The following is a 57,671-nucleotide window of genomic DNA, read 5'->3' as shown; positions in this document are numbered from 1 at the left end:
GCTCCACGCCCAACGGTCCGTAGTCCCATGCCGAGCGGGAACCGCCGTAGATCTCTCCTGCTTGGAAGACGAATCCTCTGCGCTTGGCCAGGGCGATAACGGCATCCAACTTGGACTGTGCCACTAGTTCTCTCCTTGTTTCAGTTCGCCGACGGCCGGCTGCCGTGGCTCGCAGGTACCAGCCTAACTGGTCACGCCGTCGCTTCCTCAACACCGGCGCGATACCGACCAGGCCCACCCCGACGCCCGCCCTCGACGACGGAAGGAGCCCACGGTAGGCGACTGATCTCACACTCGGATTCCCACTCCAGGACCGCCTCGGCGAGGGTGTGGCATGTAGACTTGGGGGTACACCCAAACCTTTCTCCGTACCGACGTCTTCACGTCTGTCCAAGCGAGTTCTTGGATCACTACGGTTTCGGCCCGGATTGCTCACGATGATTGCACAAGCGGCCGCAGGGTAGATCGCCACTACAGTCATCTGCGATCAAGTGTGTGCCGACGTGAGAGAGATCACTCATGACCGATGTGTCCGCAAACGACGAAACCACTCCGAGATTCTCCGAACTGGGGCTTCACCCGCTCGTGCTCAAGGCCGTAGAGGCGCAGGGCTACGAGATCCCCACCCCCATCCAGGCCGAGACGATTCCGACCCTCCTGTCGGGCCGTGACGTCATCGGGCTCGCCCAGACCGGAACCGGCAAGACCGCGGCTTTCGCCCTGCCGGCCCTGTCCGACCTCGCCGAGGCGGGGCGCGCCGACGACGGCCCGTTCGCACTCGTACTCACCCCCACTCGCGAACTCGCGATCCAGGTCGCCGAGGCGTTCACCTCCTACGCCACGGAGCTGTCCGACTTCTCCGTGCTCCCCATCTACGGCGGTCAGGCCTATGGCCCGCAGCTGGCCGGTCTGCGTCGTGGCGCGCAGGTCGTCGTCGGCACCCCCGGTCGTGTCATCGATCACCTCAAGAAGGGATCACTCAAGCTCGGCAGCCTCAAGCACCTCATCCTCGATGAGGCCGACGAGATGCTCAAGATGGGCTTCGCCGAAGACATCGAAGAGATCTTCAGCCAGGTCGGTCCCGACCGTCAGGTGGCCCTGTTCTCGGCGACCATGCCGTCCTCGATCCACCGGATCACCGGCAAGTACCTGAACGACCCGAAGGAAGTCCGGATCGCCGCGAAGTCGCAGACCGGTGCGAACATCCGCCAGCGCTACTTCATGGTTCAGCACTCGCACAAACTCGATGCGCTGACCCGGATCCTCGAAGTCGAGGAGTACGAGGGCATCATCATGTTCGTGCGCACCAAACAGGCCACCGAGGAGCTGGCCGAGAAGCTGCGCGCCCGCGGGTTCAAGACCGCCGCGATCAACGGCGACATCCCGCAGCAGGCACGTGAGCGCACGATCGACATGCTCCGCGAAGGCAAGATCGACATCCTCGTCGCCACCGATGTGGCCGCCCGCGGCCTCGACGTCGAGCGCATCACTCTCGTCGTCAACTACGACATCCCACACGACACCGAGTCCTACGTCCACCGCATCGGCCGCACCGGTCGTGCCGGACGCTCCGGTGAAGCGATCCTCTTCGTCACTCCGCGCGAGCAGCGCATGCTCGGCTCGATCGAACGCGCCACGAAGCAGAAGGTCGAACCGCTGACCCTGCCCAGCGTCGAAGAGCTGACGAACACTCGCGTCGAGAAGTTCACGAAGCGCATCGACGATGTGCTCGCGCAGACCGAACTCTCCGAACTCACCGACGTCATCGAGGCGTACTCGCTCTCCCGTGATGTGCCGGCGTCGAACATCGCCGCCGCTCTGGCCTCCCTCGTCCTCGAGTCGAACACGCTCAAGGCCGAGCCGATGCCCGAACCGGCACGCCGTCAGAGCCGTGACCGCGACGGCGGTCGTGACGGCGGCCGTCCGGGTCGCGGCGGACGCGCCCGTGACGAGAACATGACGACCTACCGTCTGGCCCTCGGACGCAACGAGCGCCTGCAGCCGGGCGCCGTGGTCGGTGCGATCGCGAACGAAGGCGGAATCACCTCGAAGCAGATCGGCCATATCGACATCCGTTCGAACCACACGCTCGTCGACCTGCCCAAGGACCTCGACCCGTCGGTGCTGCGCAAGCTCTCCCACACCGAGATCCAGGGCCGTCCCATCGACATCCGTCCGGACTCCGGACGCCCGGGACGCGCGTTCAAGAAGCGCAACTTCGACAAGCAACCCGGTGACGGCCGCAACTTCCGGAACGATCGCCGAGGCGGCAAGAAGTTCGGCGGACGGAATGACCGCTCCCGCGATCACTACTGATCCGACCGGCGGCATCACCGTCGCACTGACGCGCTCGACCGAAATGTCTGCGCAGAAGTGAGAACCTGAAACGGCCCCGCAGCATCTACGCTGCGGGGCCGTTTTTGTCAGCTGTGCCCGGTGTCAGAGAGCCTGCTGCTCTCAGCAGCTTGGTGACACTGCATCAGCTTGGTCCCAGCACCGAGCTGGTGCAGTGTCACCAAGCTGAGAACCCTCATTCACACAGGCCCAGACCCCCGAGTCCCTGCACGCAGATGTGCCGAATTGGGGACCCTTCACAGTGACGTCGCGCCGCACTGGTCGCAGCGACCTTGCCCCGCATGGAAGCTGCGCCCCGCTGGGTGGGCGAAACTCAGACGCCCGTGGTCGCGGACCAGGGCTTCACGACTCCGCGTCAGGCCGAGGGGGTGTCGACGGCGCCGCCGAAGCGACGGTCACGGCGGGCGTACTCTTCGATCGCCGCCCACAGGGTGCGTCGGTCGACGTCGGGCCACAGCACATCCTGGAAGACCATCTCGGCGTAGGCGGACTGCCAGAGCAGGAAGTTCGAGGTCCGCTGCTCCCCCGAGGACCGCATGAACAGATCGACGTCGGGCACGATGGGTGCGTAGAGGCGGGAGCGGACGGTCTTCTCCGAGACCTTGCCGGCCTTGAGCTTCCCGGCGGCCACCTCGGCGGTGATCTCATTGATTGCGTCGACGATCTCGGAGCGTCCTCCGTAGTTCACGCAGAACTGGAGCACGAGACCGGTGTTGTCCTTCGTCATCTCCGCCGCGGTCTCGAGTTCGTCGATGACCGAACGCCACAGCCGACCGCGGCGGCCGGACCACACGATCCGCACGCCCAGGGCGTTGAGCTCATCGCGACGGCGGCGGATGACATCACGGTTGAATCCCATGAGGAAGCGCACCTCTTCGGGTGAGCGCTTCCAGTTCTCCGTCGAGAACGCATACGCCGACAGATAGTCCACGCCGATCTCGATCGCGCCGTGGATGACGTCGAGCAGCGACGCCTCCCCGGCCTTGTGTCCTTCCGTGCGCGGCAGCCCCCGCTGATTCGCCCACCGACCGTTGCCGTCCATGACGATCGCGACGTGCTTGGGCACGAACTTCGCGTCGATGCGCGGAGGTCTCGCTCCGCTGGGGTGGGCCGGTGGTGCGGGGTAGTTCATGTGCTCTCCAGAACTCTCAGTGATCGGATATTGCGCTCGAGGTGCCAGGACACCCAGTCCGAGACCAGCTTCGACCCGTCGATCTGATCGTGCAGGTCGGAGGCCTCGGCTCGTTCCCAGTCGCCGGACAGGAGCGCGGCCATATGTTCGAGCGCATCGGTGTCGGGCAGCGCCGCACCGGAGGGGCGACAGTTCGTGCACACGGCTCCGCCCAATGCTGCGGAGAACGCGCGGTGGGGTCCGGGGTTCCCGCACTGGGCACAGTCGAGCAGGCTCGGTGCCCACCCGGCCACGGACATCGCGCGCAGCAGGTACGCATCGAGGGACAGCCTCGGCGGGTGTTCGCGGTTGCACAGCGAACGGATGGCAGAGACGAGGAGGAGGAAATGCGTGCGGGACTGGGGTTCGGCTTCGGTGATGCTGCGTGCCGTTTCGGCCATCACCGAGGCGGCCGAATACACATCGAAGTCCGTGGCGATTCCGCGGGCGAAGGGTTCGACGAGTTCGACCTGGGTGACGATGTCGAGGCTGCGCCCGACGTGGCATTGCAGGTCGACGAGCATAAAGGGTTCGAGACGGGAGCCGAACCGCGATTTCGTCCGGCGCACCCCCTTTGCGACGGCGCGGACGAGGCCGTGGCTGCGAGTGAGCACGGTGACGATGCGGTCAGCTTCGCCGAGCTTGTGCCCCTGGAGCACGATGCCTTCATCACGATAGTTGTGCACCAGCCCATTATCGCTTAAGCGCGGCGGGGAATCACCCCGCCGCGCTCTGGCACAGCTGTGAGTTCGACCGCGCAGCTTCAGTTCTGGCGGTCGCGAGCGGCCCGGTTGACGGCCGAGACGACGGCCTTGAGCGAGGCCTTCGTGATGTTCGGGTGCAGTCCTGCACCCCAGACGACACGGTCCTCGACGGCGAGCTCGACGTAGGCGGCGGCGTTGGTGTCAGCGCCGGAGCCGATGGCGTGCTCGGAGTAGTCCTGGAGACGCACGTCGACGTCGAACTGGTCGATCAGAATCTTCACCAGCGCATCGATCGGTCCGTTGCCGCGTCCTTCGTAGGTGCGTTCCTGACCGTCGACGATGAGGTCGACTTCGATGCGCTCTGCCGATGAACCTGAGCCGTCGACATTGCCCGATTCGGTACGCAGACCGACGATCTGGAAGCGACCCCAGGCTTTCTCGGGGTCTTCGGCGGGCAGGTATTCGTAGTTGAAGATGCGGCGGATCTCCTCGGCGGTGACCTCACCGCCGGCTTCTGTGTGCTGCTGCACGGCGCGGGAGAATTCGACCTGCATGCGACGCGGCAGGTCCAGCCCGTGCTCGCTCTTGAGCAGGTAGGTCACTCCGCCCTTGCCGGACTGCGAGTTCACTCGGATGATCGCCTCGTAGCTGCGGCCCAGGTCCTTCGGGTCGACCGGCAGGTAGGGCATGTCCCATTCCATGAGGTCGACGGGAGTGCCCTGGGCGTTCGCCTTCTTCTCACGATCGGCGAAGGCCTTGTTGATCGCGTCCTGGTGCGAGCCCGAGAACGAGGTGAAGACGAGGTCGCCGCCGTAGGGGTGACGTTCGTGGACACCGATCTGGTTGCATTCGGTCACGGTGTGGATGACTTCGTCGATATCGGAGAAGTCGAGCTCCGGATCGATTCCCTGCGTGTACAGGTTGAGGGCGACGGTGACGAGGTCGAGGTTGCCGGTGCGCTCACCGTTGCCGAACAGGCAGCCTTCGATGCGGTCGGCACCAGCCATCATTCCCATCTCCGCCGCGGCCACGCCGGTGCCCCGGTCGTTGTGCGGGTGCAGGGACACGGCCACTTCGTCGCGGTAGGGCATATTGCGGCAGAACCATTCGATCTGGTCCGCGTAGGTGTTCGGGGTACCGCGTTCGACCGTGGCAGGGAGGTTGACGACGGTCTCGCGGCCGGCGGCCGGCTGCCACATGTCGAGAACGCTGCCGACGATGTCGAGGGCGAACTCGGGTTCGGTGTCGACGAAGATCTCCGGCGAATACTGGTATCCGAAATCCGCGTCGGACAGCAGCGTCTCGGCGTGCTTCATCACGGCCTGAGTGCCCTGCAGTGCGATATCGCGTGTCTGGTCGAAGCCGTCTCCGTCGAAGCCGAAGACGACCTTGCGGAAGACCGGCGCGGTTGCGTTGTAGAGGTGCACCGTGGGCATCTTCGCGCCGACGAGGGATTCGACGGTGCGTTCGATGAGGTCCTCGCGAGCCTGCGTGAGCACGGAGATGCGGACGTCATCGGGAATCGCGTCCTGTTCGATGATCTCGCGGACGAAGTCGAAGTCGACCTGGCTGGCGGCCGGGAATCCGACCTCGATCTCCTTGAACCCGAGACCCACGAGCAGATCGAACATCTTGCGTTTGCGGTCCGGGGTCATCGGATCGATGAGCGCCTGGTTGCCGTCGCGCAGGTCGGTGCTCAGCCAGCGAGGCGCCTTGCTGATGATCTGGTCGGGCCAGGTGCGATCGCGCATATCCAGCGAGATGCGGTCCTGGAACGACTTGTACTTGCCGAACGGCATCGGAGAAGGCTTCTGCAGTTTCATTGTTCCTCTAACTTAAGTTTCTCAGCGCTTGACCAGCATACGAGGACTCCGCGACGAGCGTGCTGTCCGTTCAGGACTCGTCGCGGCAAGGAAGGAGGAGGAACCTATGAGCCACAGGGTCACCGTAGTCCCCCTACCGCGCTCCGTCCGAATCCCGTCCACATCCTAAGATCGCCGAGGCGGCTCCGGGCTCCTACTTGAGGAAGTCGACCGAGGCGCGGCGGACGTTGAATCCGACGCCGGTGTCGTCGGATTTGCAGGTCATGCCCTCTTCGCTGGAGGTGCAGGTCATCCCCGCCGCGGAGATCGAATCCCCGTAGCCGAGGACGCGTGCCGGGCCGTTGCTCTCGGGAGCCTCGACGCAGGAGAAGCCTGAGCCTTCCTTGTTCGCCACGACGATGGAGCCCCAGTCGTCGAGCTTGCAGTCCTCGGGCTTCTCCGGTGGGGAGTACTCGTAGTCCTTGATCACGCAGCGCGCTCGTTCGGAGTCGATGGTGCAGGCGATATTTCCCGACGGGGATGTGAAGGTCTCTTCGGCGACGGGAGCCTTCGAGCTGCCCGAATCGGACGGCTCGGGATCATCGGTCTGACCGATCGACGGTTCGTCCGTGGGTCCGACGGTGGTGGTGTCGTCGCCCTGGGTGGAGTCCCAGACGATATAGCCGACGATGCCGAGGGCGAGAATGAGCGCGATGGCCGCGAGCACCCACAGCCACGCGGGGACCTTCTTCGTATCATTTCGCCGACCATAGGGGTCGTGCGGGCCGCCGGGATTCCCCGGTCCGCCGGGGCCTCCCGGCCCTCCTGGCCCGCCGGGTCCCCCGGGACCGGCAGGACCGCCCGGCGCATAGCCGGCGGCATATCCGGCTGGTGCGGCAGCGTAAGCGGGAACGTGTCCGGCCTGTCCGTATCCGGGCCCCGCGGGGCGACCGGCGCCGGGCTGAGCGTAATCGGGTCCCGCCGGCGACTGCACCGGTCCGGCGGCCTGCGGCTGAGACGCTGCTACCTGACCGGCGGCACCGAACTCTGCGCCCCACTGTCCCTGCTGCGGGTGAGGTTCTCCCTGTTGTGGGTGCGGTTCGGGCTGCTGCGAATGCGGCTGCGGCTCGGCCTGGTGCGCGTCAGCTGGCGCCGGCTGCGAGCCGGGCAGCGGGTTCCACTGCTTCGGAGCCGAGGGCGCCTCAGCAGCGGCGATATCGTCGGAGTTCACCTTGCGCGGCGCGGCCGGCAGTCCTCCGGTCTGATACCCGTCGGCGGCGGCCAGTCCGCGAAGCTCTTCGAGGCTGAGCACCTCGGTGGCATCGGTGCCGTCGGATTCGACCATCGACCGCAGCCTCTGCAGTTCTGCGGGAGTGAGTGCTTGGGTGGAGCCATCAGCGGCCGCGGACTCATCCTCGCCGATGAACAACTGGGTTGTGATCGACTCCGGAGACTCCTCGGCCGGCTTCCGACGCCCGGGGCGCGGAGGATGGTTCGGCACAGGTGGAATGCTCATGGTGTCATTTTCGCATAGTCGCTACCGGCGAGTTCTCATGCTTCGTGAGATGATGACTTTATGTCCGATGGAGTCCTCCGGCGCGCGGGAGTGCCCGCGCTTCTCGCCTGCGCTCTGCTGGTGACCGCCTGCGGGGCCGATGCCGACGGCGGCACGGACGAGTCCTCGGCGGCCGAATCCGCCGGTTTCGCCGCTCCGGCACAGCAGACGAGTTTCGGTGATTTCGCAGCCCCGGCCCAGGATTCCCCCACCGGAGCCGACTCCGCATGGACGACATCCGATCAGACCGGCACCGAGGCGACCGGCCCGGTCCACCCCGTCCCTGTCCCCGGTCTGGCGAAGGAGTTCACCGACCAGATCCCGGCAGAGACCTCACAAGTCCTCGTCGCGACCTCGCCGACAGCCGCTTCGGAGAAGTCGAGTCTGAGCTTCTACGAGTTCACGGACAAGAAGTGGAAGAAGCTCAAGACCTTCGACACCCACAACGGCTCCAAAGGATGGCTGAAGGATCGCCGCGAGGGCGACAAGACCACCCCGATCGGAGTGTTCACGCTCAGCGACGCGGGCGGTTTCAAGGCGAACCCGGGCACCGACCTGCCGTACACCCAGGACGATCGTCTGCCCTCCTCGGCGACGGTGGCCTATGGTGCGGACTACGAATCGGTCTTCGACTACATCATCGCCATCGACTACAACCGCAGACCCGGCACTCCCCCGACGGACAAGACCCGGCCGTTGGGCTGGGAAAAGGGCGGCGGAATCTGGCTGCACCTCGACCACGATTCGGGTACGAATGGCTGCGTCACCCTCGACGAGGCGGACCTCAAGTGGATCATGCGCACGATCGATCCCGACGCTCACCCGCGCATCGCCATGGGGCCGGCACCCGAAGTCAAGAAATAGCAGAGCCGAAGAAGCAGAAGAGCAGGATCCCGTGCGCCGTCTCATCATCTCCCTCGTCCAGTCGATCAACGGATCCTTCGCCGAAGACGGCTGGTCGACCGGGGTGTCCACGGACGCTGACTTCCGGCGCTTCCTCGCTCTGCGACGCAGCGCGAATGCGATCATCGTCGACCGCCGCACGGCGCTGAATCCGCAGCTGCCCGTCATCAACGCCGCCGGCAAAGCGCTGGAGCACACCCCCGTGCACGTGCTCACCGAGTCCGATCCGACGGCCCTGCAGAGCGAGCTCGACGCTCGCGGTCTCGACTATCGTGCCCAGCGTTTCACGGCAGGCACCATCACCGAGGTGGCTGCCTCGCTGACGACGGCACCGTCCCCCGAATCGCAGCCCGCCGATGAGGCGGTGCTGCTGTGCGAATCGGGTCCGAATCTCGCGTTCCGGCTGCTCGAGCACTATCCGGGTGCGGAACTGCATCTGAGCGTGAGTCCGCTCTATATCCGCACCCCCGGCAGCCACCTGGCCGAGCTCGAGGCCGAGATCGCTCTGCGCCTCATCGATGTGCGCACCGAGGACGACCAGGTCTTCCTCCGCTATACCCGCGCCTGAGCCGGAGCAGTCAGCCGGCAGACGTCTCCTCGTTCGCGTGGATCTCGGTGCTCACATCGAAGCGATCGGGTGAGTCAAGGATCGCGGTGATCCCGTTGGCCACCTCGGCGAGATGGACGGTTTCGACTCCCCCGGACAGATCATTGCGATCATCGCCGCCGATGGGAGCCATGATCCGCAGCTCGCGGAAGGCCACGCTCGTCGATTCCGCGTGGGCGACCTCGATGAGCATCTTCTGCGCGGCACCGAAGACGCTGATCGCCCCGGACCCCGCCAGCGCCTCGACGCTGGCGACGCCGTTGAGTGCCAGGTGGACGAATCCGTGGCCCCCGCTCGTCCGGTCGGTGGCCAGGGACTGCGAGATCGCACAGGCCGTGAAGTGCCCGCGCAGGTAGGAGTCATAGTCCGCATCGAACTCGGCCAGACCTCGGTCGAGCACCGGTTCGTCGATGTACCACCCGCCGATGGCGGCGATGACGGCATCGACCGGCGGCAGGTCACTGGAGGCGAGCGCCGTGGTGACCGCCTCCGGCTCGTCCACCCAGTCCGGCACGGTCACCGGTTCGTATGCCGTCTCCGTGTCCGGAGTACGACGGACGATGCCGGTGACTCTGTGCTGCGGACTGAGCTGCTGGGCGAGCCCGGTGCCGACGTGGCCGGAGGCGCCGAAGAGGAGGATGTGCATGAGGCGAGTCTATGTCCCCTGCGTTCGGTCAGGTTCCTCCCTCTTCGGTCCCCGGCCGCCTCTGCGGAGGACAGGGCTATTTGCGGATATGGACCTTGATGCCGGTCTTCTTCGTATAGGTCATATATCCGCGTTCGAAGTTCTGGCGTTTGACGCCGTTCTTCACGGTCCGGTCAGCGGTGGGCAGACCGAGCTTGCTGCGTTCATAGCCCAGCTTCTTCCACTTCGTGAGGAAGCCTCCGTAGATGACATCGCTGCCTGTCTGCGGTGACCAGGTGATCATTCCGGAGTGGAATCTCTGGTATCGAGCGCTCTTCCGATATTTGAAGGTCTGCTTATCGCTGCTGGGGAACCCAAGGACGCCCTTCTCATACTTCGCACGCTTGTAGGCGACACGGATCTGGCCCTTGGTGAGGAAGTGCGCACCCGTCGATTTCGACCAGTACACGGTGCCCTTGGCGAACGACTGGTAGGCACCCTTCGGGTTCTTCAGCTTCTTCTCCGAGCCGACCGGTTGGCCGGTCTTTCCCGCGTTCTTCTGATAGTACGAACCGATTGCGCCTTTCGTCGGATAGGACTTCGGTTTCGGAGCGGGCTTCGGCACCGGACTCTTGGTGGGCGGTGGGGTCAGCTCCCGCACCAGTGCCTTGGCTCCTGTGCGGATGCTGCCGAGCTTGTTGTAGAACGCGAGCCCCGGACATTCGGTGTAGCTGGTGTCCCGGTGGCCGGCCACGACGTTGAGGCTGACTTTCCTGCCCAGGGGGTATTTGCTCGTTCCGCCCCCGCCCGAGGTCAGGGTCATCTTCCCGGTCGGGTTGAAGCCGTACTGTCCGGCTTTCCATGCGACGAGGCGCTTGACCGAGGTCTGTGCTGCCGTGCTCGGCGCCGCCGAGGAGTAGGTACCGAGCACGCTGATGCCGATGGTCCACGAATTGAATCCGGAGGCGTGGGCTCCGGTCACTGCTTTGTCGAGACTGCCGGCTCGGCCTTCGTACATGGTGCCGTATTTGTCGACGAGGAAGTTGTACCCGAGGTCGCACCAACCGCGATTCTGAGTGTGATAGGTGAGGTAGCCGCGGATGATTGCGGGGGCCTGTGCTTTCGAGTACGAATTCGACCCTGCGGTGTGGTGGATGAATACGCCCTTGGCCGACGACGTCTTGTCCGTGGCGCACCGGACGAGTTTCTCATCGGCACCCCACTGTTTGCGGGTGACGATCTTGGCACGCAGGTCCTTAGCCGAGATCTGTGCGTTGAGGGCCGGTCCCGTGGCCGAATGGGTGCCCACTCCCCCAGCGGACTTCGCGACCTGCGCGTCGGCCTTGGTGACCGCGGTGGACACCTGGGTGATCTGCAGATCATCGGTATCGGCCTGGGGGTCGGCGGCCCGGACTTCAACGGCATCGGAGTCGAGCACCGGCAACGCCACGGACTGTGACTGGTGTGAGGCAGCAGGGATCTGAGCAGCTTCTGCGGAAGAGAGGTCCGGCCCGCCTTCGTCGTCCGTGGGCAGGGTCTCCCATGCCGACCAGCCGTTCCCATCACGGGTGCGGATCTCCAAGTCGGGGTCGTCCCCCTCCCAAGTGGCGCCGACGATTGTGACGTCCGAAGAATCCAGTGGAAGCGTTGTGACCTCGTCGGTCTGAGCGTCGACGGTCGTCTCGGCCGGAGTGCCTGCGGTGTCATCGTTGGCAGCACCGCCGCCCCGTGCAGAGTCTTCAGTGGTGGCGGAGGCGCCGGACGTGTTCGTGGGAGTTTCCGGTGTGGCGGCGAGCGCTGGTCCCGTTAGGGTCGCAGTGAGGAGAATTCCGGTGAGTGCCGAGGCGAGGAATGGCAACGGTTTCATCAGTTATGGTCCTTGAGGTCGTCCATGACCAAGTGAGCGTTCTTCTCACTGGATGGGGCCGAATTACGGGCACCCAGTGTGACCGCAGGAATATCGTAAGGTGATTCTCAGACTTTTGGAAGTGGGTACTTCAGCAGATGGCCGATCGCCGCGAACTCACGCGCCTCGAGGCTGTCCTCGACGCCTTCGCCGACAGACTGCTCCCCCGCGTCCCCGCCGGGCTCCGAGAGTTCCTCGCCTTCGGAATCAAACAGGCGTGGGCGTGTCTCTTCGGTGCTCTCATGCTCGCCGCGATCATCGCCACCGCTTGGCTTTACCCCGATGACGCGGCCATCGCCCGCAACGACTTCCTCGTCATCCTCGCCGTACTCATCCAGATCGGCATGCTCGTCGCTCGACTCGAGACCGGTCGCGAACTCATCGTCATCATCGTCTTCCACATCGTCGGCACCGGAATGGAGATCTTCAAAACCGCCGTGGGTTCATGGAACTACGCCCCCCGGCGGGGTCCTCCACATCGGCGCAGTACCCCTGTTCACCGGGTTCATGTACGCCGCCGTCGGCTCCTATATCGTCCGCGTGTACCGACTCTTCGACTTACGGTTCAGCCATTACCCGCCGAGGTGGCTGACCGCGATCATCGCCGCCGCCATCTACATCAACTTCTTCACCCACCACTTCATCGTCGACCTCCGCCTGCTCCTCGTCGTGGCCACCGTCATCGTCTTCTTCCGCTGCCGCATGTACTTCCATATCCATCGCAGGACACTGACGATGCCCGTGCTGTTGGCCTTCCTCCTCGTCGCCTTCTTCATCTGGGTGGCCGAGAACATCGGGACCGCGGCCGGTGCCTGGCTGTATCCGAGTCAGGACGACGGCTGGCACCTGGTGCCGCTGACGAAGCTGGTGGCCTGGTTCCTGCTCATGATGATCTCCGTCGTCCTCGTGACCTTCGTCCACAGACCCAGGCCGCCTGAGGTCCACAGACCCGAGCCTCCTGACACCTATACTTGCTGAGAACCGAAACAATCAGGACGGCCGAAGGAGACTCATGGCGGCACCCGGTGCGCAGAATGAGAAGGAATCGAGCGCATTGCTCAAGGTGCTCCGTCCATCCAGCGGATCCAACCTGTCGGTCAGTGCTCGTGTGCTGCTGCGCGTCATCGCCGGAGTCCTCGTCCTCGCTCTCGTCCTCGCCCTCGTCGGACTGTTCCTCGTCCGCCGGTCCTTCCCGACCACCGACGGCGAGATCTCGCTGCCGGGTCTCGACGCGCCGGTCACCGTCCACCGTGACGAATCGGGTGTTCCCACCATCGAGGCCGAGACCGCCCACGACCTGTTCCTGGCTCAGGGGTTCGTCCACGCTCAGGACCGGTTTTGGGAGATGGACTTCCGCCGACACGTCACCTCGGGACGACTCTCCGAGCTCTTCGGCAAATCCCAGCTGGGCACCGACACCTTCATCCGCACGCTCGGCTGGCGGAAGGTCGCCGAGCAGGAGGTGAAGAAGCTCGACAAGACGAGTCTGGGCTACTACGAGGCCTACGCGGACGGCGTCAACGCCTACCTCAAGGACAAATCCCCCACCGAGCTGTCCCTCGAGTACGCCGTCCTCGGCCTCGAGACCGGCAGCACCGAGGTCGAGGAATGGACCCCGGTCGACAGCGTCGCCTGGCTCAAGGCCATGGCGTGGGATCTGCGCTCGAACCTCGAAGACGAGATCGACCGGTCGATCCTCGGCTCGGAGCTCACCGACGAGCAGATGAGCGACCTCTATCCGGACTACCCGTATGCCACCCGTCCGACGATCCTCGGCGGCAGAGCCGGTGACAAAGCACCGAAGGACCTCAGCGGCGACGACGTCGAGCAGGAGCCGCGAGCCGACGACCGTGCAAAGGAGGACGATGAGGCACAGGCCGGAGGCGCCGTCACCGAGGCGCCCCGAACGGGGAACACCGACACCGAGGCGGCCGCCCCGACCGATGATCTCCTCGAACTGCGGAATACGCTCACTTCGCTGCCGCCGATGCTGGGACAGAACAGCGACGATATCGGGTCGAACTCGTGGGTGATCTCCGGGGAGCACACGAACACCGGTCGACCGCTGCTGTCCAATGACCCGCACCTCGCCCCGGCGATGCCCTCGGTCTGGTACCAGGTGGGACTGCGATGCAAGAAGGTCACCGATGAGTGCCCCTTCGACGTCACCGGCTTCTCCTTCTCCGGACTGCCGGGAGTCGTCATCGGCCACAACCAGTCGATCGCCTGGGGCCTGACGAACCTCGGCGCCGATGTCACCGACCTCGTGGTGGAGAAGATCCGCGACGGGAAGGTCATCCACGACGACGGTGACGAACCGCTGCAGGTGCGCAAGGAGACGATCGAGGTCGCGGGCGAGGACCCGCGCGAGATCACCATCCGCTCCACCCGCAACGGCCCACTCGTGTCGAAGCTCGACGGCACGTATCGCAGAGCACTCGATGCGACGATCGGGGCGGATTCGCAGGACCCGAAATCGGGACCGGCCGAGGAACACTATGGTCTCGCCCTCGATTGGACGGCTCTGCGTCCGGGCACAACCGCCTCGGCCGTGTTCGCCATCAACAAGGCCACGAATTGGCAGGAGTTCCGGCACGCGGCGTCCCTGTTCGACGTGCCCTCCCAGAACCTCGTCTACGCCGACGTCGCCGGTAACATCGGCTATCAGGCACCCGGGATGATCCCACGTCGAGGCAAGGCCGACGGCACCGTGCCCCGCCGCGGGTGGAAATCCGACGAGGATTGGCAGGGCTGGGTCGACTTCGAGGATCTCCCACACCTGTACAACCCCGAACGCGGATGGATCGTCACCGCGAACAACCCGGTCGCCGCCCCCGGTGAGACCGTGCAGCTGGGTGAGGACTTCGACTACGGAGATCGTGCCCGCCGCATCACGAAACGCATCAAGGACGCGGCCGACGAGGGCCGCAAGCTGCGGCCGATGGACATGGCGGAGATCCAGAACGACGACCAGAATCCGTTCGCCGCGAAGCTCGTCCCCGAAGCGGTGAAGATCCACTCCCATGGCGACGAGGACATCCTCGAGGCGAAGAAGCTGCTGAAGAGCTGGAACGGCTTCGACTCCGCGAACAGCGCGGGCGCCGCCTACTTCAATGTGCTCACGAAGACGCTGCTCGAGCAGACGATCAGCTCGAAGCTGCCCGACGGGGTGTCCCCCGCCGGCGGTTCACGGTGGTACCTCGTACTCTCGGAGCTGCTCGAAGACCCGGATTCCCAGTGGTGGTCGAGTAAGGGCGTCGAAGGTCGGGACGAGGCTCTGCGCAAGGCCATGAAGACGGCGTGGGCGGAGACGGAGGACCTGCTGGGACCGGAGCCCGTGACGTGGCGGTGGGGAATCCTGCACCGGCTGACGATCCGCAACGCCAGCCTCGGCGAATCCGGGATCACACCGGTGGAGAAGCTGTTCAACCGCGGCCCCTATGAGGTCTCCGGCGGTTCGGGCGTCGTCCATGCCACCGGCTGGGATGCCTCGGTCGGCTATGAGACGAACTGGGTGCCGTCGATGCGCCAGACGGTCGATCTGTCGAACTTCGACGCCTCGAACTGGATCAACCTCACGGGCGCGTCGGGGCATGCCTTCCACCCGCATTACGACGATCAGACGAACGATTGGGCCGCCAATGTCAATCGTCCGTGGCCGTACTCGCAGGAGGCCGTGGCCGCGGCGGCAGAGGACACACTCACTCTCGAACCCTGAGGACAGGGCAGACGTGAGGATACGACAGAGGCGCGGGGTCCTCCCCGCGCCCCGTGATCAGTCCTTGGGCAGGATCTTCGCTTCGAGGAAGTTCGCGACATCGTCTTCCCAGCGCACGGGGTCGATGTTCCATTCCTTCGTGTGATGGGCCTTGCCGTATGAGGGCATCGTGACCAGATCCCGTCTGACCCCTGCCAGCGCATGGGAGGGGCCGGAGGGAACGAATTCGTCGTCATCGGAGTGGATGAGCAGAACCGGCACATCGAGTTCGGCGGCACGGGTCACCCAATCCATGCGATCGAGATCGAGCGGGGTCTCCAGTCCGGTGATCGGCCGCGCCCATGGCTGCGTGATCATCTCGAGCGTGAGTTTGGCGATCGGTGTCGGCAGCAGGTTCTTCTTCGCCTGCCCGTCGAGCACATTCACCCAGTCGACGACGGGTCCGTCGAGGACCAGCGAGGTGACGAATCTGCGGTTGCGTCCGCGGGAGGCCGCCTGCAGGGCGATGGCTCCGCCCATCGACCAGCCGAAGAGCACGACGTTCTTCGCTCCGTGTTCGAGCGCGAAGTCGATGGCCGCGTCGACGTCGATCCATTCGGTGTCGCCGAGTCCGTAGCGCGATGTGGTCTCCACCCGCACCTCGGCGTCATTGCGGTAGGACATCGCGATCGACGGCACCCCGAGGGTGTTGAGCACGGGAGCGGCACGCAGTCCCTCGGCGCGGGTGCTGGCACGACCGTGGATGAGGATCGCCCAGGTGTCGTGCGGTTCCGGATGGTCGGTCGGCAGCAGCCACGCGGGCAGGTCCCCGGCGTCGGAGCGGATCTCGATGTCGTCGAAATTCACTCCGGCAGCGATCGGATCGGGATAGACGACTCCGGTCCAACGTCCCCGCCAGGCCCGTCGGATATCACCGCGGGTGACGGACAGGATCTCTCGGGAGACCGTGCGCGAGCGCGGATCGTACTCGACGATGTCGCCGACGACGGCATGTCCCGAACCCTGGTTGAAGTAGAGACCATAGGTGCCGGGCACCGTGGTCTCCTCATCGGCGGGCAGCTGAATGCGCATATTCGGCGGGAAACCGTCGATGTGCAGGATGTCGAGTTCTTCCGGGGCGTTCTCCGGAACGATGATCTTGCGGGCGAAGTAGGCGGCCAGACCCGACGACGCCACAGAGATCAGGGCACCGAGTCCGGCGCCGACGCCGATACCGGCGGCGAGCAGGCGGGCGGGGAACTTCGTGTCGCGGACCATGAAAACCTCCTGTGTTCATTGTTGCCTACGGAATGATCAGGCACCAAACGCTGTTGTGCGGAATGAGCGAGTGTCACTCGCTGTTGCGCTCACCAGGGGCGGAGATCTTCTCCTCCTCGCCGCAATCACCGTCATTGACAGAGACCGGAGGTCACGATGACTCAGTCATCAGATATCAACGCTGGAACTTCGACGAACGCGGGGGCCGCGGCTGAGGAGATCCGTTGGCAGGACGTGCTCTCGCCTGAAGAGTTCGCGGTGCTGCGCCAGGGCGCGACCGAACGTCCCTTCACCGGTGAGTACAACGATGAGACGGCTGCCGGGATGTACCAGTGTCGGGCCTGCGGAGCCGACCTGTTCCCCTCCGATACGAAGTTCGCCTCGCACTGCGGATGGCCGTCGTTCTACGCGCCTCTGGCCGAGGACCGGGTGCGCTACATCCGCGACACCTCGATGGGCATGGAACGAGTCGAGGTCCGCTGCGCGAACTGCGACTCGCATATGGGCCATGTCTTCTCGGGCGAGGGCTACGGCACTCCCACCGACCAGCGCTACTGCATCAACTCGATCTCGTTGAAGCTCAACACCGACGCTGCGGACAGCTGAGGTGGCGACGGACACTCAGATCACCGAGGCGACCGAACTCGTCGTGAAGACCTTCGACGAGCTCCGGCCCACGGAGCTCTACGGAATACTGCAGCTGCGCTCCCGGGTCTTCGTCGTCGAACAGGAGTGCGTGTTCCTCGACCCCGACGGGGTGGACTCGCTGCCGGAGACCCTGCATTTCTTCTACCCGCGACCGGCCACTGCGATGTCGGACACTCACGGCGCCGAGCACGGACGCGACCTCTCGCCAAGGGCCTATGCCCGTCTGCTGCCGGCGGAGGTGCCCGACGGACCGGCGGCCAGGCCGGGAGCACGCAGCATCAGTCGCGTCGCGACCCACCCGGACGCCCGCGGTCAGGGATGGGGCCGCCGGCTGCTCAGCGACATCGTCCACGCCTGGTCGACCGCCCCGCTGACGCTCAATGCCCAGTCACACCTCGAGGGGCTGTACTCGTCCCTCGGCTTCGCCCCCAACGGTCCGCGCTTCGATGAGGACGGGATCGAGCACACACCCATGGAGCGCCCGGCCGGCTGACCGGTCAACGCTCGGCGGCGTCGACGGAGGCGATGATCTTCTGCATCACCGCATGCAGCTCGCGGACTCCGTCGACGTCCATGCCGAGCTTGGCCATCATCGTCCCGGGAATCGCCTCGGCGGTCTTGCGCAGCTCACGGCCGGTGTCGGTGAGGGTGACCTCAACGATCCGCTCGTCGCTGTCGCTGCGCGTCTTCGTCACATAGTCAAGCGCTTCGAGGCGTTTGACCAGAGGGGACACAGTGGCGGGTTCGAGCCGCAGCAAGCGAGCGATCTCGCGCATCGGCAGCTTCTCGTGCTGCCACAGCGCAAGCATGACCAGATACTGCGGGTGCGTCAGACTGATGGGTTCGAGCACGGAGCGATACGCGCCGATCACCCCGCGGGACGCAACCGCCAGAGCGAAGCAGATCTGGCTCTCGAGCGCCAGCGGGTTGTCCAGCGGCTCCGTCGAACCTTCGGATTCCAGCATCGTGAGTCGTCGATCCTCCGCGTCGGCAATCAGTGAGTGCACCATCGTGGAACTTTAGTTAGTGCACTAATGGTTAGTGTACACTAATAGTGAAACCTGCCCAGTCCCCGCCCAAGCGGCACCTCGTCGATAGGATCCTCGCTATGTCGTCCGCCTCGCAGCCTTCCCCCGATGGTTCGAACCGGAAGCAGGATAAGAAGCAGAAGACTTCGGCACGGACGAAGAACCAGTATCCGGATTCCCAGCGCGGGGTAGGCTGGCTCAACAACTTCTTCCGCAAGATCGTCGGACCGGCACAGGTCGACAACACTCGCCCGGGCGGATACTTCGAGGACGAGACGCTGCGGCACCAGCAGCTCGATGCCATGGGGCTGGAGATGCGCACCGACGCCAACGGCCATTCCTATGTGGTGAAGAAGGGCAGCAGGTAGCCGCCGACCGCTCCCCGACCGCGCGAAGGGCCGCCGCACCGTATCGGTGCGGCGGCCCTTTCTCGCTGTCTTGTTCTCGCTGCCTCGGCCCCGGCCGGGCGACCTGCTCTCTGTCTCAGTCCCGGCCGGGTCAATGACGTTCGGTCAGCGCCAGTCGGAGATGATGTCGACGAGTTCGCGACGCGGCCCGGTGTAGAACGGAACCTCTTCGCGCACATGCAGGCGCGCCTCGGTGTTGCGCAGATCGCGCATCAGGTCGACGATGCGATGGAGTTCGGCGGCCTCGAAGGCCAGCAGCCATTCGTAGTCGCCGAGGGCGAAGGAAGCGATCGTGTTCGCCTTGATGTCCTTGTACCCGGCGGCGGCCATGCCGTGGTCGCGCAGCATCTTCGCCCGTTCGGCGGGGTCGAGGAGGTACCAGTCGTAGGACCGCACGAACGGGTACACGCAGATGTAATCGCCGGGCTCGGTGTCGGTCAGCAGGGCGGGCAGGTGCGCCTTGTTGAACTCCGCCGGGCGGTGGATTCCGACGACGGACCACACGGGTTCGAGCACTCCGCCGATCAGGCTGCGGCGGATCGCCGAGTATGCGGCCTGGACGACCTCGATTTCGGGGGCGTGGTACCAGAACATGACGTCGGCATCGGCGCGCAGGGCGGAGACGTCGTAGATTCCGCGTACGATCAGACCGCGTTCCTTCAGGGGCTCGAGAGCCGCATGCAGCTCATCGGCGAGTTCCCTCCGGTCGGCATCGCCGAGTTCTCCGGCAGAGGCGAAGACGGAGTAGGCGATATACCGCGTCTGCTCGTTCGCTTCTTCGATCTGGGCGTCGGTGGGCTGAGTGTATTCGCTCATATCTGCTCCTTCTGTCTTCTCTTCATTCTGAGGTGTCTCGGTGGTCGTCGGCAGGTCGGTTCAGTCTCTGGGCCGCGGCGTCCGCGCGGGCGATGCAGGCGGGAATCCCGACTCCCCCGTAGGCGGATCCGGCGAGTTCGAGGCCGGGCAGGTCCGCGATCTCTGCGTCGATGGCGGCGATGCGTTCGGCATGGCCGGGCTGGTACTGCGGCAGTGCGGAGTTCCAGCGTTGGACTTCCGAGCCCAGCAGCCGCGACTCCGGGCGGGAGGTGATCGTCTGCCAGTCGGCGAAGGCGCGTTCGACGATCTCCTCATCGGACAAGCTGCTCCACACCTCGGGTCCGTCGCCGAAGCGTCCGATGCTCATCCGCACCAGGGCCGTCCCCGCGGGGATGTGGTCAGTCGTCCACGGCCATTTGTTCGACACGAAGGTCGAGGCCTTGATGAACGTGCCCTCGGTGGCGGGGATGAGAAACCCCGAACCCTTCAGTTCGACTCCCCCGAGGTCGACGAGGGCGGCGACCAAGGCGGTGGAGGCATAGGGAATCTCGCCGAGGCGGCTCGCCGATTCCGGGGCCACCGACCTCAGCAGCCCGGCGGTCACATGCGCGGGCGTGGCGAGAACGAGCCCCTCGGATTCGATGTCCTCCCCCTCACCGCGGACCATCCACCTCTCGCCGTCACGGTCGATCCCGGTGACACCGGCGCCGAGGCGGACCGTCCCGCCGCCCAACACGATCGCCTCGTGCAGGGCCGGGATGAGGCGGTTGATTCCGCCTTCGAAGCTCATGAACACCGGTTCCGGGTTCCCTGCCGACGCGATCTGGGCGTCGCGGGCGGCGAGGAGCTGTGCGACGAGGTCGAGCACCGAGGTGCCCTCGACCGCGGCGGGCAGCAGCGCGGGCACCGTTTCGGCCAGGGACAGGTCCCGGCAGCGACCGGCGTAGACGCCGCCGAGCAGCGGATCGACGAGTTCGTCGACGATGGCGCCGCCGAGGCGCTCGGACAGGAAGTCCCCCAGCGAGACGTCATCACCTTCGATCGGCGGGGTGATCCGTTCGGCCGCCAAGCGAGCGGCTGCCTCGGTGCCGATGAGGGATTCGACCTCGGCCGCCTCGGCGGGCACCCCCATGATCGTCCGTTTGGGAATCGGATGCAGGTCTCCCCGGCTGAGCACCTGCGAACTGTGCTGGGTCGAGGGGAACACCGAGTCGAGGCCGAGTTCGGCGGCCAGGCTCTTGGTCTCCGGACGTCGGTTGAGGCTCGCTTCGGCTCCCGAGTCGATGCCCACCGGCACGGCACCATCGAGCGTGGTCGGCCTCAGGCAGCCGCCGAGGCGGTCGCCTGATTCCAGCACTGTCACTCGGTGCTCGGCGGAGAGACGATAGGCGGCGACGAGGCCGGAGATCCCTCCTCCGACGACGCTGATCCGAGTCATTCGATCAGCCGCGGCTGCCGAGGATCTCGGCCGAGACGCGGTGGACGAGGTCGACGACGCGTCCGGGCACCTCGGGGTCGGTGTCGGGCAGGACGCCGTGGCCGAGGTTGAAGACGAATCCGCGGTCGAGTTCGAGTCCCTTGCGCACGATCGCCTCGACGCGGGCCGACAGCGCCTCCCACGGGGCGAAGAGCAGGGCCGGGTCCAGGTTGCCCTGGAGTGCCTGACCGGGATTGACGCGAGTGGCGGCATCGGCGAGGTCGACGCGGAAGTCGACGCCGACGGTCGTCGATCCGGCCTGTGCCATGGAGCCGAGCAGCTCACCGGTCTGCACGCCGAAGTGGATGCTGGGCACGCCGTGTCCGGACAATGCGTCGAAGACTGCGGTGGAGTGTTCGAGGACGTGGTTCTCGTAGTCCTCCCGAGCGAGGTAGCCGGCCCAGGAGTCGAAGAGCTGGAAGGCCTTGGCACCGGCGTTCAGCTGCACGTCGATGAAGGTCGCCGACATCGTCGCAAGCTTGCTCAGCAGGGCCGAGAACGCCTCGGGGTCGGAGACCATGAGCGACTTCGTCTTCTCGTGGTTCTTGCTCGGCCCGCCTTCGATGAGGTAGCTGGCCAGGGTGAACGGAGCACCGGCGAAGCCGATGAGCGGGGTGGCCTCGCCGAGTTCGGCGGTCACCCGCTGGATTGATTCGGCGATGTCCGGGATGTCGGCGGCATCAAGTTCGGGCAGGGCGTCGATATCGGCGCGGGAGCGCACCGGGGAGGCGATGACCGGGCCGACGCCGGGAACGATCTCCACCTCGACTCCGGCGGCCTGGAGCGGGACGACGATATCGGAGAAGAAGATGGCCGCGTCGACGCCGTGGCGGCGGACCGGCTGGAGGGTGATCTCGGAGACCATCTCGGGGTCGCGGCAGGCATCGAGCATCTGAGTGCCTTCGCGCAGCTTGCGGTACTCAGGCAGGGAGCGGCCGGCCTGCCGCATGAACCAGACGGGAGTGTGCGAAACCGGCTCCGAACGCAGGGCAGCCAACAGGGGTGATGTCATGGGGCCATCTTCCCATTCTTCGATCGCTCATGCCCACTCGTCGTCGGTTTCAAGACGGGCCGTCTTGCGGTCTCAGCATCCGGCCGAGGACACGATCCGACGGATTGTCCGGGGCCGCCTCGGCGTGGATGATTCCTCTGTCCCCGCGGCTGCTCTATCGTGGCAACTGTGGTCAACACCTCACCTCTCAATCGCATTCCGGCGGAGTTCTCCGCCGTGACGTCGGTGCTGCGTCAGGCGCGCAGCACGAACACCGTGTCGATTTCCGAGATTCCGGCCCCGGCCAAGCTGGCCCCGTACTCCTATGCTCTCGGCGCCGAGGTCAGCGCCGATGAGACGTTCCTGCGGGCCAGCGGCGAGACCATCGACGAACTCGCCACCGGCCGTATCGTCGTCCTCTTCGATCCCGCCGCCCCCGAGGAATGGGAGGGGTCGTTCCGGGTGGTCTCCTATATCCGGGCCGAACTCGAACACGAACTCGGCAATGAGACGATGCTCGGGCATGTGGCATGGAGCTGGCTCGAGGATGCCCTCGATGCCAACGACTGCCAGGTGCTCGCCGCCGGCGGGACGACCACACGGGTGCTGTCCGAGAGCTTCGGCACCTTGGCCGATCGCCCGGCCACGATAGACTTGGAGCTGCGCGCCTCGTGGACACCCGTGATTGACGAGCCGGATCTGATCGGCAATCACTTCGAGGCCTGGATCGATCTGCTCAGCACAGTCGCCGGACTGCCACCACTTCCTGAAGGAGTCATAGCCCTGCCCGGGCGCCGTCGATGACAACTGAACTACCGCTTTTGGAAACACCCGCGAACGGCATCCCCGACGTCGTCGACACACCAGAGGACCTCTCCACCTCGATCGCCAGTCTGGCCGCCGCCCAGGGTCCGATCGCCATCGACGCCGAACGCGCTTCCGGCATCAGATACGGGCAGCGCGCCTTCCTCGTCCAGCTGCGACGTGAAGGTGCGGGCACCTTCCTCCTCGATTCCGAGACGCTCGGTGACCTCAGCGACCTCAACCCGGCTCTCGGCTCCGACGAGTGGGTCATCCATTCAGTGACGCAGGATCTGCCGTGCCTGCAGGAGCGCGGAATGCGCCCGGCCGCTCTGTTCGACACCGAGCTGGCCGCCAGGCTGCTCGGGTGGGAGAAGTTCGGCCTGGCCGCGGTCGCCGAACGCACCCTCGGGGTGCGTCTGGCGAAAGAGCATTCGGCCGCCGACTGGTCGACGCGTCCGCTGCCGAAGGAGTGGCTGAACTATGCCGCCCTCGATGTCGAAGTGCTCCTGCCGATCCGCGATATCCTCCACCAGCAGCTGCTCGATTCCGGCCGGTGGGAATTTGCGCAGCAGGAGTTCGCGCACCTGCTCGACTTCACCCCGAAGCATTTCGATGAGCCGTGGCGACGCACGCATGGACTCTCGAAGATCAGGTCCCGCCGCGACATCGCCCGGGTCCGCGAGCTCTGGCAGGCGCGGGATTCCATGGCCCGTGAAGCCGATCTGGCTCCCACGAAGATCCTGCGCGATCGTGAGCTCGTCGCCCTCGCCCAGTCCGGTGTGAAGTCCAGCGATGACATCCTGGCGCAGTGGCGCCGGCTCTCTCGCGCCGAGGCGGCCCGGCTCTTCCGTGCCTACCGCAAGGCCTCCCGGTTGGGTGCCGAGGAGCTGCCGGGACGGTTCGAACGCGGACGGTCGAAGCGCAGCGCGTTCAACCCGGCGGAGCTCAAGGAGCGGGTGGCGGCGCTCAAGGCCGCGATGTCGGAGCTCTCCGAAGAGCTGACGATCCCCCATGATGTGCTCCTCCAGCCGGCGATTGTGAAGTCGCTGTCTGCGGAGTCGAGCGTCGATGTCGAGGGCTACCTCGCCGAGGCGGGAGCCCGACCGTGGCAGATCGAGCTCAGCGCCCCTGTGCTGAAGAAGACCCTGGCCGGACTCCCCCAGGCCTGAACTCACACCGCGCGGCGGGAACTCTGGTCGGCTCGATCGGCCACCTCGGTGGGCAGGGTTCTGAGGATTTCGGACACGATCGTGTCGACGTCGAGGCCCACCTCGGCGAGGATCTCTTTACGCGTCCCCTGCGGCAGGAACTCGTCGGGCACGCCGAGTTCGAGCACTCCGATCCGCGAATCAGCTTCGCGCAGGTCGGAGCGGATCTGTGAACCGACACCGCCGATCTTCACCCCGTCTTCGATGACGGCCACGAGGCTGTGGTCGGTCGCGAGGTCGATGACGGATGCGGGCACGGGCAGCACCCATCTGGGATCGATGATCGTGGACCTCAGCCCCTGCTCTGCCAGGCGGTCGGCGACGTCACCGGCCAATGAGGCGAAGGGTCCGACGGAGACGATGAGCACATCGGACTTCGACCCGGTCGGCCCTTCACGGAGGATGTCGACGCCGTCGTCGAGCCGCCTCAGCGCCGGGATGTCGGCCCCGACGCCGCCGCGTGGAAATCTCACCACGGTCGGGACGTCGCTGACGTCCGTGGCTTCGCGCAGCTCTTCGGTCAGCCGTGCGGCGTCGCGAGGTGCGGCCAGGCGCAGTCCGGGGACGACGCGCAGCATCGCGATGTCCCAGATTCCGTGGTGGCTGGCTCCGTCGGGGCCGGTGATGCCAGCGCGGTCGAGGACGAAGGTCACCCCTTGGCGATGGAGGGCGACGTCCATGAGCACTTGGTCGAAGGCGCGGGAGAGGAACGTGGAGTAGATGCACACGACGGGATGGAGCCCGCCGTAGGACAGTCCGGCAGCTGAGGCGACCGCATGCTGTTCGGCGATGCCGACGTCGAAGACCCGGTCGGGGAACTCTTCGGCGAATTTCGCCAGTCCGACGGGCAGGAGCATGGCGGCGGTGATGGCGACGATGTCCTCGCGCTCTTCGGCGAGTTCGCAGATCTCGGTGCCGAAGACGGAGGTCCATGACGTGGATTTCGAGGGTGTCGATCTCCCGGTGACGGGGTCGATGACGCCGACGGAGTGGAACTGGTCGGCTTCATCGTTGACGGCCGGGTCGTATCCGTGGCCCTTCTGCGTGATCATGTGGACGATGATGGGGCCGCCGTCGAACTGTTTGGCGAGCTGGAGGGCCTTGTCAACCGAGGGCAGATCGTGTCCGTCGACAGGTCCTAAGTATTTGATGCCGAGTTCGTCGAACATTCCGGTCTCGGGCGGGCTGACCATGTCCTTGAGTCCGCGTTTGACGCCGTGGATGGCGCTGTAGGCGGCACGGCCGGGCCGGCCGGATTGCCGGAGTGTCTCTTTGCCCCAGCTGAGCAGCCTCTCGTAGCTCGAGGTGGTGCGCAGTTCGTCGAGGTGGGCGGCGAATCCGCCGACGGTCGGGGCGTAGGAGCGGCCGTTGTCGTTGACGACGATGACCAGCCGCCTCGGCGGGGTGGAGGTGTCGGCGGCGATGGTGTTGAGCGCTTCCCAAGCCATTCCCCCGGTCAGGGCTCCGTCCCCGATGACGGCGACGACGTGGCGGTCGCGCTCACCGGTGAGCTGGCGGGCCTTGGCGATGCCGTCGGCCCAGGACAGGGAGGCCGAGGCGTGGGAGTTCTCGACGACGTCGTGCTCGCTCTCGGACCTGTTCGGGTAGCCGGAGAGGCCGTCGCGCTGTCGGAGGGTGGAGAACTCCTCGCGGCGGCCGGTGAGCAGTTTGTGCACATACGTCTGGTGGCCGACGTCGAAGATGATCGTGTCGCGCGGCGAGTCGAAGGTGCGGTGGAGGCCCATGGTCAGTTCGACGACGCCGAGGTTGGGGCCGAGATGTCCGCCCGTGCCGGACACAGTCGTGATGAGATAGTCGCGGATCTCTTTGGCCAGTACCTCGCATTCTGATGCGTCGAGGCGGCGCAGATCGGCAGGCGAGCCGAGGGATTCGAGAAAGGTCATGCGGCCTCAGTTCTGACGACATCGTTGACGGACAGATTATATTCGCCCCATCCTATCGCTCACAGATGCGTCCCTCACCCTTCGCGACATATCTCCGCGCTGCAGTACCCCTCACCCTTCCCGTCACACCGCCTCGGCGCTGGCAATTCACACCCTTGCGAACAAACCCCTCACCGTTCGTGGCACACCACCCCGTTGCAGCACGGTGTTGAGCGACTGCCGATGAGTGATGGTCGCATTCGCGCCCACCCCCACCCACGCCGAGGCGGCCGACCACCAGCGCACGGATTCCCGCGGACGCGCTCACGCTCCCTGACAATCCCGCACGACAGCGACCGTCCCTCACCCTTCGCCGCACAGCGCACCGCTGCAACGAGGCGATCTGTCACGAACGGTGACGGATGCCGAACTGCATGGAGGACGTGACACGAACGGTGAGGGATGCTCGATCAACGGCATCGTCACACGCGTCCAGATACGACGAAGGCCGGTGGGAAGAATCCCACCGGCCTTCGAAGTGTCCCGGTTCAGCGCCTCAGCCCGAACCGACTACCGCGAGTCGGAGACTCACGGCGTCTCAGCACGTCTGCGATCAGGCTTCTGCGAGCTGACGCAGAACGTACTGCAGGATGCCGCCGTTGCGGTAGTAGTCGGCTTCACCCGGGGTGTCGATGCGGACGACGGCGTCGAATTCGACCTTCGTGCCGTCTTCCTTCTCGGCGGTGACCTTGACGGTCGCAGGGGTCTTGCCCTCGTTGAGCTCCGTGACGCCTTCGATGGAGAAGGTCTCGGTGCCGTCGAGTCCGAGCGAATCAGCGGATTCGCCGGCGGGGAACTGCAGCGGCAGAACACCCATGCCGATGAGGTTCGAGCGGTGGATGCGCTCGAAGCTCTCGGTGATGACGGCTTCGACGCCGAGCAGCTTCGTGCCCTTGGCAGCCCAGTCACGCGAGGATCCCGAGCCGTACTCCTTGCCGCCGAGGACGACCAGCGGGGTGCCGGCGGCCGCGTAGTTCACAGAGGCGTCGTAGATCGTCGTCTGCGGTCCGCCCTCCTGCGAGAAGTCGCGGGTGAAGCCACCCTGGACTCCGTCGAGGAGCTGGTTCTGCAGACGGATGTTCGCGAAGGTTCCGCGGATCATGACTTCGTGGTTGCCGCGGCGCGAGCCGTAGGAGTTGAAGTCCTTGCGCTCGACGCCGTGCTCGACGAGGTACTTGCCGGCCGGGGTGTCGGCCTTGAAGGAACCTGCAGGCGAGATGTGGTCGGTGGTCACCGAGTCGCCGAGCTTCGCGAGCACGCGGGCACCCTTGATGTCCTTGACGGCTTCGGGCTTGAGACCCATGCCGTCGAAGAAGGTGGGCTTGCGCACGTAGGTCGACTCGTCGTCCCACTCGAAGACCTTGCCCTCGGGGGTGTCGAGCTGCTGCCAGCGCTCGTCACCGTCGAAGATGCGACCGTATTCGTTGTCGAACATATCGGTCGAGATCGACGAGGCAATGACGGACTCAACCTCTTCAGGCGAGGGCCACAGGTCGGCCAGGTAGACGTCGACGCCTTGCGAGTCCTTGCCCAGGGGCTGGTTCTCGAAGTCGAAGTCCATGGTGCCGGCCAGCGCGTAGGCGATGACCAGCGGAGGCGAAGCGAGGTAGTTCATCTTCACGTCCGGGCTGATGCGGCCCTCGAAGTTGCGGTTACCCGACAGGACTGCGGTGACCGAGAGGTCGTTGTCCTGGATGCTGTTCGAGATCTCCGCATCCAGCGGACCGGAGTTGCCGATGCAGGTGGTGCAGCCGTAGCCGACGATGTAGAAGTTCAGCGCTTCGAGGTCCTCGATGAGGCCGGCCTTGTTGTAGTACTCGGTGACGACCTTCGAACCCGGTGCGATCGAGGTCTTGACCCACGGCTTCGAGTTGAGTCCGCGCTTGCGGGCATTGCGTGCCAGCAGGCCCGCGGCCATCATCACCGAGGGGTTCGAGGTGTTGGTGCAGGAGGTGATCGAAGCGATCGCCACGGCACCGTTGGCCAGCTCGAAGTTGCGTCCGTCGGCGGTGCTGACGTCCACGGACTTCGACTCCTCGCCGGGAGCGGCGTAGTTGTGGATGTCCTTGGCGAACTGGCTCTTGGCGTCGGAGAGCTCGATGCGGTCCTGCGGGCGCTTCGGTCCGGAGATCGAGGGCACCACGGTGGACAGGTCGAGTTCGAGGTACTCGGAGTACTCGACTTCGTTCTCCGGATCGTGCCAGAGTCCCTGCGTCTTGGCGTAGTCCTCGACGAGCTGGATCTGCTCTTCCGAGCGGCCGGTGAGCTTGAGGTAGTCGATGGTGACTTCGTCGATCGGGAAGATCGCGGCGGTCGAACCGAACTCGGGGCTCATGTTGCCGATGGTGGCGCGGTTGGCCAGCGGCACCTCGGCGACGCCCTTGCCGTAGAACTCGACGAACTTGCCGACCGCTCCGTGCTGGCGGAGCATATCGGTGATCGTGAGGACGACGTCCGTGGCCGTCACACCGGAGGGGATCTCACCGGTGAGCTTGAAGCCGACGACGCGCGGGATGAGCATCGACACGGGCTGGCCGAGCATGGCGGCCTCTGCCTCGATGCCGCCGACGCCCCAACCGAGCACACCGAGGCCGTTGACCATCGTGGTGTGCGAGTCGGTGCCGACCAGGGTGTCCGGGTAGGCCCGGAGGACTCCGTCGACCTCGCGCGGCATGACCACGCGAGCCAGGTGCTCGATGTTGACCTGGTGGACGATGCCCATGCCCGGAGGCACGACCTTGAAGTCTTCGAATGCGGTCTGGCCCCAGCGCAGGAACTGGTAGCGCTCACCGTTGCGCTGGTATTCGATGTCCATGTTGAGTTCGACGGCATCGGCGGTGCCGAAGCGGTCGATCTGCACCGAGTGGTCGATGACCAGCTCGGCCGGAGCCAGCGGGTTGACCTGATCCGGGCTGCCACCGAGCTCGACGACCTTCTCACGCATGGTGGCGAGGTCCACGATGCAGGGCACACCGGTGAAGTCCTGCATCACCACGCGGGCCGGGGTGAACTGGATCTCCGTATCGGGTTCGGCATTGGGGTCCCAGCTGCCGAGGGCTTCAATATGTTCCGAAGTGATGTTTGCGCCGTCTTCCGTGCGCAGCAGGTTCTCCAACAGCACCTTGAGGCTGAAGGGAAGCTTCTCCGACCCTTTGACCTGATCCAGGCGATAGATCTCATAATCCTTATCGCCCACGGTCAGGGTGCTCTTCGATTTGAACGTATCGACGTTGCTCATCGTGATTCTCCTGTTTCATCCGACACTCATCCAAGAAACCGGGCCCGCCCGACTCGGCGGTCGGACCCTTGCATCACGCACCGATTTACGCGACACATATGTTTCCAAAAGTATCTTGACGTCAAGATAAATTCTATCGCATTTGAGGGGCTTTGACCACCATGGCACACGGAGGTGCGAAACCCTGCGATCGGGTTTTCCGCAGGCCCTCGTGCGGTCATCACCAGGGCCACGGCCGGGCCTCACGGCCTAGCGTGGACAGCACACTCAAAGCAGCAGCGCACTCGCCTGCCATCCCCGAGGAGATCCCATGGACCCGTTCACCCTAGGCGCCGGATTCGGCTTCGGCGCACTGCTCGTCGGCATTATCTTCGCCGTCGTCTGCAGCTCATTCGCAAAGGAGAAGGGCCGGTCGGGCGGCTGGTGGGGACTGTGGGGCTTCCTCACGACGTTCATCGCCCTCATCGCCCTCGCCCTCCTCCCCCCGCCGCTCGGTCGCCGCCTGAGGACACCGCCTCAAGTCGCCGCCTGAGGCCGCAGATCGGTCACCGCCTGAGGACTGTCACGGTCTCCAGGTGCGAGGTCAGCGGGAAGAGGTCGAAGCCGGTGAGGCTCTCGATCGCGAATCCCCCGCCCGTGAGCGCCGCGAGGTCACGAGCCAGCGTGGCCGGGTCACAGGACACGTAGACCAGGGTGCGCGCCGCTGATTCGATGATCGCCGAGGTGGCTTTCCTCCCGGCGCCCGCCCGTGGCGGGTCGAGGATGATGACGTCCGAATCGGGCAGTCGGGCCCGATCGACGCTGAGAGCGAGGAACCGGGCCTCGAGATCGGCGGCATTGTCACGAGCGTGAGCAATGGCTGCCTCCACTTCTTCGACCCCGAACAGAGGCGCTCCGGTGGCCCGGGCGGCAGTGATGCCGAGGAGCCCGACCCCGCAGTAGAGGTCCGTGATCGCCTCGGCATCTCCAGGCAGTGCTGTGACGACCTCCGAGCTGAGCAGTGCGGCCGCATCCCGGTGGACCTGCCAGAAGCCGTCGGCGCCGACGGTGAAGTCACGGCCGTCGACCGTTTCGGTCAGGGTGCGGTCTCCGCGGACCACGCGCAGGGTGGGAGCGGGCGCATGAGCGCGACCGCGCCCGCGGGAACGACCACCGCGGCCACGACCATGACGCTGCTCCGGTCCGGCCGCCTCGGCGAGGAGGGAGAACGACGCCGGCAGCCAGGACTCGATCTCATCGAGAACCTGCGCGCTGGGCCGACCACGGACGATGAGCGCACCATGGTCGCCGGCCCACGCGAATTCGAGTCGGCGGACTCCCGGCACATGCAGTGTCGTCATGTCGAGGTCGCGCACGGGCCCGGCGGCCAGAGGGGGCGTAGTCACGGGGATGACCTCGTGTGATCTGGGGGCGAGCATTCCGGCGCGGCCCTCATCGTCGACGGCCAGCTGCACGCGCGTGCGCCAGTCCGTGCCGTCCGTCTCGCCCGGCGCGGGCAGCACCTCGGCCGCGCAGTCGAGATGTCCGATGCGCTGCAGCTGGTCGCCCAGCACCTCGGCCTTGAGCGTGCGGGAGTGGGCGAGGTCGACGTGGGCGAATTCCATTCCGCCGAACCCAGCCGAACCGGTGGATACATAGTCGAGGCGACGATCGGGGACGCGGTGAGCCGAGGCCTCGATCACCTCGGTGACGGCGGCACGCAGGAACCGGGCGGGCGGTCCTGCCTCGGTGCGGACTCGGACCTTCTCACCGGGCAGGGCCCCGGAGACGAAGACGACCTGACCGTCGTGTCGGGCGATGGAGGTGCCGCCGGCCGCCGGTGCCTCGATGTCGAGGGTGAGTTCCTGGGCGGGGACCGAAGTGTCGCTCATGGGTGTTCTAGGCCTGTCTGTACAGCGAGGTGTCGGAATCGGGTCCGTCTCCGCCGTACTGTCGCGAGAAGGATTTCAGTCGCCAGGGCACGGAGACCACGACGACATTGGGCACCAGCAGCAGTCGGGTGCGCAGTTTGAGTGCCACCTGGTTGTGCAGGATGTGCTCCCACCAGCGACCGACGACGAACTGCGGAATGTAGACGATGACGAGGTCCCGGGGCGACCTGCGGCGGATGGCGAGGATATGGGCGAGCATCGGGCGGACGAGTTCGCGGTACGGCGAGCCGAGCACGGTCAGAGGCACCGGCAGCTCCATCTCGTTCCACCGTTTCTGCAGAGCGGCCGCAGCCTCTTCGTCCACGGCCACGGTGACGGCTTCGAGCTGACTCGATCGGGTCACCCGGGCGTAGGAGAGGGCACGCATCGTCGGTTTGTCGATTTCGCTGACGACGACGATGGCGTGGGTGTTCGACGGGATCGTCCGTGAGTTCACGTCCGCGTCGGGGGCGAGCTCGCGGGCCACGCGCGAATAGTGGCGGTGGATGGCGCCCATGACGAGGTAGAGACCGGCCATGGCTGCGACGGCCAGCCAGGCGCCGGCGAGGAACTTCGAGACGATGACGACGATGAGGACGCCGGCGGCGAGCACGCAGCCGACGGCGTTGACGACCCGATTGAAGTGCATCCGCATCCGGGCCTTCGAATCGATGACCAGACGCAGTCGTTTGCGCCAATGCAGGACCATTCCCGCTTGGCCGAGGACGAAGCTGGCGAAGACCCCGACGAGGTAGAGCTGGATGAGCACCGTCGCCGAGGCGGATGTGGCGATGACGAGGACGATCGCCGCCGCGGCCAGCAGCAGGATGCCGTTGGAGAAGGTGAGTCGGTCGCCCTTCGTCGCCAGCTGCCGCGGCAGGAATTCGTCGCGGGCCAGCCGTGAGGCCAGTCCGGGGAAGCCTTCGACCGCGGTGTTCGCAGCGGCGATGAGCACGAGCGCGGTGATGAGGACGACGATGAAGAACATCGCAGGCGCATTGTCGAAGATCGCGTGCGCCAGCTGCGCGAGTACGGGTTCCTGTTCGTATTCGGCGCTGACCGGGCTGCCGTCGCCGCGGACGAGATAGAGATGCGGGTCGTCGACGTATTTGATTCCGGTGACCGACGCCAGATAGGTCAGCCCCGTGAGCATGAGGGCGGCGAGCAGGCCTGAGAGCAGCAGGGTGTTGCCGGCGTTCTTGCCGCGCGGCTTCTTGAACGCCGGAACCGCCGTGGCCACGGTCTGCACACCGGCCAGTGCGACGGCTCCGGAGGAGAACGCGCGCAGGACGATGAGCACGGTGGCCAGGCCGAGCGTCGCCTGATCGCCGATGTTGCTGTGCACGACCGTGTAGTCGGCGGTCTGGGCGTGCGGGGTGTCACCGAGCCCGACGCGGATGAGACCGACCGACATCGTGAGGAACACGGCACCGAGGAACAGGTAGGTCGGCACGGCCAGCAGCATCGGAGTGGCCCGGGAACCGCGCAGACCGGCGAAGCAGATGAGCAGGATGCCGACGATGGCCACGGGCACACGGTAGGGCGCGAGTGCCGGGAACGCCGTCGTGATGTAGGCGGCGAAGACCGTCATCGACACGGCCAGGGTGAGCACATAGTCGACGAGGAGGGCCGCAGCCACGATGAGCCCGGCACCGGAGCCGAGGTTCTTCGAGGCCACCTCGTAGTCACCGCCGCCGGAGGGGTACGCCTTGACGTTGATGCGGTAGCAGGCGACGATCACGAGGATGACGATGCCGACGGCCACGCCGATCCAGGGGGCGACGGTCAGGGCCACAAGTGAGGTCAGTGACAGTGCCAGCAGGATCTCATCGGGGGCGTAGGCCACCGAGGAGAGCATGTCGGAGGCGAAGACGGGCATCGCGATGCGCTTCTTCAGCGCAGGCGCACGCCTGTCCTCACTGCGGAAGGGCCGTCCAACGAGTAGTCTTTTGACGGCATCAGAAAAACTGCTGGCCACGGCAACCAATGGTAGATCACTGCGGGAAGGATTACCCATGCACTTCGTGATTATGGGCTGCGGTCGAGTCGGGGCCTCCCTGGCCAAAGCCCTTGATGCGAATGGGCACTCCGTCGCCGTCGTCGACCGGGACCCCGACGCATTCCTCAAGCTCGGTCGGGATTTCAGCGGTTCGACGATCACCGGGGTCGGTTTCGACCGCGAGACCCTGTCCCAGGCGAAGACCGCCGAGGCCTTCGCCTTCGCCGCCGTCTCCAGCGGTGACAATTCGAATATCCTCGCCGCGCGTGTCGCTCGTGAGACCTTCGGGGTGAGCAATGTCGCCGCACGCATCTACGATCCCGACCGTGCGCAGGTCTTCGAACGTCTCGGCATCCCCACCGTGCCCACCGTGCGGTGGACGGCCGAGCAGGTGATGCGCAAGCTCGTCCCGCAGGGGTCGATCACCGAATACCGTGAGCCCTCCGGCAACCTCGTCCTGGCGGAGGTGCATCTGGATCCTGGCTGGGTGGCCCGTCCGATCAAGGAGATCGAAACACGAACCAAGGCTCGGGTCGCCTATGTCACCCGCCTGTCCGAGGGCATCGTCGCCCACGACGATCTGCTCCTCCAGGACGGGGACCTCGTCCACCTCATGGCTCCGGTCGACCGCCTCGGCGAGATCGAACGGATCCTCGATCAGCCCGTGCGAACCGTGGAGGAAGAAGAATGAGGGTCATCATCGCCGGAGCCGGTTCCGTCGGACGTTCGGTGGCCAGGGAGCTGCTGGACAAGGACCATTCGGTCCTGCTCATCGACCAGAGCAAGGAAGCGCTGGGACATGAGCGCATTCCGGGCGCGGAATGGCTGCTCTCCGATGCGTGTGAGCTCGCCGGTCTCGCCGAAGCAGGGTTGGAGGAGGCCGATGTCGTCGTGGCCGCGACGGGAGATGACAAGACCAATCTGGTGCTCTCCCTGTTGGCGAAGACCGAGTTCGGGGTGCCGCGGACCGTCTCGCGCGTGAACAATCCGAAGAACGAATGGCTCTTCGACGACAATTGGGGCGTCGATGTCGCCGTCTCCACTCCGCGTCTGATGACCGCGCTCGTCGAGGAGGCCGTCGAGGTCGGCGGTCTGGTCCACCTCATGAGCTTCGAACGCGGGCAGGCGGGACTGCTCGAGTTCACCGTGCACGAGAACGCCGAGCTCGTGGCCGAGCGCGTCGGTGGGATCACTTTCCCGCTCGACACGGTGCTGGTGGCGATCATCCGCAATTCGCGGGCGTTCGCTCCGAGCGCTGATGATGTCATCGAGGCCGGGGACGAGCTGTTCTTCCTCTCCTCCCCCGATCAGGAACCCGCGCTGCTCGCGCTGCTGCAGGAGACCGCGAGGACAGGCGAGAACGGCGAGAGCTGAGAGCTGGTCGTCTGCGACCGAGATCGACAGCTCCGCGGCCGGCGGCTGCCCACCCCCTTGCGCCGGTCAGTCGTCGGAGTCGTCGCGCGTCTGCAGGAGTTCGTAGACGGGGTTGTGTGCTGTGAGCACCCCGTCCTTGCCGCAGAACCGTCCTTCCAAGACGATAAGGGATCCGGGACGGACGCCGCTGATCTCTCGGCGTCCGAGGAATTGGGCACGGGCTTCGCCGGTGCCGTCGGCGACGGTGATGTCGAGCCTGGGGCTGTCCGCGCTGCACGACTGAGTGGTCGCTGAGACGACTCCGGCGATGCGTGAGGTCTTTCGCGCCTCTAGCTCTTCGACCGGAATGACCCCGGGGATCTGGCTGACCAGTCGCAGGTCGGCCCGGGCCTCGGCCTCACGGGATCCGAAGTCGCGCACGAGGCGAGGGATGAGGTTCCGCATCAGCGCTCAGCGGACCTCTGTGATCTCGGGGCCGCGTTCGAAGGGGTTGAGCTCGTCCTCGTCCTTCTTCTCCTCTGCCTCGTCCTGGTCGACCTGCGGTGCGGTCAGTGCGATGAGCTCGCGGGGAGCCATCGCTTCCTCACCGCGGTCGACGACGACTCCGCGGAAGAGCGCGGAGAGTTCGGCTCGCACTTCGTCATCGGTCACGGCCTTGCCGGAGAACACTGCGCGGACGAACCAGCGAGGTCCGTCGATGCCGGCGAAGCGCATGGCGCGTTTGCCGGGGCGGCCGGATTCCGTCTTCGCCGGAACCTCGATGGCCAGTTCCTTGCCGAGAGAAGTGTGCAGCTCGGTCGATTCCCCACCCTGTTTGGTCACGGATTCGGCGAGCTGACCGCGCACCGTGTTCCACAGGCCCTCGGAGCGTGGTGTCGCGAACGCCTGCAGCTGGATGCCTCCACCATCGTGGATGAGGGTGACGGCCAGCACGCGCTGCGAATCGTCGTCCGTGTCCAGGCGCACCTGCATGCCGTCGACGACGGGCACCTTGAGCGCACCGAGGTCGAGACGGTCATGCTCCGGATACTCTTCCGAGATGTCGAAGGGGCCCTTCTCGGACCGGTCGAAGGGTGCGGACTTCTCCAGCAGCGCTTCTTCCTCGTCGATGTCGTCATCGGTCTCGGCCGCCTCTGCGGACTCGGCCTCGTCAGCATCGGCGTCGTCGTCTGCACGATCGGCCGCCTCGGTGTCGGTGTCCTGAGCGTCGACCTCATCGTCGTCGGTGAGTTCGTCGTCGGCGCGGACGTCGTCATCGGTCGTCGGTGTGGATTTCTTGAACCGGGAGAACAGTCCCATGAGTCCTCACTTCTCCTTTTCGCTGAGGCCGGCGTCGATTCCGCCGGTGGATCCGAATCCCCCGGCGCCGCGGGCGCTGTCTTCGAGGGATTCGACGATGTCGAAGTCGGCGTGGGCGATCTTCTGGATCACGAGTTGGGCGATGCGGTCGCCGCGCACGACGCGCAGAGGGGTCTTCGCGTCGAGGTTGATCAGCGGCACCTTGATCTCGCCGCGGTAGCCGGCGTCGATGGTGCCCGGCGCATTGACGACCGTGACTCCGTGCTTGCTCGACAGACCCGAACGCGGATGCACGAAGGCCGCATAGCCCTCTGGCAGGGCGATCGCGATTCCGGTCGGAACGACACGGCGCTCGAACGGTTCGAGCACGAAGTCGATCGCCGAATGCAGGTCTGCACCGGCGTCGCTCGCGTGCGCGTAGCCGGGCGCGCTCATGCCCGCGTCGAGGAGCTGGAGGTTGATCTTCACGGTTTCCGTCACAAAGATGCACTCTAACGCTCCAGCCTGAGCGTGGCCAAACTTCTCGCTATGGGACAATGGCCGCATGGCAACAACTCAATCCGGAACCCATGTGGTCTATCAGGAGAAGGTCCGCCCCTCGGTCGGCATGTGGATCCTCGTCGTGGTGGCCGCTCTGTCCACGGCGCTCATGGTCATGCCCGTCTGGCAGCTCGGCACCATCATCCTTCCCGTCGTCAGCTTCGTCCTCTTCGCCTGGTGGCTGAATTCGCTGACGCTGACGATCATCGTCACCGAACGGCAGCTGTTCGTCGGCGAAGCTCATATCGATCGCACGTTCGTTCCGGGTGCGGTCGCCTTCGACGGCGAGGAAGCCCGGCAGGCCCGCGGAGTCGATCTCGACGCCCGCGCATTCCTCAAGATCCGCCCGTGGGCGAAATCCGTCGTCCGCATCGATCTCGACGATGCCTCGGACCCCACCCCCTACTGGCTCGTCTCGAGCCGTCACCCCCACAAACTAGCCGCCGTCAGGTAGTAAGGGGAGAAAAACGGACCGCGACCCTTTCGAGGGCGCGGTCCGTCTTCGGGATTTCGCGAAGAGAGGCGATTCAGCCTGCACAGTCCGTGCAGATGGGGACACCGCCTTCTTCGGTCGCAAGCTGCGAACGATGGCGGACCAAGAAGCACTCCATGCAGGTGAACTCATCGTTCTGCTTCGGCAGAACCCGAACGGAGAGCTCTTCGTTCGACAGGTCCGCACCGGGAAGTTCGAAGCCTTCGGCTACTGCAGTCTCGTCTTCGTCGATCTTGCTCGCCTGATCCTGGGAACGCTGGGCCTTGAGCTGCTCGATCGAATCGCTTTTGATCTCATCGTCTTGCTTGCGAGGTGCGTCGTAGTCTGTTGCCATATGGCCTCATCGCTCTCTGTCCGGAGGGGGTGCCGAAGAGGAGCATCTTCTCCTCTTCCGAGATGTGTCCCCAGCATTGTGCACTGTATGCTTGCCGTTGGCAAGATGGAATGAGCACCTGATGCGGTGATTCTCGTCACCAGCTTGTCCGCATGGACAGAGCACACATAGAGTTCACGAAATGCTCTGCAAGAATGCTTGTGATGGACAGCACCGACAGCACGCTCTGTCGGTCGAATACCGGGCTCGTCCCCTGTGGAGGCGGCCCGAGGAAGGACGGATCCACAATGAGTGAATTCGCTGATCAGCTCGACACCCGAATCGATGATGTCCGTCATCGCATTCACGAGGCCCGTTCCGCCGGTGACGACTTCCTCGTCGAGAATCTCATCGACGACTTGCAGAACCTGATGGAATTGGCCGGACGCAACGATGTCGACACCGGTCCCATCGCCGAGGTGATCCAGGCCGAGACGGGGGCCCTGCCGGTCATCCCAAGCCCCGAGGATCACTGAGAGAGAACACAGAGAAGAACCCTCCCCCACCGCTTCGGTGAGGGAGGGTTCGTTCGTTTCCGGGGATCAGTTCGCCATCGCCCAGTTCGGGTGGGTTGCGCGTTCGATGCGGCCGCGGCAGCAGTCGATGCTGCAGGCTCCGCTGCCGGGCACCAGAGCCTTCGTCCCGGGCAGAGCCGGTGCGTCGACGTCTTCTCCGCGCAGCTGAGACACGCGCTCCTCGACGAGGTCGACGAGTCCCCTGACGAAGGCGTCATGGGTGCCGACGGTGTCGACCCGGGTGAAGTCGAGACCGAGTTCTGCAGCGGTCTCCTTCGCTTCGGTGTCGAGGTCGAAAGCAACCTCCATATGGTCGGAGATGAAGCCGATGGGCACGAGCACGACACCGGTCACCCCCTCCTCGGCGAGTTCGGTCATCCGGTCGTTGACATCGGGTTCGAGCCAGGGCACCTCAGGTGAGCCGGAACGTGAGCAGTAGACGAGTTCGGACGGAACTCGATCGGCCTCATCGATGCGCCCCATGAGGTGGTCGATGAGCTCTTCGTGCTGGGCCCGGTATCCGTTGGTGGTCGCCTCTGAGGCGTCCTGCATGACGTTCGGGATCGAGTGGGTGACGAAGAGGATCCGATGCTTGGCCGAATCGATCTGCCCGACCTTCGACCGGAAATCGGCGAGGCCGTCGCCCAGGCAGTCGGCGCAGGCGTCGGCGTAGCCGGGGTGGTTGTAGAACTGACGGATCTTGTCGATCGAGACGGTGAGACCCTCGTCCTTGAGAGTGTCGATCGTCTTCGCGAAGTCCTCACGGTACTGCCGGCACGACGAGTAGGAGGAGTACGCGGAGGTGTCGATCGAGAGGAACTGCGTGGCGCCCTCCTGTGCCAGCTTGCGCACCTCATCGGTGAGATAGGGATCCCAGTTGCGGTTGCCCCAGATCAGCGGGGTCTCGATTCCGCGGCGATCAAGTTCGCCGCGCAGCGCGGCCAACAGCGCCTTGTTCTGATCGTTGATCGGCGACTTGCCTCCGAAACCGAAATAGTGCTCCCCCACCTCCTCGAGCCGTTCCTCGGGAATCCCGCGGCCGGCGGTGACGTTGCGCAGGAATGGAACCACTTCTTCTGGGGCCTCCGGTCCTCCGAATGACATGAGGATCAGGGCGTCGATGGGTGCAGTCGTATTCACGTACCCGATTTTACAGACTGCAGAACCACCCGGCCCGCTGTCCGCACAGTGAGCCGCGACCACTCACGGTGCAGACGCCTGGCGGAGGGTCTGTCGCCCTCCCTCGCCGGTGTCGTGGCGACGCCGTCCGAGCCGACGCACGGGTTCCCTTCCCGCACATTCGTGGCCGGTCTCACAGATTCGCACCCCTGACGGTCGATCCGCCCCGTGATTTCGCGACTCGCGCGGAAATCTGCCCGGCACGACGCGCCGAACGTGACACGATCTTTAAGAGACGCGACAAAGGAGCTTAAGGCAATGCGTGAACTGATCTTGAACGGAGTCAACGCAGACGGCACCCATCTGCTGTTGAACGACGAGAACGGGCTTCAGTACCGAGTCGTCCTCGATGAGGCTCTCTTCGCCGCGGTCCGCAGGGACCGCTCCCAGCCCAAGTCCGAGACTCCCGTGCGCCCGAAAGAGATCCAGGCCATGATCCGCGGCGGCATGGACGCCGAGGAGGTCGTGGCCGCCACCGGTGCCGACATCGAATATGTGCGCACCTATGAAGGTCCCGCGATGGCCGAACGCGAACGCACCGCCTACCTCGCCAGCCGTCATCCCATCTATTCCGATCATGATCCCAACGGTGAACCGACTCCGCTCATCGAGCTGTGTCAGGAACGTCTGGCGATGCGCGACGTCGATATCGAGACGATGGAGTGGGATTCCTGGAAGCAGCAGGACGGCAACTGGTACATCCAACTCAGCTTCACTGCCGCCGATCGCGTCCGTACCGCCAGCTGGCATTACTACCGCCGTTCGCTGACCCCGATCGACGATGAGGCGAAGTGGCTCGCCGATTCCGGTCCCACCGACACGGGCCCGATCCCGAACTACGGCAGCGGTGCCGAACGACAGAGGAACACCGAGGAGGTCGATGTCCTCCCGGCGACCGATCAGTCGTCTGCGGCGATCGCCGCAGACGGACCGGTCCGTCCCACCGCCGGTTCGGCTCCGTCGCAGCAGGCCCGCGATCATCAGGCCGAGACCGGCCGGATTCTGGAGAACCTGCGCAAGCGCCGCCACGCCGAGGAGGAGCCGCGGACCCGTCTGCGTGCAGTCACTGAGGATCCCGAGACTCACCCGCAGGGAGCGCACACCGCTCCGGGCCAGCCCGAAGCCGCCACCGATGACGAAGTCTTCGCCTTCGAAGATGCGGCTCAATCTCCCGAGGAGCCGCAGGAGCCGACCGAGAAGGTCGGTGTCTTCGACGACGAGAATCAGCTCTCCCTGCTCAATGAGCCCGGAGTGAGCGATCACGACGACCAGTTCAAGGACTCCGCCTCGGCGAAGGATCCGAAGCCGAAGTCGAAGAAGAACTCACGTGCCTCGATCCCGAGCTGGGACGAGATCATGTTCGGGTCGAAGCGGGACTGACCTCAGACTCTCGAGCGTTCGGCCTCGGAACCGCGTGAGCCGAGGTCCGCTGCTCCCGGTTCGACTGTGCCGAGGTCGACGACCTCATCACCGTCCGCGATCAGTCTCCTGTCATGGGTGACCATGACGGCCGTGCGGTCGCCCAGGCTCCCACGGAGATCGTCGATGAGCAGCCGAGCCGTCTCATCGTCCAAGTGTGCTGTCGGTTCATCGAGGACGATCACGTCGGCTCCGGTCAGCAGGGTTCTGGCCACCGCCAATCGCTGTCGCTGACCGCCGGAGATCTCCGCTCCGTGGTCGCCGACCCACCGGTCGAGCCCCTCGGCGTCGGCCCAGTCGCTCAGCCCTGCCGCTCTCAGCACGGAGATCATCTCGTCGTCCCCGGGAACCGACCGCCCGGCGAGTGCGAGATTGCCGCGCACGGTGGAGCGGAAGACGTGTGCCTCCTGAGGACACCAGGCGATGCGGCCGACGAGATCCTCAGGTGAGTAGGTGAGCATATCGTGGTCGGTCCCGCTCCGGTCACAGGCACGGTAGCGGCCGGACCAGGGGTCGAGGAACCGCAGGAGCACACTCAGGCTCGTCGTCTTACCGGTTCCGCTGTCACCGCACAGCACGGTCCATCCGCCGCGTTCGGCTCTCAGGTCCAGTCCTGCGACGACAGCCTGGTCGTCCCATCCGACGGTGATGTCGTCGAATGCGAGGGCGTCGACGTCGGCGAGCTCGTTCTCGGGGCCGGACCGGAGCGACGAGTCGTCGATCTCTCCGACCGTCGTTCCGGCGGCGGGTGCCTGCACGACGACGTCGTGCCCCGAGGCCTCGGCTTCGCGGTCCTCCGCACTGTCTGCATCTGGCAGACAGTCCAGTGCCGATCCCAGGGCGGGCAGCTGGCGAAATGCGTCGAGCGCCGAAGCGAACACTTCACTTAGTCCCAGTGCCATGAGGGACAGCACCGCGACGATCTCTGTCGGAGCATCCGTGGACACGGCCAGGATGACTGCGGTGGTGAACGTGCTCAGCTGCAGCCACAGTTGGGCGAGCCCGAAGTTGCGGGCAGAGGCCTTCTGCTTCTTCTCGAGGTCGGCCTCAAAGCCGGCCAGCAGGCCGAGAACTGCAGAGTCGACCCGGTTCGTGCGCAGATCGTCCTTGGCATGCAGGGCGCGAGTGAGCACGGACAGGATCCGGTTGCGGTCCTCCCTGATTCCGTGCGCCAACCGGCTCTCTGCCCGGATGACGAGCATCGGGACGATGACGAGGTTGATGGCGCCCACCAGGACGAACCAACCCAGCGACCTCACGTCGAGAAGTGCCGCGGTGATGCTCACGCCGATGACGACCATGGTGGAGACAAGAGGCGGGAACAGGGTCCGGGGCACCAGGTCGCGGACGTCGTCGGCGTCGGCGACCATGGCGCGCAGCGCCGAATCCGAGGTCAGCAGACGCCGATCGCTCATGCCGACGCGTTCGAAGCGCTTCCACAGCCGGGTGCGCAGTTTCGTGAGCGCGGCGAAGATCGCCGAGTGGAGTCTCAGCCGGCTGACGTAGAGCAGCACGGAGCGACTGAGCCCGAAGAAGCGCACTCCGACGATGGCGACCATGAGCAGCATGATCGGCGGCTGGTACGAGGCTTCGACGATGAGCCATGCGGAGACGGCGGTCAGGGCGATGGCCGCGAGGCTGGACGCGCAGGCGGTGAGCGCGGCTACCAGCATGGTCGGGGTGAACAGCGGCAGGCTCGAGCCCAGAATCGACCAGCGACGTCGCAGTGCAGCTGCCCAGGATTCGCCTCCGGAGTGCTGCGCCGAGGTATTCGGGCTCGGCTCGGCGCCGGACCGAGGCCCGGGCTCGAGACCCGAACCCGTCCATTCCGCCCAAGCCGGAGCTTCAGCGCGCGCCTGTGTTGCAGGCGCGTCGGCGGCGTCGGTTCGGGCCTGATCCGCGGTCACGGTCGCCTTTGAGTCCGCTGGTACAACGTTCTCTGCCGCTTCGACGTGCGTCTTCTCCGGGCGGATCTCTGTGTCGGCCAGTGCGCGAACCTGTTCGTCATGACTGGCGAGGATCACGCGGTGGGTGGCGGCCGCCTCGGCGATCATGTCGATGACGATAGCCGCATTATCGGCATCGAGGTGGGCGGTCGGTTCGTCGAGGACGAGCAGCTGCGCTCCGTCACCGAGGCGGGGCCGCACTCGCACGAGGGCCAGCCGACGCTGTTGGCCGGGGCTCAGCGCCGTCGTCTGCACCCGCAGATCAGTGGGCAGTCCAGCGGCGGACAGGGCCGTCCGAGCTTGGTCGTCGTCGAGACCGAAGAGTGCCAGTTCGGCACCGATGGTCTCGGCGAACATCCGTGGAGCCTGCGGCACATAGGCCGCGCTCATCGGATCGACGGCGGTGTGTGCATCGGCCGGCAGGCTGCCGACCAACGCACCGAGCACGGTCGTCTTGCCGGTTCCGGACCTGCCGCTGATCGTCGTCACTCCCGGCCGGGTGTCGATGACCCCCGACCACGTGATGAGTGTGCCGTCGGCGTAGAGGACCCTCTGCTCCCCCGGCCGGACGGGGGTGTCGAGTGCGTGTGCCTCCGCACCGGCCGCCTGTGTCTCCGACAGCAGCGCCCGAGCTCTCTCCCGGGCTTCGCGTCCGTTCTCGCTCGCATGGTAGCCGGCCCCGAGTTCCCGCAGCGGGATGAAGCATTCGGGTGCGATGAGCAGGACCAGCAGGCCATCGCCGAGGTCCATCGACCCGTTGACCAGGCGCAGGCCGATGACCACGGCCACGAGTGCCACGGAGATCGTGGCGATGAGTTCGAGGGCCAAGCTGGAGAGGAAGGCGATGCGCAGCGTCGAGAGGTTCGCCTGTTGGTAGCGCTCCCCCAGTTCCCGCAGCCGGCGCGCGTGATCGCGTGAACGGCCGAGACCGATGAGGACGGGCAGCCCCTCGGCGAGTTCGGCCAGGTGATCCGACAGCCGCTCCAGAGCGGCCATGGTCTCCGAGGTCGACTCTGCCGTATAGCGGCCGATGAGCACCATGAACATCGGCACCAACGGCAGGCACACCGCGATGATGACCGCCGAGAGGACATCGCTGAAGACGATGCGCACCAGCAGCACGATGGGCACCACCGCGGCCGCGGTCAGGGCCGGCACCACCGTGGTGAAATAGTCGTCGAGATCGTCGATTCCGCGGGTGACTGTGACCGCCGCATTCGTCCGCGGGCGTCCCCGGCCGCGCAGCAGACCGGAGAGGATCGAGCGCCGCAGACCCTGTTTCGAAACGACTGCCAGGCTGGTGCCCAGACTGCGGTCGAGCCAGAGGCCGCCGCCGCGCAGCAGCGCGCCGAGGGCTCCGAGGATCACCCACAGTCCGGGCGCGCTGTGGCCGATGATGGCTCTCACCAGGGCTTCGGCGATGAGGACGATTCCCACCGACCGGCACAGGGCGGAGAGCACGGACAGTGCCAACCCCCGCCGACCGGTCGGCAGCTCGAGCAGGATCGACAGGGGCGAGCTCACGATCGGATCGCCACCGGCAGCTTGTGAGCTTCGGGGATGTGGGTCTCGGCGATGCGGCCGAGGAACATCCGGTAGCTGAAGATCTGGTAGGCGATGATGATCGGCAGGATCACGATCGTCACGATGAGCATGACGTTCAAGGTGTAGTCCGACGAGGATGCCGCAGCGATCGTCAGCGAGTTCGCCGGGTCGATCGTCGAGGGCAGGACGTTCGGGAAGACACCGGCGAAGACCGCGGCCAGACCGGCGATGAGGTAGATCCCATGCAGGAGGAAGGCGCGCTTCTCGGCACCGGCGCGGACCGCAACGAACGCGAAGATGAGGGCGGCGATCGCGATGAGCACCGGGACGATGAGCCAGGTCCGCTGGGTGATCGAGGAGGCGAACCAGATGAGGAACGGAATCGCGGCCGGCAGCATGATCCGACCGGCCCAGCGCCGCGACCGTGCCCGGACCTCGCCCTGGGTCTTCAGACCGAGGAAGATGAGCCCGTGGGCCAGGGAGAACCCGAGGCCGCCGAGTCCGCCGACGAGCGCCGGCCACGACATCCAGGCGAAGGCACCGCCGATCATGTCGCCATGATCATTGAGCGGCAGCCCGACGGTCGTCAGTGCGAGCATCGCACCGATGCAGAAGGCTGTTCCCGCCGATCCCACGGCCAGGGCCCAGGTCCAGAAGGACTTCCACCTCTCCGAGTGCCCTTTTCCGCGGTATTCGATGGCCACGGCGCGGAAGATCAGCGCGAGCAGGCAGATGGTCAGTGGAATGTAGAGCGCGGAGAACAGTGAGGCGTACCAGTGCGGGAAGGCGGCGAACATCGCTCCGGCCGCGGTGATCAGCCAGACCTCGTTGCCTTCCCAGACCGGACCGATCGAGTTGAGCAGAACGCGCTTGCTGCGTTCGCTGCGGCTGAGGAAGGGCATCATCATGCCCACGCCGAGGTCGAAGCCGTCGAGGAACAGGTATCCCATCCAGAGCACGACGATGAGGACGAACCAGATTGTGGCGAGGATTTCCATCGTGACCTTCCCTCAGTACGCGAACGACAGGACGTCGTCGCCGTTGTCGGTGATCGTGGGTTTCGTATTCGTCTGGTCGAGTTCGGGCATCGCCGAGGCGACTCCCCCCTTCACGTACTTCGTGATCAGCCGCAGTTCGACGACCATCAGAATTCCGTAGACGGCAGCGAGGCTGATCAGTGAGAACAGCAGCATCGCCGGTGTCACCTCGGGCGACAGCGCCGCCTGGGTGTACATGTACACTCCATCGAGCTGAGCCGGATTCGGTGCGACGACGAAGGGCTGGCGCCCCATCTCGGTGAAGATCCATCCGGCCGAGTTCGCGAGGAACGGCGCCGTGATGGCCAGGACGAATCCGCGGCTGAGCCATTTCGACTCGGGCACCGTGCCCTTGCGGGCCAGCCACAGTCCGATGACGCAGACTCCGGCGGCCAGGGCGCCGAATCCGATCATCATGCGGAAGCCCCAGTAGGTGACGATCATGATCGGCTGGTAGTCGATGGGTTCGCCGGCATGCTCGCCGTACCGCGGGTCGTCGGGGATATGCGTGCCGTAGCGCTCCTGATATTCGGGCAGCAGCGTCGTCACTCCGTGGACCGGGGTGTCGAAGTCGCCGTTGGCCAGGAAGGACAGCAGTCCGGGGATCTCGAAGATGTTCTGCACTCCGTCGCAGTCGTTCGACGACGGGTCGGCGATCGTGAGGACGGAGAATTGGGTGCCGTCGTGGCAGGCCGCCTCGGCGGAGGCCATCTTCATGGGCTGCTGATCGAACATCAGCTTGGCTTGGACGTCACCGGTGATCGAGACTCCGGCGAAGGCGAGGACGCCGACGATCGCGCCGATGCGCAGGGATTTGATCCACACCGCATGGTCCGTCTTGTCCCGTCCGGGAAGCTCCTTCGAGGAGCCGACGATGACCTTGCCGTCGGCACCGACGGTGTCGATTCCGGCCTTGCGCCGGTGGTAGAGGTGGTACCAGGAGATGCCGAGGAGGAAGGATCCGCCCACTGCCAGGGCACCGAAAATCGTGTGCGTGAAGGCGGCGATGGCGGTGTTGTTGCCGAGCACCGCCCAGACGTCGGTCATCACGGGCCGGCCGTCGACCATCTCGACGCCGACGGGATGCTGCATCCAGGAGTTCGCGACGATGATGAAGTAAGCCGAGATCCATGTGCCGATGACGGCCAGCCACAGCGAGCCGAGGTGGACCGCACGAGGCAGTCGGCCCCAGCCGAAGATCCACAGGCCGAGGAAGGTCGATTCGAGGAAGAAGGCCAGCAGAGCCTCCAACGCCAGGGGTGCGCCGAAGACGTCGCCGACGAATCGGGAGTATTCGCTCCAAGCCATGCCGAACTGGAACTCCTGGACCAGGCCGGTGGCCACGCCCATGATGAAGTTGATGAGGAAGAGCTTGCCGAAGAACTTCGTGCTCCGCAGGTACACCTCGTTGCCGGTGCGGTGGTAGATCGTCTGCAGGACCGCCACGAGCATGCCGAGTCCCAGGGTCAACGGCACCATCCAGAAGTGGTAGACCGTTGTGATTCCGAATTGCCACCGTCCGATGAGGACCGGGTCCAGCTCCATGGGTGCTCCATTCAGGTTTCACGCGAGCAGTGTTTCTACGTCACGTAGAATTCTACAGTTCGTAGAAACGCCGCCCGAGCGGTTTCATCATTCAAGACTCCCGGTTCCAAGTATGCTCTCGGGCAAGCTCCCCTGACCAGGGTCGTCCCTCTGCCGGTGCTCACGTGTCTATGTGGAATTCGACAGCCTGTAGAGATATACTGGAGCGATCAGACCGACAAAGAAATTGAGGGCGAAAGAACTGTGGGAACACTGGGTGAACTCGAACGCAGCGTCATGGACGCCATCTGGGTCCACGACGACGGGTTGAGCGCCGCCGAACTCCGCGAAGTCCTCTCGGATCGCGAGCTCGCGCTGACAACGGTCCATACCGTCCTGTCTCGACTCGAGAAGAAGGGCTTCGTCACTCGCGATCGCAGCATCCGTCCGCATCGCTACGTCGCGGTTTCGACCCGTGAAGACCACGTGGCGGAGCTGATGACCGAGATGCTGTCTCAGGCACCGGACCGTCAGGCTGTCCTCGCTCGCTTCCTCGGCACCGTCTCGGAGGCCGATACCAAGGCGCTGCGCAATCTGCTCGGGCGCAATCACTCGACGCAGTCCTGACCCAGGCCGGTCACCTCAATGACCATCGTGGGAATCGTTCTGGCCGTGCTGGCTTTTCTGCTGGCATGGCCTATTCCTGCGGCCCTTGCGCGTTTCCGCGGTGACCCGATCTCCGAGGTCGTCCTCTGGCAGGCAGTCGGACTGTCCGGCGGCCTCTCCCTCATCGGCGCCGCCCTCGCTTTTGCTGTCGCCCCGGGAACGACGAGTCTCCCGCAGGGACTCTTCGACCTCATCCGGGGCAAGGACCACACTCAGCTCTCACTCGTGGCCTGGATCTTCCTCATCATCGCCGTGCTCCTCATCGCTCGTCTGCTCGGCTGCCTGGTACTGACCCTCTATTCGGCACGGCAGACCCGCCTGCGCCACGACGAGATCCTGCATCTGCTCAGCGAACCGTCGGTCGCCTACCCCGATACGCGCATCATCACCACCGATGAGGCCGTCGCCTACTGCCTGCCCAAGGGGCCGCGGAAGGGCACTGCCGTCCTGTCGACCGGTCTGCTCAAGGCCCTCGACGAGGATGAGCGCACCGCCGTCATCGCCCATGAGCGGGCGCATCTGGATTTCCGTCACGATGTGCTCGTCATTCCCTTCGCCGCCTGGCATCGGGCCCTGCCGTACTTCTCGGCCACGGCGATCGGACTGAACTCGGTGAATCGGCTCATCGAACTCATGGCCGATGATCAGGCCCGCGACCGTGTGGATCCGCAGATCCTGGCTCAGGCAGTCAGCTCGGCAGCAGCGATCAGCCCCGACCACCGCAGTGATCTCTCCGCTCAGCGCATCCACCGACTGTTGCACCCCTTGGATCCGGCGCGGATCCCCGTGCGGCTGATGTCGATCGGACTGGCCGTTCTGCTGCTGCTCCTGCCGACCTTGCTCATCGTCACACCGTCCGCATTCGGCATCTGAGCCCGGACCGAGAATCGGTCCGGGCTCAGATGAGGCGGTGCTGACTCAGCATAGGTGCCGACTCAGCAATCGAGGTCAGCTGTCGATGCGTTCGGCGTCGAGGACGGCAGCGCCGGAGACGATGAATTCCTTGCGCGGCCCGACCGAGGATCCCATGAGAAGTTCGAAGGTGTTCTCCGCCATCTCGGCATCGGCCATCGTCACCCGACGCAGGGTGCGCATGCCCGGGTCCATGGTCGTCTCGGCCAGCTGGTCGGCATCCATCTCACCGAGGCCCTTGTACCGCTGGATGGGCTCCTTGTAGGTCTTCTTCTGCTTCTCGAGCTTCTTCAGCAGAGCATGGAGCTCGGCTTCGGTGTAGGTGTAGACGATGTCGTTGGGCGTTCCACGCTTCGTCACGACCTCGACTCGGTGCAGAGGCGGCACGGCTGCGAATACGCGACCGGCCTCGACCAGCGGCTTCATGTACCGGAAGAACAGAGTCAGCAGAAGAGTGCGGATATGCGCTCCGTCGACATCGGCGTCGGTCATGATGATGACTCGGCCGTATCGGGCGGCGTCGATATCGAAGCTTCGTCCGGAGCCGGCGCCGATGACCTGGATGAGCGCTGAGCATTCGACATTGGCGAGCATGTCGGCCAAGGTCGCCTTCTGCACATTGAGGATCTTCCCCCGGATGGGAAACAGCGCCTGGTGATCGGAGTTGCGGGCGGCCTTCGCCGTCCCCATCGCCGAGTCCCCCTCGACGATGAACAGCTCCGTGTTCTCCACCCCGTTGTCACGGCAGTCGTAGAGCTTCGCCGGCAGCGACGAGGCTTCCAGCGCGGTCTTGCGTCGCTGGTTCTCCTTGTGGGTGCGGGCGGAGATGCGCGACTTCATCTCGGCCACGACCTTCTCCATGAGCACAGCGGCCTGCTGCTTCTCTGCACGCTTGGTCGAGGCAAGCACCTCACCGAGCTGAGACTCGACGGTCTTCGCCACGATCTGTCGCACTGCGGCGGTGCCGAGGACCTCCTTAGTCTGCCCTTCGAACTGGGGTTCGGCCAGCTGCACGGTGACGACGGCGGTGATGCCGGCGAGCACATCGTCCTTCTCGAGCTTGTCCTTGCCGACCTTGAGTTTGCGCGCGTTGGCGTCGACTGCCTTGCGCATCGCCTTCAGGCAGGCCTGTTCGAACCCGGCGAGGTGTGTGCCGCCCTGGGGGGTGGCGACGACGTTGACGAAGGACTTCAGCTTCGTGTCGTAGCCGGTCCCCCAGCGCAGAGCGATATCGACGCCGACCTCGCGTTCGACTTCCTTGGACTCGAGGTGACCCGAGGAGTTGAGGACCGGGACGGTCTCCTTGAAGGTTCCGGTGTTCTGCAGTCGCCAGGTGTCGGTGATCGGCGGGTCGATGGAGAGGTGGTCGACGAATTCGGTGATTCCGCCGTCGAATTTGAAGACCTCTTCGCGCTCCTCGATGACGGCTCCGGTCTCGTCCCGGGCGACGCCGCGACGGTCGACGATGCGCAGTTCGAGGCCGGGCACGAGAAAGGCGGTCTGACGGGCGCGTTCGACCAGATGCGAGTAGTCGAACTGGGCCTTGGACAGGAAGATCTGCGGATCGGCCCAGTACTGGACCCGAGTGCCGGTGGCGCCGCGCTTGGCCTTGCCGACGATGTCGAGACCGGTCGGCTCCTGGAAGGCCTCGAAGGGGTTGTCGGGGCTCGGGGTGCCGGAGGAGTCGTCGAAGCGGCCCGGCACGCCTCGGCGGAAGGACATCTTGTGCACCTTCGATCCGCGGGTGACCTCGACGTCGAGGCGAGCGGACAGGGCGTTGACGACCGAGGCGCCGACTCCGTGCAGTCCGCCCGAAGCGGCGTAGGAGGAGCCGCCGAACTTTCCGCCGGCATGGAGCTTGGTCATGACGACTTCGACTCCGGTCAGTCCGGTCTTCGGTTCGATGTCGACGGGGATGCCGCGGCCCTTGTCGGTGACGGCCACCGATCCGTCAGCGGCGAGTTCGATGAGGATCTCGGAACCGTGTCCGCCGAGCGCCTCGTCGACGGAGTTGTCGATGACCTCCCATAGACAGTGCATGAGACCACGGGAATCGGTCGTGCCGATGTACATGCCGGGTCGCTTGCGAACCGCCTCAAGACCGGACAGGACGGACAGGTGCCTGGCGCCGTAGCTTTCGTCTTCCACACAATTCCTCTCGTTCGATTAAATTCTAATCGCTGCACGCTCAGGACCCTATTCCCTCGGGCTCGTGTCGGGAATCCATCCGGTCGACCCCGACCATGGGCACTCCTGAGCTGAAACAATGGAGTCATGCCGCATCGCCTCCTCGTCCCGAGTCTCCTTCTCACCGCCGCTCTCAGCCTGCCCGGCCTGGCGGCCTGCTCCCAGGACGCAGGTGCCCCCGGACGAACGACTCAGGCGGCCGAGACAACCGGCGAGTCTCCGACTGCCGGCAACGGTGCAGGAGGAGGCGACGACGCGAAGTCAGGGACCGCCTCGGCGAAGGAGGAGGAGGCTGATCTCAAAGGGAAGGTCATTGCGATCGATCCGGGACACAACGGCGGAAATGCGGACCATCCGGAGAAGATCAACCGCCAGGTTCCGGACGGACGCGGCGGAACGAAGGCCTGCAACACCACGGGCACCTCGACGAACTCCGACTATCCGGAAGCCGATTTCACCTGGGCCGTGGCGCAGAAGCTGGAGAAGTCGCTGACCGACGCCGGAGCCGAGGTCGTGCTCAGCCGGAAGGACAACACAGGAGTCGGACCGTGCGTGGACGAGCGCGGAAAGTTCGCCGACGACGTGGACGTGCTGGTGAGCATCCATGCCAACGGCAGCGAGTCGAGTTCGGTGAAGGGCTTCCACATCATCGTCGCCGACCCCGGTGAGGATGAGAAGACCGAGACGGCCTCCGGGGACCTGGCGAAATCCGTGGGGAGTTCGATGGGTGAGGAGTTCACCCCGAACAAGGCCTATGGAAAAGATGCGATCAGCCGTCGCCCGGATCTGGCCGGGTTGAACAACGCATCGGTTCCCGCCGTCATCGTCGAATGCGGAGAGATGCGCAACCCGTCGGAGGCTAAGCTCATGGAGTCGGAGTCCGGGCAGAGGAGATACGCCGACGCCCTGTTCGACGGCATCGTCGACTGGTTCTGACCCGGATAAGCGAAACGCCCCTGGGAAGTTCCCCAGGGGCGTTCGCATCAGACTGAACCGATCATGGACCGGCCGAAGTGAGACTCAGTCGAGGTAGTCGCGCAGCACCTGCGAGCGGGACGGGTGACGCAGCTTGGCCATCGTCTTCGACTCGATCTGACGGATGCGCTCACGGGTGACGCCGTAGACCTTGCCGATCTCGTCGAGGGTCTTCGGCTGACCGTCGTTGAGTCCGAAGCGCATGGACACCACTCCCGCTTCACGTTCCGAGAGCGTGTCGAGGACGGAGTGCAGCTGCTCCTGGAGGAGGGTGAAGCTCACCGAGTCTGAGGGCACAACTGCCTCGGAGTCCTCGATGAGGTCGCCGAACTCCGAGTCACCGTCTTCACCCAGCGGGGTATGCAGCGAGATGGGTTCGCGGCCGTACTTCTGGACCTCGACGACACGCTCGGGCGTCATGTCGAGTTCCTTCGCGAGCTCCTCCGGGGTCGGTTCGCGACCGAGATCCTGCAGCATCTGGCGCTGCACGCGGGCGAGCTTGTTGATAACCTCGACCATGTGCACCGGGATGCGGATCGTCCGAGCCTGGTCAGCCATCGCGCGGGTGATGGCCTGGCGGATCCACCACGTGGCGTAGGTCGAGAACTTGAAGCCCTTCGTGTAGTCGAACTTCTCGACGGCGCGGATGAGGCCGAGGTTGCCTTCCTGGATGAGGTCGAGGAACAGCATTCCGCGGCCGGTGTAGCGCTTGGCCAGGGACACGACGAGTCGGAGGTTGGCTTCCAGCAGGTGGTTCTTCGCGATGCGGCCGTCGTGGATGATCCACTTGTAGTCCATCGTCTCGCGCGGGTCGGTCACCTCTCCGCCGTCGAGCAGGTGCTCGGCGTACATTCCGGCTTCGATGCGCTTGGCGAGATCGACCTCTTCGGCGGCGTTGAGCAGAGCCACCTTGCCGATCTGCTTGAGGTAGTCCTTGACCGGGTCTGCGGTCGCACCGGCGGAGACGACCTGCTGAGCGGGCGCGTCCTCCTCGTCGGCATCGGAGACGATGAAGCCACCGGCCTCGGCCACGGCGGCGTTCTTCTCCTTCTCTTCCGAGTTCTTCGTCTCGGTCGCCTCGGCGGGGCTCTCCTCTGTGGCCAGAGCGTCCGCGGCCGGTTCGACTTCCTCGGTGGTGTCGATATCGTCGTCGGCCTTCTTCGCCTTGGTCGCCTTCTTGGCTTCCTTGGCGGCGGTGGCCTTCGTCGTGGTCTTCGCCGGAGCAGCCGTCGACTTCGCGGCGGCTGTCTTCTTCGCAGCAGTCGTCTTCTTCGACGCAGCCGTCTCGGTCTTTGCGGCAGTCGACTTCGCAGTCGCCGACTTCGCGGTCGCTGCCTTCTTGGTGCCGGGAGCGGTCGTCTTCTTCGCAGTGGTCTTCGACGCCGCAGTGGTCTTGGATCCACCGGTCGAGGTCGTGCCGGCCGTTCCCTCCGACTTCTCCGTCACCGTTGTGGATTCCTTGTCGACTCTGGGCACGTGTTCACCTTTCGCGAGCGTTGAAACTTCCCCATGCATTCGGACAGTACTAAGACCCAAGTCAAGTGGTCCGCGTGCGGTCCCGGGCGAACGCAGAGTCCGCCCATCATGCAATGACTGGGTCAACGCTTAATTTTCTCACGTTATTCCCCGCTTTGCGAATCGGCCGTCGATGACTCCGGGACGATCCGTCCGGCCTGTCCCCGACAACAACGTGACCTGCGGATCTGTTCCTCCTGCCTCATTCTCACGTCGATCTCGCCGAGGCGGCCGACCGCCCACCCCGATCGCGTGGCCCCGGCCCATCTGCGACGGACCAGCCCTATCAATGGCGGCCCCGATCCCTCATAATTGGCACCGAACAATCGGACAGCCCCACATCCCGGCCCGATCAGATGGTCGAACGCTGAGTCTCCGTCAGCCAGCGGGGCAGGCATCCCATATCGACCGCGCTGACGATGAGCTCGGCCAGCCCGTGTCCGACTTCGAGCCCGAGGGCGGCGCGCGCATAGTTCAGCGCCATCGTCGACCCGCCCAGAGACCATTCGAACCAGGCGATGACGGCATAGGTGTTGGCTCTGGCCCGTGGGTGGCCTGCCTGCAGGTAGTCCTTGAGGAAGGCGATCGTGAGCATGATGTCCCGCGGCCTGGGCGCACGCGCTGAGAGCCCGACGAGCTGCTGAGCCGCCCGTGCTTGGGAGACCACACGGCGGCTCATCACGATGAGTTCGTCACCGTCGAGTCCCTTGACCACGGAGGGTGGGAAGTCCGGGTGGTCGAAGCTGAGGATCATCTCGAGTGCGTCGCGCGACCATTTCTCGACGAGCAGGGTATCGAGCGCCATCACGGTCGGCAGGTCCATGAGGTCGTGGATGCGCGCCTCGTCGATCGCGTCTTCCTCACACCGCATGGCGTCCAGGCGCGGGTAGACCTCGGCGAGGATCGCGAACGCTTCGTCCGTGCCCATCCACTCCTCGGCGTGTCCGCGGCGGCTGTCGGCGAAGGCTTCGGCGGGCATCGGGGTGATGACGAGGTCCTCCGGATCGGTGACGGGGTTGGAGCCGCCGGCGACGAGTTCCGTGGCACACGCCGAGGTGGTTGCCTCGATCAGCGGTGTGCAGTCATAGCCGTCCTCGTCGATGCGGCCGAAGTGCTCTTGGTTGACCCACCATGCGCTGAGGGTGTCGACGCTTCTGGCGGCGAAGGTGATGGCCAGTTCGTCGATCGCCGCTCGGATGAGACCACGGTGGACCTCTGCGTATTCGGCGTCTGCACCGGCGCCGAAAGCGCTGACCGGCTGATAGTCGTCATCGTAGAGAACGAGGAAGACCCCGGAGACCGTACCGGAGCGCATGACGAGGTCGGCGTACCAGCCGCCGCCTTCGGACAGCGTCTGCGCCGCGCTCTCACGGTCGAAGTCGATGCGCAACGTGGTCGAACTGGTCTGTGAGCCGTTGTGCTCGGTGCCGACGATGACAGCGACGAGGCTGCGACGCGGGGTGTACCCGAGAGTGTGGGGGATGATCCCGATGATGTCCTCGGGTGTGCGGGCCGGTGTCTTCACTGCGTCCTCCTTGAGCGGTTCGGAACCGGCCGTCTGGAGCGGTTCCCGTGCCTCAGGCGAGGCCCATGCCTGGGATGAGCCGCCCGTCTGGGTACCCACTCCAACCGATCAGGCAGCCGCTCCTCCAGGTTCCGGTCGGCACCTGTGGACGGACCGCACGGGTCCACAGCGCTCTGATGGGCGAGTCGGGCCCGTCATCCCCACGAGAATCCGGGGCGAATTGCCTCAATCGCCTTACTGGCATACAAGTGAGGGGTGGCGAAGAGACGGATATACACAGCTCCTGGTTCTCAAGTGGTCGACGTCTCGACGGGTGAAGCCCGGCTGGAGAAGCTCGACGGTGAGGCAGATTCCTATGTGCTCCACGTCAATGGGGTCCCTTCTTCGTCGATCACCCTCAGCGATCCGCAGCGACTGGACTTCGAGTACCTGGACTGGATGCGACGCATCATCGACGTTCAGCTCCCTGACCGGACGCTGCGGGCCGCACACATCGGTGCCGCCGGCTGTGCTCTGGCCCGGGCGCTGGACTCGGCACGACCGGGATCGAAGCAGACGGCGATCGACATCGATGCCAAGCTGCTCGACTTCGCCCGCGACTGGTTCGACTTGCCCCGCTCCCCCGCCCTGGCTCTGCGCGCCGGCGACGGAGCGGTGGAGATAGGAAAATTCCGGCCCGATACCCTCGACGTCCTCGTCCGCGACGCCTTCGACCACGACTCGGTTCCTGCGTCTCTGCAGACTTCGGAGTTCTTCGCCGCCTGCGCCGAGGCGGTCAAGGACTCCGGCATCTACGTCGCCAATGTGCCTGACTCCGGTGACCACCACCTCCTCCGGGCCGAACTCCGCAGCCTCGGCGACCACTTCGCCCATCGTGCCGCCGCCACGGAACCGGCGATCCTCAAGGGACGTCGACGCGGCAACGTCGTCGTCCTCGCCTCCAATACTCCCCTCGACACGGGCGCGCTCGACCGCAGTCTGCGCACCGCCGCCTCCTCAGCGACCTTCCTGGCGGGAGCAGATCTGCGCTCCCGGTTGGGTCTCTGACCCTCCCGCCGGCCCGGGCTGGCCCTGCAGTCCCAAGCTCCTCCACCTTCCGACCCGTCTGGTTCTCTGCCCTCGCACATCCCGACTCAGCTGGCTCTCTGCCCTCGCACGTCCCGACCCAGATGCCTCTGCCTACCACCGAGACAGCCGGAATGTGAGGTACGCCCCGGTCCGAAATGACGATGCGACTACAGACGCCGGGGAAAGTTCGGCATAATTGAATGCCGACCCAAGAAGGTGAGATGACCGAAACTTCAGAAATTCGTGTCGAGCAGACCAAGCTCGACGAGCTCTATGCCCGCCTCGATGAGCTCCGGGAGGAGACGACGGCCCGCCTGGGCACGGTGAGGGTCTCCGAGGTCGGAGGCAACCACCAGCACCGCACCGAACGCGATGCCTTCGCGACGATGTACGAAGATCAGCTCATCCGTCTCGACGGCGCCGAGGAGGGACTGTGCTTCGGTCGCCTCGACATCATCGACGAAGACGACCCCACCTACATCGGCCGCATCGGACTCACCGACGAACAGCGTCAGCAGATCCTCATCGACTGGAGGGCGCCGGCCGCCGAGCGCTTCTACCAGTCGACGGCTGCCAACCCCGACGGGATCGCTCGCCGCCGTCACCTCGTCACCGCGAACCGGAAGGTCACCGGCATCGAAGACGATGTGCTCGACATCGACGCGCTCGATGACGCTCAGCGATCGAACCTCCAGGGCGAAGGCGCCCTCCTCGCCGCCCTCACCACACATCGCACCGGACGGATGGGCGATATCGTCGCGACCATCCAGGCCGAACAGGATGCGATCATCCGCCGCCCGCTCTCCGGCGTGCTCGTCGTCCAGGGAGGGCCGGGAACCGGCAAGACCGCCGTTGCGCTCCACCGTGCCGCTTTCCTGCTCTACCGTCACCGGGAGCGCATCGCGAAGTCCGGTGTCCTCCTCGTCGGCCCGTCGACGGTGTTCCTCAAGTACATCGAGAAGGTTCTTCCCAGCCTCGGCGAAACCGGGGCCGTCCTGCTCACTCCCGGTCAGCTGTATCCGGGACTCGACACGGATGCCGCAGATGCACCGGCTGTCGCCGAGATCAAGGGCCGCTCCATCATGGCTCGGGTGCTGAAGAACCATGTTGCGAACTATCAGCGCATTCCCGATCACGATGTCGAGATGCGGGTGCGTTCGCACACGATCGTGCTGCGTCGCAGGGATGTTCAGTCCGCGCGCGATCGGGCTCGTCGCAGCGGGGACCCGCACAATGCCGCCCGCACCGGTTTCGTCACCGGTCTGCTGAAGATCCTCGCCGAGGATCTCGCCCGTGAGATGGGGATGGATGCGGCCGGCGAACGCCTGCCCGAGCTGCTCGAAGACCTGCGTTCCTCTGTCGACGTTCGTCGCGCCCTCAACCTTGCGTGGTTCCCCATCGGCCCTGCCGCAGCTCTGCGTTCTCTGCTGGGCAGGCCGCACAAGCTGCGGGCCGCCGCACGCAAGCTCCTCACTCCTGCCGAGCAGTCGATTCTGCTCGAGCAGCGTCGGGACGAGTTCACGGTCGATGATGTGCCGCTGCTCGACGAGTTGGCCGAGCTTCTCGGTTCGGCCCCGCAGCAGACTCAGGCGCGAGATGACTCGGCACGCGAGTACGCCGAAGCCGTCGTCGATATGACCGAGACCGGCGGGATGGTCTCAGCCGAGACCCTCGCTGCCCGCTGGGAGGAGCAGGGACCGGCGATGACTCTGGCCGAACGTGCTCTCGAGGATCGGGAGTGGACGTACGGCCACCTCGTCGTCGATGAGGCGCAGGAGCTCTCCCCCATGCAGTGGCGGGTGCTCTTCCGCCGCGTGCCGTCGAAGTCGGCCACCGTCGTCGGCGACCTCGCCCAGTCTTCGCAGGCCGACAATGCCCGCACCTGGTCCTCGATCCTCAGCGAGTTCGTCGGCGATCGGTTCGCTCTCCAGGTGCTCACGGTCTCGTACCGCACCCCGCAGTCGGTGATGGATCTGGCCAACCGCTACCTGCATCGGCATTTCCCGCAGCTCGAGCTCGTCGAGTCGGTGCGCCAGGGAGGATCGGATCCGCGCCTGGATTCCTTCGCCGACGAATCGGAGCTGCTGGCCGCCCTCCCCGAGAAGGTGGCGGCCGAGGTGTCCGCCGCCGAAGGTGGGAAGATCGCCGTCATCGCTGATGAGGAGCTCATCGAACCCGTCGCCGAGGCGATCGCGGACTTCGATTTCGGACGATCGGTCACGGGCTTGGACCACCAGATCGCCCTCATCACCCCGCAGCAGGCCAAAGGCCTCGAGTTCGATGCGGTGGTCATCGTCGAACCCGGACGCATCGCCCCGATCGGCGGCGAGCAGGGCGTCGGCGGTCTCTATGTGGCGCTGACACGCACGACGGAACGTCTGCGTGTCCTGGCGTCCGTGTCGACGGAGCTCACCGAGCTCTTCTCCGCCGACACGATCCGCCAAGCCGGCTGACCAAAACCCAATTACTACCTGACGGCGGCCCAGCAACCTCGCGCGAGGTTGCTG

General features: G+C 65.3%; 47 protein-coding genes and 1 pseudogene (1 of these 48 running past the window's edge). 21 read left to right on the top strand and 27 right to left on the bottom strand.

What is annotated here, in order from left to right; all coding sequences use genetic code 11:
- Positions 1-124 carry the start of a glycine--tRNA ligase gene (locus ACSBQT_RS15180; RefSeq protein ID WP_264798821.1) on the bottom strand. The gene continues 1,259 nt to the left of window position 1, outside the view, so 124 of the gene's 1,383 nt are visible here — the first part of the coding sequence; the start codon lies at positions 122-124; its stop codon lies off the left edge, out of view.
- A 395-nt stretch (positions 125-519) separates the two neighbouring features.
- Between ACSBQT_RS15180 and ACSBQT_RS15175 the strand changes: the two genes are divergently transcribed.
- The gene (locus ACSBQT_RS15175) at positions 520-2,316 is read left to right on the top strand and encodes a DEAD/DEAH box helicase (protein ID WP_410711492.1); all 1,797 of its coding nucleotides are present in this window, start codon (positions 520-522) and stop codon (positions 2,314-2,316) included.
- A gap of 394 nt (positions 2,317-2,710) precedes the next feature.
- Here ACSBQT_RS15175 and ACSBQT_RS15170 read toward each other — a convergent pair whose 3' ends face one another.
- The 4 genes from ACSBQT_RS15170 to ACSBQT_RS15155 all read right to left on the bottom strand — a co-directional run bounded on the left by ACSBQT_RS15170 (position 2,711) and on the right by ACSBQT_RS15155 (position 7,548).
- Positions 2,711-3,487, bottom strand: a complete 777-nt coding sequence (locus ACSBQT_RS15170) for an isoprenyl transferase (protein ID WP_410711493.1) — start codon at positions 3,485-3,487, stop codon at positions 2,711-2,713.
- A complete protein-coding gene (recO, locus tag ACSBQT_RS15165; protein WP_262774816.1) occupies positions 3,484-4,212 on the bottom strand; it encodes a DNA repair protein RecO in 729 nt (242 codons plus the stop codon). Before recO ends, ACSBQT_RS15170 begins: the two co-directional genes overlap by 4 nt.
- 77 nt (positions 4,213-4,289) lie before the next feature.
- A complete protein-coding gene (gene leuA, locus ACSBQT_RS15160; RefSeq protein ID WP_410711494.1) occupies positions 4,290-6,053 on the bottom strand; it encodes a 2-isopropylmalate synthase in 1,764 nt (587 codons plus the stop codon).
- A 193-nt stretch (positions 6,054-6,246) separates the two neighbouring features.
- On the bottom strand, positions 6,247-7,548 hold the full coding sequence (locus tag ACSBQT_RS15155) for a DUF6636 domain-containing protein (protein WP_410711495.1): 1,302 nt from the start codon (positions 7,546-7,548) through the stop codon (positions 6,247-6,249).
- A 60-nt stretch (positions 7,549-7,608) separates the two neighbouring features.
- Here ACSBQT_RS15155 and ACSBQT_RS15150 point away from each other — a divergent pair, with 60 nt between their 5' ends.
- Together ACSBQT_RS15150 and ACSBQT_RS15145 are read left to right on the top strand one after the other, a co-directional pair.
- Positions 7,609-8,451, top strand: a complete 843-nt coding sequence (locus ACSBQT_RS15150) for a L,D-transpeptidase family protein (RefSeq protein WP_435002004.1) — start codon at positions 7,609-7,611, stop codon at positions 8,449-8,451.
- A 31-nt stretch (positions 8,452-8,482) separates the two neighbouring features.
- A complete protein-coding gene (locus tag ACSBQT_RS15145; RefSeq protein ID WP_435002003.1) occupies positions 8,483-9,058 on the top strand; it encodes a hypothetical protein in 576 nt (191 codons plus the stop codon).
- Between the two features lie 10 nt (positions 9,059-9,068).
- On the opposite strand, the gene ACSBQT_RS15140 is transcribed toward ACSBQT_RS15145, so the two are convergent.
- On the bottom strand, positions 9,069-9,743 hold the full coding sequence (locus tag ACSBQT_RS15140) for an NAD(P)-dependent oxidoreductase (protein ID WP_435002002.1): 675 nt from the start codon (positions 9,741-9,743) through the stop codon (positions 9,069-9,071).
- A gap of 76 nt (positions 9,744-9,819) precedes the next feature.
- The gene (locus ACSBQT_RS15135) at positions 9,820-11,589 is read right to left on the bottom strand and encodes an N-acetylmuramoyl-L-alanine amidase (RefSeq protein ID WP_435002001.1); all 1,770 of its coding nucleotides are present in this window, start codon (positions 11,587-11,589) and stop codon (positions 9,820-9,822) included.
- Positions 11,590-11,726: 137 nt separating this feature from the next.
- On the opposite strand from ACSBQT_RS15135, the pseudogene ACSBQT_RS15130 reads away from it, so the two are divergent.
- Positions 11,727-12,606, top strand: a pseudogene (locus ACSBQT_RS15130) (DUF817 domain-containing protein).
- Between the two features lie 34 nt (positions 12,607-12,640).
- A complete protein-coding gene (locus ACSBQT_RS15125; protein ID WP_435002000.1) occupies positions 12,641-15,346 on the top strand; it encodes a penicillin acylase family protein in 2,706 nt (901 codons plus the stop codon).
- Positions 15,347-15,403: 57 nt separating this feature from the next.
- Here ACSBQT_RS15125 and ACSBQT_RS15120 read toward each other — a convergent pair whose 3' ends face one another.
- Positions 15,404-16,603, bottom strand: a complete 1,200-nt coding sequence (locus ACSBQT_RS15120; protein WP_435001999.1) for an alpha/beta hydrolase family protein — start codon at positions 16,601-16,603, stop codon at positions 15,404-15,406.
- Between the two features lie 156 nt (positions 16,604-16,759).
- Here ACSBQT_RS15120 and msrB point away from each other — a divergent pair, with 156 nt between their 5' ends.
- Both msrB and ACSBQT_RS15110 read left to right on the top strand, forming a co-directional pair.
- Positions 16,760-17,209, top strand: coding sequence for a peptide-methionine (R)-S-oxide reductase MsrB (gene msrB, locus ACSBQT_RS15115; RefSeq protein WP_435001998.1), 450 nt, complete (start codon positions 16,760-16,762; stop codon positions 17,207-17,209).
- 1 nt (position 17,210) lies between these two features.
- Positions 17,211-17,744, top strand: a complete 534-nt coding sequence (locus tag ACSBQT_RS15110; RefSeq protein WP_435001997.1) for a GNAT family N-acetyltransferase — start codon at positions 17,211-17,213, stop codon at positions 17,742-17,744.
- Positions 17,745-17,748: 4 nt separating this feature from the next.
- Here the strand turns inward: ACSBQT_RS15110 and ACSBQT_RS15105 are convergent, their stop codons facing one another.
- On the bottom strand, positions 17,749-18,261 hold the full coding sequence (locus tag ACSBQT_RS15105; protein WP_435001996.1) for a MarR family winged helix-turn-helix transcriptional regulator: 513 nt from the start codon (positions 18,259-18,261) through the stop codon (positions 17,749-17,751).
- 98 nt (positions 18,262-18,359) lie between these two features.
- Here ACSBQT_RS15105 and ACSBQT_RS15100 point away from each other — a divergent pair, with 98 nt between their 5' ends.
- Entirely contained in the window at positions 18,360-18,647 is a 288-nt protein-coding gene (locus ACSBQT_RS15100) for a hypothetical protein (RefSeq protein WP_435001995.1), read from the top strand.
- Positions 18,648-18,791: 144 nt separating this feature from the next.
- On the opposite strand, the gene hemQ is transcribed toward ACSBQT_RS15100, so the two are convergent.
- From hemQ to hemE, 3 genes are read right to left on the bottom strand one after another with little or no spacing between them, the layout of a single operon-like run.
- Positions 18,792-19,502 carry a hydrogen peroxide-dependent heme synthase gene (gene hemQ, locus ACSBQT_RS15095; protein WP_410711507.1) on the bottom strand — a complete coding sequence of 237 codons (711 nt, stop codon included), beginning with the start codon at positions 19,500-19,502 and terminating at the stop codon, positions 18,792-18,794.
- A 22-nt stretch (positions 19,503-19,524) separates the two neighbouring features.
- On the bottom strand, positions 19,525-20,940 hold the full coding sequence (hemG, locus tag ACSBQT_RS15090) for a protoporphyrinogen oxidase (RefSeq protein ID WP_435001994.1): 1,416 nt from the start codon (positions 20,938-20,940) through the stop codon (positions 19,525-19,527).
- Between the two features lie 4 nt (positions 20,941-20,944).
- On the bottom strand, positions 20,945-21,991 hold the full coding sequence (hemE, locus tag ACSBQT_RS15085; protein ID WP_435001993.1) for a uroporphyrinogen decarboxylase: 1,047 nt from the start codon (positions 21,989-21,991) through the stop codon (positions 20,945-20,947).
- Positions 21,992-22,159: 168 nt separating this feature from the next.
- Between hemE and ACSBQT_RS15080 the strand changes: the two genes are divergently transcribed.
- Positions 22,160-22,774 (top strand): DUF3000 domain-containing protein, encoded by a 615-nt coding sequence (locus ACSBQT_RS15080; protein WP_435001992.1) that lies wholly within the window; start codon positions 22,160-22,162, stop codon positions 22,772-22,774.
- 17 nt (positions 22,775-22,791) lie between these two features.
- Entirely contained in the window at positions 22,792-23,943 is a 1,152-nt protein-coding gene (locus ACSBQT_RS15075) for an HRDC domain-containing protein (RefSeq protein ID WP_435001991.1), read from the top strand.
- Positions 23,944-23,945: 2 nt separating this feature from the next.
- Here the strand turns inward: ACSBQT_RS15075 and dxs are convergent, their stop codons facing one another.
- Complete coding sequence (gene dxs, locus ACSBQT_RS15070) at positions 23,946-25,886, bottom strand: 1-deoxy-D-xylulose-5-phosphate synthase (RefSeq protein WP_435001990.1); 1,941 nt, start codon at positions 25,884-25,886, stop codon at positions 23,946-23,948.
- Between the two features lie 592 nt (positions 25,887-26,478).
- A complete protein-coding gene (acnA, locus tag ACSBQT_RS15065) occupies positions 26,479-29,163 on the bottom strand; it encodes an aconitate hydratase AcnA (protein ID WP_410711512.1) in 2,685 nt (894 codons plus the stop codon).
- A 310-nt stretch (positions 29,164-29,473) separates the two neighbouring features.
- Between acnA and ACSBQT_RS15060 the strand changes: the two genes are divergently transcribed.
- Positions 29,474-29,695 carry a hypothetical protein gene (locus tag ACSBQT_RS15060; RefSeq protein ID WP_435001989.1) on the top strand — a complete coding sequence of 74 codons (222 nt, stop codon included), beginning with the start codon at positions 29,474-29,476 and terminating at the stop codon, positions 29,693-29,695.
- A gap of 13 nt (positions 29,696-29,708) precedes the next feature.
- On the opposite strand, the gene ACSBQT_RS15055 is transcribed toward ACSBQT_RS15060, so the two are convergent.
- Both ACSBQT_RS15055 and ACSBQT_RS15050 read right to left on the bottom strand, forming a co-directional pair.
- Positions 29,709-31,034 (bottom strand): class I SAM-dependent RNA methyltransferase, encoded by a 1,326-nt coding sequence (locus ACSBQT_RS15055; RefSeq protein WP_435001988.1) that lies wholly within the window; start codon positions 31,032-31,034, stop codon positions 29,709-29,711.
- A 7-nt stretch (positions 31,035-31,041) separates the two neighbouring features.
- Entirely contained in the window at positions 31,042-32,952 is a 1,911-nt protein-coding gene (locus ACSBQT_RS15050) for an APC family permease (RefSeq protein WP_410711515.1), read from the bottom strand.
- A gap of 136 nt (positions 32,953-33,088) precedes the next feature.
- On the opposite strand from ACSBQT_RS15050, the gene ACSBQT_RS15045 reads away from it, so the two are divergent.
- Positions 33,089-33,763, top strand: coding sequence for a potassium channel family protein (locus ACSBQT_RS15045; RefSeq protein ID WP_101546977.1), 675 nt, complete (start codon positions 33,089-33,091; stop codon positions 33,761-33,763).
- On the top strand, positions 33,760-34,446 hold the full coding sequence (locus ACSBQT_RS15040; RefSeq protein WP_410711516.1) for a potassium channel family protein: 687 nt from the start codon (positions 33,760-33,762) through the stop codon (positions 34,444-34,446). The genes ACSBQT_RS15045 and ACSBQT_RS15040 overlap by 4 nt, the downstream gene beginning before the upstream one ends.
- A 66-nt stretch (positions 34,447-34,512) precedes the next feature.
- Here the strand turns inward: ACSBQT_RS15040 and ACSBQT_RS15035 are convergent, their stop codons facing one another.
- The 3 genes from ACSBQT_RS15035 to dut are packed head-to-tail and all read right to left on the bottom strand — an operon-like array spanning position 34,513 to position 36,225.
- Positions 34,513-34,890 carry a DNA-binding protein gene (locus ACSBQT_RS15035; protein ID WP_410711517.1) on the bottom strand — a complete coding sequence of 126 codons (378 nt, stop codon included), beginning with the start codon at positions 34,888-34,890 and terminating at the stop codon, positions 34,513-34,515.
- A gap of 6 nt (positions 34,891-34,896) precedes the next feature.
- Entirely contained in the window at positions 34,897-35,745 is an 849-nt protein-coding gene (locus tag ACSBQT_RS15030; RefSeq protein WP_410711518.1) for a DUF3710 domain-containing protein, read from the bottom strand.
- 6 nt (positions 35,746-35,751) lie between these two features.
- Complete coding sequence (gene dut / locus ACSBQT_RS15025; RefSeq protein WP_264798861.1) at positions 35,752-36,225, bottom strand: dUTP diphosphatase; 474 nt, start codon at positions 36,223-36,225, stop codon at positions 35,752-35,754.
- Between the two features lie 64 nt (positions 36,226-36,289).
- On the opposite strand from dut, the gene ACSBQT_RS15020 reads away from it, so the two are divergent.
- Positions 36,290-36,739, top strand: a complete 450-nt coding sequence (locus ACSBQT_RS15020) for a DUF3093 domain-containing protein (RefSeq protein ID WP_435001987.1) — start codon at positions 36,290-36,292, stop codon at positions 36,737-36,739.
- Positions 36,740-36,812: 73 nt separating this feature from the next.
- On the opposite strand, the gene ACSBQT_RS15015 is transcribed toward ACSBQT_RS15020, so the two are convergent.
- Complete coding sequence (locus tag ACSBQT_RS15015; protein ID WP_101546971.1) at positions 36,813-37,112, bottom strand: DUF4193 domain-containing protein; 300 nt, start codon at positions 37,110-37,112, stop codon at positions 36,813-36,815.
- A 287-nt stretch (positions 37,113-37,399) separates the two neighbouring features.
- Between ACSBQT_RS15015 and ACSBQT_RS15010 the strand changes: the two genes are divergently transcribed.
- Positions 37,400-37,627 (top strand): hypothetical protein, encoded by a 228-nt coding sequence (locus ACSBQT_RS15010; RefSeq protein WP_173152927.1) that lies wholly within the window; start codon positions 37,400-37,402, stop codon positions 37,625-37,627.
- A 66-nt stretch (positions 37,628-37,693) separates the two neighbouring features.
- Here ACSBQT_RS15010 and ACSBQT_RS15005 read toward each other — a convergent pair whose 3' ends face one another.
- Positions 37,694-38,806, bottom strand: a complete 1,113-nt coding sequence (locus ACSBQT_RS15005; RefSeq protein ID WP_410711521.1) for a ferrochelatase — start codon at positions 38,804-38,806, stop codon at positions 37,694-37,696.
- A gap of 297 nt (positions 38,807-39,103) precedes the next feature.
- On the opposite strand from ACSBQT_RS15005, the gene sepH reads away from it, so the two are divergent.
- On the top strand, positions 39,104-40,225 hold the full coding sequence (sepH, locus tag ACSBQT_RS15000) for a septation protein SepH (protein ID WP_410711522.1): 1,122 nt from the start codon (positions 39,104-39,106) through the stop codon (positions 40,223-40,225).
- Between the two features lie 2 nt (positions 40,226-40,227).
- On the opposite strand, the gene cydC is transcribed toward sepH, so the two are convergent.
- Genes cydC through ACSBQT_RS14985 form a run of 3 tightly spaced genes read right to left on the bottom strand, consistent with a single transcriptional unit; the run spans position 40,228 to position 46,337 of the window.
- Entirely contained in the window at positions 40,228-43,734 is a 3,507-nt protein-coding gene (gene cydC, locus ACSBQT_RS14995; RefSeq protein ID WP_435001986.1) for a thiol reductant ABC exporter subunit CydC, read from the bottom strand.
- The gene (cydB, locus tag ACSBQT_RS14990; RefSeq protein WP_410711524.1) at positions 43,731-44,753 is read right to left on the bottom strand and encodes a cytochrome d ubiquinol oxidase subunit II; all 1,023 of its coding nucleotides are present in this window, start codon (positions 44,751-44,753) and stop codon (positions 43,731-43,733) included. Before cydB ends, cydC begins: the two co-directional genes overlap by 4 nt.
- A gap of 12 nt (positions 44,754-44,765) precedes the next feature.
- Positions 44,766-46,337 carry a cytochrome ubiquinol oxidase subunit I gene (locus ACSBQT_RS14985; protein ID WP_410711525.1) on the bottom strand — a complete coding sequence of 524 codons (1,572 nt, stop codon included), beginning with the start codon at positions 46,335-46,337 and terminating at the stop codon, positions 44,766-44,768.
- 243 nt (positions 46,338-46,580) lie between these two features.
- On the opposite strand from ACSBQT_RS14985, the gene ACSBQT_RS14980 reads away from it, so the two are divergent.
- Together ACSBQT_RS14980 and ACSBQT_RS14975 are read left to right on the top strand one after the other, a co-directional pair.
- Entirely contained in the window at positions 46,581-46,943 is a 363-nt protein-coding gene (locus ACSBQT_RS14980) for a BlaI/MecI/CopY family transcriptional regulator (protein ID WP_092013109.1), read from the top strand.
- A gap of 18 nt (positions 46,944-46,961) precedes the next feature.
- Positions 46,962-47,855 carry a M56 family metallopeptidase gene (locus ACSBQT_RS14975; RefSeq protein WP_410711526.1) on the top strand — a complete coding sequence of 298 codons (894 nt, stop codon included), beginning with the start codon at positions 46,962-46,964 and terminating at the stop codon, positions 47,853-47,855.
- Between the two features lie 75 nt (positions 47,856-47,930).
- Here ACSBQT_RS14975 and ACSBQT_RS14970 read toward each other — a convergent pair whose 3' ends face one another.
- Positions 47,931-50,042 (bottom strand): DNA gyrase/topoisomerase IV subunit B, encoded by a 2,112-nt coding sequence (locus tag ACSBQT_RS14970; RefSeq protein WP_410711527.1) that lies wholly within the window; start codon positions 50,040-50,042, stop codon positions 47,931-47,933.
- 126 nt (positions 50,043-50,168) lie between these two features.
- Between ACSBQT_RS14970 and ACSBQT_RS14965 the strand changes: the two genes are divergently transcribed.
- On the top strand, positions 50,169-51,017 hold the full coding sequence (locus tag ACSBQT_RS14965; protein WP_410711528.1) for an N-acetylmuramoyl-L-alanine amidase: 849 nt from the start codon (positions 50,169-50,171) through the stop codon (positions 51,015-51,017).
- Between the two features lie 84 nt (positions 51,018-51,101).
- On the opposite strand, the gene ACSBQT_RS14960 is transcribed toward ACSBQT_RS14965, so the two are convergent.
- Together ACSBQT_RS14960 and ACSBQT_RS14955 are read right to left on the bottom strand one after the other, a co-directional pair.
- Entirely contained in the window at positions 51,102-52,571 is a 1,470-nt protein-coding gene (locus ACSBQT_RS14960; protein ID WP_410711529.1) for an RNA polymerase sigma factor, read from the bottom strand.
- 352 nt (positions 52,572-52,923) lie between these two features.
- Positions 52,924-54,096 (bottom strand): DUF4192 family protein, encoded by a 1,173-nt coding sequence (locus tag ACSBQT_RS14955; RefSeq protein WP_410711530.1) that lies wholly within the window; start codon positions 54,094-54,096, stop codon positions 52,924-52,926.
- Positions 54,097-54,390: 294 nt separating this feature from the next.
- Between ACSBQT_RS14955 and ACSBQT_RS14950 the strand changes: the two genes are divergently transcribed.
- Together ACSBQT_RS14950 and ACSBQT_RS14945 are read left to right on the top strand one after the other, a co-directional pair.
- A complete protein-coding gene (locus tag ACSBQT_RS14950; protein ID WP_410711531.1) occupies positions 54,391-55,143 on the top strand; it encodes a spermidine synthase in 753 nt (250 codons plus the stop codon).
- Between the two features lie 242 nt (positions 55,144-55,385).
- Positions 55,386-57,617 (top strand): HelD family protein, encoded by a 2,232-nt coding sequence (locus tag ACSBQT_RS14945; protein ID WP_435001985.1) that lies wholly within the window; start codon positions 55,386-55,388, stop codon positions 57,615-57,617.
- The last annotated feature ends 54 nt before the right edge of the window (positions 57,618-57,671 follow it).

The organism is Brevibacterium sp. H602 (assembly GCF_051172395.1).
Lineage (GTDB): Bacteria > Actinomycetota > Actinomycetes > Actinomycetales > Brevibacteriaceae > Brevibacterium.
This window is presented reverse-complemented; position numbering and strand designations above follow the sequence as displayed.

What these genes read in the sequence shown, in the direction of transcription:
- ACSBQT_RS15175 (WP_410711492.1), top strand. Translation starts at nt 520, where the DNA reads ATGACCGATGTGTCCGCAAACGACGAAACCACTCCGAGATTCTCCGAA.
- ACSBQT_RS15170 (WP_410711493.1), bottom strand. Translation starts at nt 3,487, where the DNA reads ATGAACTACCCCGCACCACCGGCCCACCCCAGCGGAGCGAGACCTCCG.
- leuA (WP_410711494.1), bottom strand. Translation starts at nt 6,053, where the DNA reads ATGAAACTGCAGAAGCCTTCTCCGATGCCGTTCGGCAAGTACAAGTCG.
- ACSBQT_RS15155 (WP_410711495.1), bottom strand. Translation starts at nt 7,548, where the DNA reads ATGAGCATTCCACCTGTGCCGAACCATCCTCCGCGCCCCGGGCGTCGG.
- ACSBQT_RS15150 (WP_435002004.1), top strand. Translation starts at nt 7,609, where the DNA reads ATGTCCGATGGAGTCCTCCGGCGCGCGGGAGTGCCCGCGCTTCTCGCC.
- ACSBQT_RS15140 (WP_435002002.1), bottom strand. Translation starts at nt 9,743, where the DNA reads ATGCACATCCTCCTCTTCGGCGCCTCCGGCCACGTCGGCACCGGGCTC.
- ACSBQT_RS15135 (WP_435002001.1), bottom strand. Translation starts at nt 11,589, where the DNA reads ATGAAACCGTTGCCATTCCTCGCCTCGGCACTCACCGGAATTCTCCTC.
- ACSBQT_RS15125 (WP_435002000.1), top strand. Translation starts at nt 12,641, where the DNA reads ATGGCGGCACCCGGTGCGCAGAATGAGAAGGAATCGAGCGCATTGCTC.
- ACSBQT_RS15120 (WP_435001999.1), bottom strand. Translation starts at nt 16,603, where the DNA reads ATGGTCCGCGACACGAAGTTCCCCGCCCGCCTGCTCGCCGCCGGTATC.
- msrB (WP_435001998.1), top strand. Translation starts at nt 16,760, where the DNA reads ATGACTCAGTCATCAGATATCAACGCTGGAACTTCGACGAACGCGGGG.
- ACSBQT_RS15105 (WP_435001996.1), bottom strand. Translation starts at nt 18,261, where the DNA reads ATGGTGCACTCACTGATTGCCGACGCGGAGGATCGACGACTCACGATG.
- ACSBQT_RS15100 (WP_435001995.1), top strand. Translation starts at nt 18,360, where the DNA reads ATGTCGTCCGCCTCGCAGCCTTCCCCCGATGGTTCGAACCGGAAGCAG.
- hemQ (WP_410711507.1), bottom strand. Translation starts at nt 19,502, where the DNA reads ATGAGCGAATACACTCAGCCCACCGACGCCCAGATCGAAGAAGCGAAC.
- hemG (WP_435001994.1), bottom strand. Translation starts at nt 20,940, where the DNA reads ATGACTCGGATCAGCGTCGTCGGAGGAGGGATCTCCGGCCTCGTCGCC.
- hemE (WP_435001993.1), bottom strand. Translation starts at nt 21,991, where the DNA reads ATGACATCACCCCTGTTGGCTGCCCTGCGTTCGGAGCCGGTTTCGCAC.
- dxs (WP_435001990.1), bottom strand. Translation starts at nt 25,886, where the DNA reads ATGACCTTTCTCGAATCCCTCGGCTCGCCTGCCGATCTGCGCCGCCTC.
- acnA (WP_410711512.1), bottom strand. Translation starts at nt 29,163, where the DNA reads ATGAGCAACGTCGATACGTTCAAATCGAAGAGCACCCTGACCGTGGGC.
- ACSBQT_RS15060 (WP_435001989.1), top strand. Translation starts at nt 29,474, where the DNA reads ATGGACCCGTTCACCCTAGGCGCCGGATTCGGCTTCGGCGCACTGCTC.
- ACSBQT_RS15055 (WP_435001988.1), bottom strand. Translation starts at nt 31,034, where the DNA reads ATGAGCGACACTTCGGTCCCCGCCCAGGAACTCACCCTCGACATCGAG.
- ACSBQT_RS15050 (WP_410711515.1), bottom strand. Translation starts at nt 32,952, where the DNA reads ATGCCCGTCTTCGCCTCCGACATGCTCTCCTCGGTGGCCTACGCCCCC.
- ACSBQT_RS15045 (WP_101546977.1), top strand. Translation starts at nt 33,089, where the DNA reads ATGCACTTCGTGATTATGGGCTGCGGTCGAGTCGGGGCCTCCCTGGCC.
- ACSBQT_RS15040 (WP_410711516.1), top strand. Translation starts at nt 33,760, where the DNA reads ATGAGGGTCATCATCGCCGGAGCCGGTTCCGTCGGACGTTCGGTGGCC.
- ACSBQT_RS15035 (WP_410711517.1), bottom strand. Translation starts at nt 34,890, where the DNA reads ATGCGGAACCTCATCCCTCGCCTCGTGCGCGACTTCGGATCCCGTGAG.
- ACSBQT_RS15030 (WP_410711518.1), bottom strand. Translation starts at nt 35,745, where the DNA reads ATGGGACTGTTCTCCCGGTTCAAGAAATCCACACCGACGACCGATGAC.
- ACSBQT_RS15020 (WP_435001987.1), top strand. Translation starts at nt 36,290, where the DNA reads ATGGCAACAACTCAATCCGGAACCCATGTGGTCTATCAGGAGAAGGTC.
- ACSBQT_RS15015 (WP_101546971.1), bottom strand. Translation starts at nt 37,112, where the DNA reads ATGGCAACAGACTACGACGCACCTCGCAAGCAAGACGATGAGATCAAA.
- ACSBQT_RS15010 (WP_173152927.1), top strand. Translation starts at nt 37,400, where the DNA reads ATGAGTGAATTCGCTGATCAGCTCGACACCCGAATCGATGATGTCCGT.
- sepH (WP_410711522.1), top strand. Translation starts at nt 39,104, where the DNA reads ATGCGTGAACTGATCTTGAACGGAGTCAACGCAGACGGCACCCATCTG.
- cydB (WP_410711524.1), bottom strand. Translation starts at nt 44,753, where the DNA reads ATGGAAATCCTCGCCACAATCTGGTTCGTCCTCATCGTCGTGCTCTGG.
- ACSBQT_RS14985 (WP_410711525.1), bottom strand. Translation starts at nt 46,337, where the DNA reads ATGGAGCTGGACCCGGTCCTCATCGGACGGTGGCAATTCGGAATCACA.
- ACSBQT_RS14975 (WP_410711526.1), top strand. Translation starts at nt 46,962, where the DNA reads ATGACCATCGTGGGAATCGTTCTGGCCGTGCTGGCTTTTCTGCTGGCA.
- ACSBQT_RS14965 (WP_410711528.1), top strand. Translation starts at nt 50,169, where the DNA reads ATGCCGCATCGCCTCCTCGTCCCGAGTCTCCTTCTCACCGCCGCTCTC.
- ACSBQT_RS14960 (WP_410711529.1), bottom strand. Translation starts at nt 52,571, where the DNA reads ATGCATGGGGAAGTTTCAACGCTCGCGAAAGGTGAACACGTGCCCAGA.
- ACSBQT_RS14945 (WP_435001985.1), top strand. Translation starts at nt 55,386, where the DNA reads ATGACCGAAACTTCAGAAATTCGTGTCGAGCAGACCAAGCTCGACGAG.